At 50.9% G+C, this 57,086-nt stretch carries 57 protein-coding genes and 1 pseudogene (1 of these 58 running past the window's edge); 36 read left to right on the forward strand and 22 right to left on the reverse strand.

Translation table 11 applies throughout. The features are described 5' to 3' along the window. Window positions 1–3: 3 nt before the first annotated feature. From CBE72_RS13330 to CBE72_RS13380, 10 genes and pseudogenes are all read left to right on the forward strand, one after another. Window positions 4–828: pseudogene (locus tag CBE72_RS13330) on the forward strand (IS110 family RNA-guided transposase); the annotation flags it as partial. A 1,005-nt stretch (window positions 829–1,833) separates the two neighbouring features. Beyond that, the gene (locus tag CBE72_RS13335; RefSeq protein WP_100144120.1) at window positions 1,834–2,298 is read left to right on the forward strand and encodes a hypothetical protein; all 465 of its coding nucleotides are present in this window, start codon (window positions 1,834–1,836) and stop codon (window positions 2,296–2,298) included. Continuing rightward, window positions 2,298–2,690, forward strand: a complete 393-nt coding sequence (locus tag CBE72_RS13340) for a hypothetical protein (protein WP_083399816.1) — start codon at window positions 2,298–2,300, stop codon at window positions 2,688–2,690. The genes CBE72_RS13335 and CBE72_RS13340 overlap by 1 nt, the downstream gene beginning before the upstream one ends. 11 nt (window positions 2,691–2,701) lie before the next feature. Next, on the forward strand, window positions 2,702–3,058 hold the full coding sequence (locus tag CBE72_RS13345) for a hypothetical protein (protein ID WP_010377289.1): 357 nt from the start codon (window positions 2,702–2,704) through the stop codon (window positions 3,056–3,058). Next, on the forward strand, window positions 3,045–5,021 hold the full coding sequence (locus CBE72_RS13350) for a type IV secretion system DNA-binding domain-containing protein (protein ID WP_039036069.1): 1,977 nt from the start codon (window positions 3,045–3,047) through the stop codon (window positions 5,019–5,021). Before CBE72_RS13345 ends, CBE72_RS13350 begins: the two co-directional genes overlap by 14 nt. Then, window positions 5,018–8,128 carry a MobF family relaxase gene (gene mobF / locus CBE72_RS13355; RefSeq protein WP_100144122.1) on the forward strand — a complete coding sequence of 1,037 codons (3,111 nt, stop codon included), beginning with the start codon at window positions 5,018–5,020 and terminating at the stop codon, window positions 8,126–8,128. The genes CBE72_RS13350 and mobF overlap by 4 nt, the downstream gene beginning before the upstream one ends. 99 nt (window positions 8,129–8,227) lie before the next feature. Next, window positions 8,228–9,751, forward strand: a complete 1,524-nt coding sequence (locus CBE72_RS13360) for a hypothetical protein (RefSeq protein ID WP_229672021.1) — start codon at window positions 8,228–8,230, stop codon at window positions 9,749–9,751. 147 nt (window positions 9,752–9,898) lie between these two features. Beyond that, window positions 9,899–10,159, forward strand: coding sequence for a hypothetical protein (locus CBE72_RS13365; protein ID WP_071476499.1), 261 nt, complete (start codon window positions 9,899–9,901; stop codon window positions 10,157–10,159). A gap of 236 nt (window positions 10,160–10,395) precedes the next feature. After that, a complete protein-coding gene (locus tag CBE72_RS13375; RefSeq protein WP_071476501.1) occupies window positions 10,396–11,208 on the forward strand; it encodes a hypothetical protein in 813 nt (270 codons plus the stop codon). Further along, window positions 11,180–11,638 (forward strand): hypothetical protein, encoded by a 459-nt coding sequence (locus CBE72_RS13380; protein ID WP_071476502.1) that lies wholly within the window; start codon window positions 11,180–11,182, stop codon window positions 11,636–11,638. Before CBE72_RS13375 ends, CBE72_RS13380 begins: the two co-directional genes overlap by 29 nt. A 216-nt stretch (window positions 11,639–11,854) precedes the next feature. Here the strand turns inward: CBE72_RS13380 and CBE72_RS13385 are convergent, their stop codons facing one another. Continuing rightward, window positions 11,855–13,552: a hypothetical protein gene (locus CBE72_RS13385; protein ID WP_071476503.1), complete on the reverse strand. Its 1,698-nt coding sequence runs from the start codon at window positions 13,550–13,552 to the stop codon at window positions 11,855–11,857. Between the two features lie 139 nt (window positions 13,553–13,691). Here CBE72_RS13385 and CBE72_RS13390 point away from each other — a divergent pair, with 139 nt between their 5' ends. After that, window positions 13,692–15,461: a hypothetical protein gene (locus CBE72_RS13390; RefSeq protein WP_071476504.1), complete on the forward strand. Its 1,770-nt coding sequence runs from the start codon at window positions 13,692–13,694 to the stop codon at window positions 15,459–15,461. Between the two features lie 185 nt (window positions 15,462–15,646). Here CBE72_RS13390 and CBE72_RS13395 read toward each other — a convergent pair whose 3' ends face one another. From CBE72_RS13395 to CBE72_RS13405, 3 genes are read right to left on the reverse strand one after another with little or no spacing between them, the layout of a single operon-like run. Then, on the reverse strand, window positions 15,647–16,006 hold the full coding sequence (locus tag CBE72_RS13395) for a hypothetical protein (protein WP_071476505.1): 360 nt from the start codon (window positions 16,004–16,006) through the stop codon (window positions 15,647–15,649). Window positions 16,007–16,008: 2 nt separating this feature from the next. Beyond that, a complete protein-coding gene (locus tag CBE72_RS13400) occupies window positions 16,009–17,172 on the reverse strand; it encodes a hypothetical protein (RefSeq protein WP_071476506.1) in 1,164 nt (387 codons plus the stop codon). Next, a complete protein-coding gene (locus tag CBE72_RS13405) occupies window positions 17,165–17,551 on the reverse strand; it encodes a hypothetical protein (protein WP_039035880.1) in 387 nt (128 codons plus the stop codon). Before CBE72_RS13405 ends, CBE72_RS13400 begins: the two co-directional genes overlap by 8 nt. A gap of 615 nt (window positions 17,552–18,166) precedes the next feature. Here CBE72_RS13405 and CBE72_RS13410 point away from each other — a divergent pair. The 3 genes from CBE72_RS13410 to dcm all read left to right on the forward strand — a co-directional run bounded on the left by CBE72_RS13410 (window position 18,167) and on the right by dcm (window position 22,420). Continuing rightward, window positions 18,167–19,393, forward strand: a complete 1,227-nt coding sequence (locus CBE72_RS13410; protein WP_039035881.1) for a type II restriction endonuclease — start codon at window positions 18,167–18,169, stop codon at window positions 19,391–19,393. Between the two features lie 15 nt (window positions 19,394–19,408). Continuing rightward, on the forward strand, window positions 19,409–20,527 hold the full coding sequence (locus tag CBE72_RS13415; RefSeq protein WP_167387671.1) for a hypothetical protein: 1,119 nt from the start codon (window positions 19,409–19,411) through the stop codon (window positions 20,525–20,527). A 162-nt stretch (window positions 20,528–20,689) separates the two neighbouring features. Further along, the gene (gene dcm / locus CBE72_RS13420; RefSeq protein WP_052248270.1) at window positions 20,690–22,420 is read left to right on the forward strand and encodes a DNA (cytosine-5-)-methyltransferase; all 1,731 of its coding nucleotides are present in this window, start codon (window positions 20,690–20,692) and stop codon (window positions 22,418–22,420) included. 586 nt (window positions 22,421–23,006) lie between these two features. Here the strand turns inward: dcm and dpsA are convergent. Beyond that, a complete protein-coding gene (dpsA, locus tag CBE72_RS13425) occupies window positions 23,007–23,477 on the reverse strand; it encodes a DNA starvation/stationary phase protection protein DpsA (RefSeq protein WP_100144124.1) in 471 nt (156 codons plus the stop codon). 278 nt (window positions 23,478–23,755) lie between these two features. On the opposite strand from dpsA, the gene CBE72_RS13430 reads away from it, so the two are divergent. Next, complete coding sequence (locus CBE72_RS13430; protein WP_100144126.1) at window positions 23,756–24,091, forward strand: DNA polymerase III subunit psi; 336 nt, start codon at window positions 23,756–23,758, stop codon at window positions 24,089–24,091. Then, entirely contained in the window at window positions 24,088–24,546 is a 459-nt protein-coding gene (gene rimI / locus CBE72_RS13435; protein ID WP_229672020.1) for a ribosomal protein S18-alanine N-acetyltransferase, read from the forward strand. The genes CBE72_RS13430 and rimI overlap by 4 nt, the downstream gene beginning before the upstream one ends. Window positions 24,547–24,694: 148 nt before the next feature. Here the strand turns inward: rimI and lipA are convergent, their stop codons facing one another. The 5 genes from lipA to CBE72_RS13460 form a co-directional block, all read right to left on the reverse strand. Next, window positions 24,695–25,660, reverse strand: coding sequence for a lipoyl synthase (gene lipA / locus CBE72_RS13440; protein WP_025009861.1), 966 nt, complete (start codon window positions 25,658–25,660; stop codon window positions 24,695–24,697). After that, the gene (gene lipB / locus CBE72_RS13445; protein WP_025009862.1) at window positions 25,653–26,312 is read right to left on the reverse strand and encodes a lipoyl(octanoyl) transferase LipB; all 660 of its coding nucleotides are present in this window, start codon (window positions 26,310–26,312) and stop codon (window positions 25,653–25,655) included. Before lipB ends, lipA begins: the two co-directional genes overlap by 8 nt. A 137-nt stretch (window positions 26,313–26,449) precedes the next feature. After that, entirely contained in the window at window positions 26,450–26,716 is a 267-nt protein-coding gene (gene ybeD, locus CBE72_RS13450) for a DUF493 family protein YbeD (RefSeq protein ID WP_028781166.1), read from the reverse strand. 135 nt (window positions 26,717–26,851) lie between these two features. Then, window positions 26,852–28,660 carry an aminopeptidase P family protein gene (locus CBE72_RS13455; protein WP_100144128.1) on the reverse strand — a complete coding sequence of 603 codons (1,809 nt, stop codon included), beginning with the start codon at window positions 28,658–28,660 and terminating at the stop codon, window positions 26,852–26,854. Between the two features lie 142 nt (window positions 28,661–28,802). Further along, window positions 28,803–29,066, reverse strand: a complete 264-nt coding sequence (locus CBE72_RS13460; protein ID WP_100144130.1) for a hypothetical protein — start codon at window positions 29,064–29,066, stop codon at window positions 28,803–28,805. Between the two features lie 272 nt (window positions 29,067–29,338). Here CBE72_RS13460 and CBE72_RS13465 point away from each other — a divergent pair, with 272 nt between their 5' ends. Next, complete coding sequence (locus CBE72_RS13465; RefSeq protein ID WP_308419689.1) at window positions 29,339–30,373, forward strand: MFS transporter; 1,035 nt, start codon at window positions 29,339–29,341, stop codon at window positions 30,371–30,373. An 84-nt stretch (window positions 30,374–30,457) separates the two neighbouring features. After that, the gene (locus CBE72_RS13470) at window positions 30,458–31,234 is read left to right on the forward strand and encodes an ROK family protein (protein WP_100144132.1); all 777 of its coding nucleotides are present in this window, start codon (window positions 30,458–30,460) and stop codon (window positions 31,232–31,234) included. Window positions 31,235–31,265: 31 nt separating this feature from the next. On the opposite strand, the gene CBE72_RS13475 is transcribed toward CBE72_RS13470, so the two are convergent. Next, entirely contained in the window at window positions 31,266–31,586 is a 321-nt protein-coding gene (locus tag CBE72_RS13475) for a hypothetical protein (RefSeq protein WP_100144134.1), read from the reverse strand. A gap of 133 nt (window positions 31,587–31,719) precedes the next feature. Here CBE72_RS13475 and CBE72_RS13480 point away from each other — a divergent pair, with 133 nt between their 5' ends. Beyond that, complete coding sequence (locus CBE72_RS13480; RefSeq protein WP_100144136.1) at window positions 31,720–32,937, forward strand: M24 family metallopeptidase; 1,218 nt, start codon at window positions 31,720–31,722, stop codon at window positions 32,935–32,937. 55 nt (window positions 32,938–32,992) lie between these two features. On the opposite strand, the gene CBE72_RS13485 is transcribed toward CBE72_RS13480, so the two are convergent. Next, window positions 32,993–33,463: a BamJ family beta-barrel-assembly machinery protein gene (locus CBE72_RS13485; protein WP_100144138.1), complete on the reverse strand. Its 471-nt coding sequence runs from the start codon at window positions 33,461–33,463 to the stop codon at window positions 32,993–32,995. A 455-nt stretch (window positions 33,464–33,918) separates the two neighbouring features. On the opposite strand from CBE72_RS13485, the gene CBE72_RS13490 reads away from it, so the two are divergent. Beyond that, entirely contained in the window at window positions 33,919–35,229 is a 1,311-nt protein-coding gene (locus CBE72_RS13490; RefSeq protein WP_100144140.1) for a short-chain fatty acid transporter, read from the forward strand. Here the strand turns inward: CBE72_RS13490 and CBE72_RS13495 are convergent. Then, window positions 35,216–35,764: an HPP family protein gene (locus CBE72_RS13495; protein ID WP_162206685.1), complete on the reverse strand. Its 549-nt coding sequence runs from the start codon at window positions 35,762–35,764 to the stop codon at window positions 35,216–35,218. The genes CBE72_RS13490 and CBE72_RS13495 overlap by 14 nt on opposite strands. A 117-nt stretch (window positions 35,765–35,881) precedes the next feature. Here CBE72_RS13495 and CBE72_RS13500 point away from each other — a divergent pair, with 117 nt between their 5' ends. Then, the gene (locus CBE72_RS13500) at window positions 35,882–36,442 is read left to right on the forward strand and encodes a TetR/AcrR family transcriptional regulator (protein ID WP_039034316.1); all 561 of its coding nucleotides are present in this window, start codon (window positions 35,882–35,884) and stop codon (window positions 36,440–36,442) included. 58 nt (window positions 36,443–36,500) lie between these two features. Here the strand turns inward: CBE72_RS13500 and CBE72_RS13505 are convergent, their stop codons facing one another. The 4 genes from CBE72_RS13505 to CBE72_RS13515 all read right to left on the reverse strand — a co-directional run bounded on the left by CBE72_RS13505 (window position 36,501) and on the right by CBE72_RS13515 (window position 38,886). Further along, complete coding sequence (locus CBE72_RS13505; protein WP_100144142.1) at window positions 36,501–37,130, reverse strand: DUF1294 domain-containing protein; 630 nt, start codon at window positions 37,128–37,130, stop codon at window positions 36,501–36,503. Then, complete coding sequence (locus tag CBE72_RS20245) at window positions 37,127–37,723, reverse strand: DUF418 domain-containing protein (protein WP_167387672.1); 597 nt, start codon at window positions 37,721–37,723, stop codon at window positions 37,127–37,129. Before CBE72_RS20245 ends, CBE72_RS13505 begins: the two co-directional genes overlap by 4 nt. 27 nt (window positions 37,724–37,750) lie before the next feature. Continuing rightward, on the reverse strand, window positions 37,751–38,293 hold the full coding sequence (locus tag CBE72_RS20250) for a DUF418 domain-containing protein (RefSeq protein ID WP_167387673.1): 543 nt from the start codon (window positions 38,291–38,293) through the stop codon (window positions 37,751–37,753). Between the two features lie 98 nt (window positions 38,294–38,391). Then, the gene (locus CBE72_RS13515) at window positions 38,392–38,886 is read right to left on the reverse strand and encodes a hotdog fold domain-containing protein (RefSeq protein WP_100144144.1); all 495 of its coding nucleotides are present in this window, start codon (window positions 38,884–38,886) and stop codon (window positions 38,392–38,394) included. A 393-nt stretch (window positions 38,887–39,279) separates the two neighbouring features. Here CBE72_RS13515 and CBE72_RS13520 point away from each other — a divergent pair, with 393 nt between their 5' ends. The 13 genes from CBE72_RS13520 to CBE72_RS13580 all read left to right on the forward strand — a co-directional run bounded on the left by CBE72_RS13520 (window position 39,280) and on the right by CBE72_RS13580 (window position 51,052). Further along, window positions 39,280–40,200 (forward strand): polyprenyl-phosphate transporter, encoded by a 921-nt coding sequence (locus CBE72_RS13520; RefSeq protein ID WP_039034313.1) that lies wholly within the window; start codon window positions 39,280–39,282, stop codon window positions 40,198–40,200. Window positions 40,201–40,498: 298 nt separating this feature from the next. Further along, the gene (locus CBE72_RS13525) at window positions 40,499–41,455 is read left to right on the forward strand and encodes a YbgA family protein (protein ID WP_100144146.1); all 957 of its coding nucleotides are present in this window, start codon (window positions 40,499–40,501) and stop codon (window positions 41,453–41,455) included. Beyond that, window positions 41,445–42,416 carry a MerR family transcriptional regulator gene (locus CBE72_RS13530; protein ID WP_100144148.1) on the forward strand — a complete coding sequence of 324 codons (972 nt, stop codon included), beginning with the start codon at window positions 41,445–41,447 and terminating at the stop codon, window positions 42,414–42,416. Before CBE72_RS13525 ends, CBE72_RS13530 begins: the two co-directional genes overlap by 11 nt. A gap of 1 nt (window position 42,417) precedes the next feature. Next, window positions 42,418–43,929, forward strand: a complete 1,512-nt coding sequence (gene phrB, locus CBE72_RS13535; RefSeq protein ID WP_100144150.1) for a deoxyribodipyrimidine photo-lyase — start codon at window positions 42,418–42,420, stop codon at window positions 43,927–43,929. A 27-nt stretch (window positions 43,930–43,956) separates the two neighbouring features. Next, window positions 43,957–44,451: a nuclear transport factor 2 family protein gene (locus tag CBE72_RS13540; protein WP_100144152.1), complete on the forward strand. Its 495-nt coding sequence runs from the start codon at window positions 43,957–43,959 to the stop codon at window positions 44,449–44,451. Further along, window positions 44,448–45,197 carry an SDR family NAD(P)-dependent oxidoreductase gene (locus tag CBE72_RS13545; protein WP_039034311.1) on the forward strand — a complete coding sequence of 250 codons (750 nt, stop codon included), beginning with the start codon at window positions 44,448–44,450 and terminating at the stop codon, window positions 45,195–45,197. The genes CBE72_RS13540 and CBE72_RS13545 overlap by 4 nt, the downstream gene beginning before the upstream one ends. Then, window positions 45,194–46,465 (forward strand): NAD(P)/FAD-dependent oxidoreductase, encoded by a 1,272-nt coding sequence (locus CBE72_RS13550; protein WP_039034310.1) that lies wholly within the window; start codon window positions 45,194–45,196, stop codon window positions 46,463–46,465. The genes CBE72_RS13545 and CBE72_RS13550 overlap by 4 nt, the downstream gene beginning before the upstream one ends. Beyond that, window positions 46,462–47,253: a DUF1365 domain-containing protein gene (locus tag CBE72_RS13555; RefSeq protein WP_100144154.1), complete on the forward strand. Its 792-nt coding sequence runs from the start codon at window positions 46,462–46,464 to the stop codon at window positions 47,251–47,253. The genes CBE72_RS13550 and CBE72_RS13555 overlap by 4 nt, the downstream gene beginning before the upstream one ends. A 321-nt stretch (window positions 47,254–47,574) precedes the next feature. Further along, entirely contained in the window at window positions 47,575–48,834 is a 1,260-nt protein-coding gene (locus CBE72_RS13560) for an SAM-dependent methyltransferase (RefSeq protein ID WP_100144156.1), read from the forward strand. 3 nt (window positions 48,835–48,837) lie between these two features. Beyond that, a complete protein-coding gene (locus CBE72_RS13565) occupies window positions 48,838–49,461 on the forward strand; it encodes a DUF2878 domain-containing protein (protein WP_100144158.1) in 624 nt (207 codons plus the stop codon). A gap of 12 nt (window positions 49,462–49,473) precedes the next feature. After that, window positions 49,474–50,166 (forward strand): chalcone isomerase family protein, encoded by a 693-nt coding sequence (locus tag CBE72_RS13570; RefSeq protein ID WP_100144160.1) that lies wholly within the window; start codon window positions 49,474–49,476, stop codon window positions 50,164–50,166. Continuing rightward, a complete protein-coding gene (locus tag CBE72_RS13575) occupies window positions 50,160–50,714 on the forward strand; it encodes a DUF3833 domain-containing protein (protein ID WP_226684482.1) in 555 nt (184 codons plus the stop codon). The genes CBE72_RS13570 and CBE72_RS13575 overlap by 7 nt, the downstream gene beginning before the upstream one ends. A gap of 107 nt (window positions 50,715–50,821) precedes the next feature. Next, window positions 50,822–51,052, forward strand: coding sequence for a hypothetical protein (locus tag CBE72_RS13580; RefSeq protein WP_229672019.1), 231 nt, complete (start codon window positions 50,822–50,824; stop codon window positions 51,050–51,052). On the opposite strand, the gene CBE72_RS13585 is transcribed toward CBE72_RS13580, so the two are convergent. Then, entirely contained in the window at window positions 51,053–51,394 is a 342-nt protein-coding gene (locus CBE72_RS13585) for a DUF3634 family protein (protein WP_039034306.1), read from the reverse strand. Window positions 51,395–51,602: 208 nt separating this feature from the next. Here CBE72_RS13585 and CBE72_RS13590 point away from each other — a divergent pair, with 208 nt between their 5' ends. Next, the gene (locus CBE72_RS13590) at window positions 51,603–51,785 is read left to right on the forward strand and encodes a hypothetical protein (RefSeq protein ID WP_100144163.1); all 183 of its coding nucleotides are present in this window, start codon (window positions 51,603–51,605) and stop codon (window positions 51,783–51,785) included. A 129-nt stretch (window positions 51,786–51,914) separates the two neighbouring features. On the opposite strand, the gene CBE72_RS13595 is transcribed toward CBE72_RS13590, so the two are convergent. The 4 genes from CBE72_RS13595 to aptA all read right to left on the reverse strand — a co-directional run bounded on the left by CBE72_RS13595 (window position 51,915) and on the right by aptA (window position 55,976). Continuing rightward, window positions 51,915–52,637 carry a TorF family putative porin gene (locus CBE72_RS13595; protein WP_373289279.1) on the reverse strand — a complete coding sequence of 241 codons (723 nt, stop codon included), beginning with the start codon at window positions 52,635–52,637 and terminating at the stop codon, window positions 51,915–51,917. A gap of 119 nt (window positions 52,638–52,756) precedes the next feature. Beyond that, window positions 52,757–53,119: a cupin domain-containing protein gene (locus tag CBE72_RS13600; protein ID WP_100144167.1), complete on the reverse strand. Its 363-nt coding sequence runs from the start codon at window positions 53,117–53,119 to the stop codon at window positions 52,757–52,759. Window positions 53,120–53,137: 18 nt separating this feature from the next. Beyond that, window positions 53,138–54,622, reverse strand: coding sequence for a CoA-acylating methylmalonate-semialdehyde dehydrogenase (locus CBE72_RS13605; RefSeq protein WP_100144169.1), 1,485 nt, complete (start codon window positions 54,620–54,622; stop codon window positions 53,138–53,140). Between the two features lie 16 nt (window positions 54,623–54,638). Then, a complete protein-coding gene (aptA, locus tag CBE72_RS13610; protein WP_100144171.1) occupies window positions 54,639–55,976 on the reverse strand; it encodes an omega-aminotransferase AptA in 1,338 nt (445 codons plus the stop codon). A 255-nt stretch (window positions 55,977–56,231) separates the two neighbouring features. On the opposite strand from aptA, the gene CBE72_RS13615 reads away from it, so the two are divergent. Further along, window positions 56,232–57,086 carry the 5' portion of an aldehyde dehydrogenase gene (locus CBE72_RS13615; RefSeq protein ID WP_044733901.1) on the forward strand. The gene runs 642 nt beyond the window's last position, so only the first 855 of its 1,497 coding nucleotides appear in the window; its start codon is at window positions 56,232–56,234; the stop codon falls past the right edge of the window.

Genomic DNA, 57,086 nt, shown 5'->3' on the forward strand with positions numbered 1-57,086 from the left:
ATTATGAATACAAACACACTTCAAAACATTAATATTGGTGTTGATACCGGCAAATCACAGCTCGACATTTACATCCGTCCATTCGATGTCTTTTTTACCGTGCCAAACAACGAAAAGGGTATCAAACAAGCCTTAGCTACTATCAAAAAACACAACCCACAGCGTATCGTTATCGAAGCGACTGGGCGCCTAGAAATGCCCTTCGTGTTAGCGTGTACCGAGGCCAAGTTGCCTATTGTTCGTGCCAATCCTGTTCATATCAAACGCTTTGCCGGTGCTATTGGTCGTAGAGCCAAAAATGACCGCTTAGATGCACAGCTTATCGCCCATTATGGTGAAGCCATTAAACCTGAGTTAACGGTCATAAAGGCTAAGAACATACGTTTAATGAGTGACTTAGTAATTCGCCGCAATCAGCTGCTCGCGATGCAGACCATGGAGAAAAATCGTATTCAAATTTTGCCTAAGCACCTACATTCGACAATGACACCCATCCTGACTGCGATAAAAAATCAGGTCTCAAAGATTGAAAATAAGCTTGTCAAACTCATCGAAGATTGCCCCGAATACCAAACTAAAAATACCCTCTTACAAAGTGTACCTGGTATCGGCAATATCGCCGCTGCGTCTATCATCAGCAATGTGCCTGAGTTAGGCTACATTACCAACAAGCAAGCGGCTTCACTCATCGGCGTCGCCCCTATTACACGTGAAAGCGGACGCTACAAAGGGAAACGAGTCATCCAAGGAGGCCGCGCACAGGTGAGAACCGTTTTGTACATGGCCATGATGTCAGCCATGCAATGTAATCCAGTGATACTCCGTACGAACTCCAATAATCATTACTGAATCATTGGGGTCATTCTCGTATGGCTTCGTATCTCCTTGATACCAATTTTTTATTTTTTCAAACACGAGAATCTCTCCGAATCACTTAACATTTTATTTGTGCGCATGCGCGTTTACATCGTTGGACCAGTGAAAACGCGCACGGTTAACTATCTGTATGCAAAGAATTTATCAGCTTTCTGCCAAATATACCATCTGGAAAAACGCGCATGCGTGTTTTCCAAACCTATTAACTAAAATTCAGTTACTATATTCTCCTGATTTTATAGAGTTTTATTTATTTTGGATGGAATTAGTGCGCACTGATTTTGTCTAAAAATCATACCAAAACACCTAAATTTAAATGCGACTGTATACCCATACATTGTTAGTCGCTTTACGTTAGGTCCAAACATTAGGTAAATGGATGAGATTTTGTATGGCAACAAGAGTAGGAGTTTTCTATTGAGCCAACGAACCGAAACAAGGAATGGGGCAACAGCGTGTTTTCGATAAGATGTTTACCATTATTTCGCCCAGGTGAACTTGCAGAGGAAAAGTAACGAGCTGAATGATGTACAGCCTTACATTGAATCCCGATATCTGTGACCTGAAAATTAAATCTATTTACTCTTAGGCTTGTGTGCATTCCTTAAGCGCAACCTATTGTTTTTTGAACCCTAAAAACAAACCTGCATTCGTTGTTTATCTCAATAGTCACCGAAACACCACCAATAGGTGGCTTTTCGATGACTCTGAGGGACTGAGACGGCCTAAACCCTACTGAATACCACCAAAACACCACCAATAGGTTGCTTTTCGATGACGACCAAGGAAAGTTGTGGCTGCGCTACATCAGAAAGCCATCAACAGGTGGTTTTTGGATGATACCTGCCTAATTTTACCCAGTTTCTGATTTGTCCAAATTGGGCAGTTTGGCGTGCCAACAATGACTCCCCTCTAAGTAAAAATAATCCTGATTTTAATCAATCAGGAGATAAACCAATGAAATTGATCACTTTAACTACTGCGCTCGTCGCTGTCGGTATGCTGGCTGGTTGTACAACCAAAAGCATTGATTCAATCACGATGGACCACTACTTCCTTAATGCCCGCGACCTGTTCGTTATTCACGAAAAAAACGGAAATGAGTCATGCAACGTGTCTCACGATACTGGCAACTCGGATCAATTTAAGAAAGATCTTGGTGAGATTCGGGAGACCATTTACAAGTATCAGTGTGACTCCATAGTGATTCATGGCCGGTATCTTAATCCTGAAGTTAAATTTCAATGGGATAATCGAGGAAAGAGACCTGTTTGCTCAGTAACATTAAAAGCTAAAAATGAAGGTAAACATGGTTTATGGCCAGATGAACCAGCAGCCATCAGTCGGTCTTATGAATCAATGGCGGAGCTCAATTTACCAAACTGTGATTCCATTGATATCCGATGGCAGGAGGCTAAGTGATGCGTAATCAATTTAGTCTTAACAACCCTTATACCTGCCTGCATTGCTGCGGTAGCAGCTATCTAAAAATATTAGAGATCGCTGCTGAATCTAGTACCGCCGTTGATGCAATCAATACCATAGCTTCTCAGTTGGCACTTTTGGCAGCAGAGCGACGCGAATATTCTACCAGAAAACTAGCGGAACTATTTTCTTCAATCACCCCGAGCTTAGCGCTCCGGGACCCCATCTCACAGCAAGAAAAAGCCGTGCTTCGCCCGGATTTTTCTCCACACCCCACTCACCGCGAGTGGTCTGTCTCATCCGGCGCAGTAGCGCCTTCTGAGGGGACTCACGGCGCCTCTGCACATGCAGAGTTGCATAGGAGTCACACGCAAGAGAATCAGGGATAAGGGGGACTACAATGGGAGTTTCTAAGGCGTACCGCGTACAAATATATCCACCTAGACAAGTACATATTTTGTTGAAGGAACTAGCTAAAGAATCAGGGCAAACGGTTAGTAAAACGGCGGTGTCTTTGATTGAGCAGGCATTAAATAATGACTCAACACTGCACGAAATCAGAAATGTACAAGTGGATCAGAAGGAGATTTATCAGCAGCTAATTAACCTGCTGTCGATCAACGTAGCAACCACCGATTTTCTGCTCAAAAAGACCTGCTCTGAGGATGAAATGGCTGAGGCTAAACAGGTCATTTCAGCCCGCACAAATGCTTTGCGAGAGTATTTCATTGGAGGTGCTGAAAATGGCAACGATTAGAAAAGGTCGAGTCGGTGACTTTGTTCGTGGTGCGGATACATGGCTTCATAGCCAGCAGATGTTGTTATTCAGCGGAATTTGGATCTTTCTGCCTGGTGTTTTGTTGGCGATTGTCGGTGGCCTGTTATACATCGGAATAGACGCCGATGAATGTGTCTTGCAAAACGCCAGTACATATCTTTGGGCACAATTGAAGGCACTAGTACAACCATTTTCAAGCGTGACTATAGGAACCTGTGTTGCCCTAGATGGACGCGACTCTCTGCCATCCTCTGTGGTGATAAATGAACCACTATTCCAGGAAGCTGCTGTTAAGCTTCTCAAATCCTTTGGATTGGCTTTCATTTCGCTCTTTGTATTGTACTTGCCTATTGGTGTTTATCTTGTTGTTAGGGCCGTTAAAAGAGGTAAGGAAATCAAAGAAGACAAATATATTCGAGGTGCGAAACTTGTTTCAGCCGAAAAATTGAAAGGAGAAATCGTAGAAAAGCATGGTGTTTCTGATTTAACCCTCGGCGATTTCCCTTTACCCACAGGATTTTCAAAAAAGCATACCTTGATTAGTGGCACCACCGGGGCCGGTAAATCTACTGCACTAACTCATTTGCTTAAAGCTATTCGTGCTCGTGGAGACCGAGCCGTGGTATATGACAAGAAAGGCGAGTTCGTAGAGATGTTCTACCGGGACAGAGTTGATCACATACTCAATCCGGCAGATAGCCGCTCACACCAATGGACTCCATGGGAAGAAATGGCCTCACCATTCGATGCAGACTGGATAGCTGAGACACTTTTACCTAGTTCTAATAGTAATAGCGGTTCTGAGAAATTCTTTACATCCGCTGCCAGAGCCGTTGTTTCAGCCGCACTTCAGAATTTATATCTAGATGGACCGAAGTCATTGCTTTCACTTCTTCGGGCGACAGCGTGGAATGACCTTGAGTTACTCAAAGAACTGGTTGCAGGCACTCCAGCAGCGACATATTTCAATGAAGATAACGAGCGAACTCTCGAAAGTATCCGTTCAACCATCGTAGATGGTGTTCGTCCACTTCGCCTGTTGAAAGAAGAGAATAAAAAAGGATTCTTCTCAATAAGAGATTGGATTGCAGAAGGCGATGAACCTAATGCCGATGATAGTTGGTTGTTCTTACCAGTACGAGAATCTGAAATAGAAATACAGAAACCTCTCATCTCGACCTGGATACAAGCTGCGGCCAAAGGGTTGATGGCGCGTGGGGTTAATAACGAACGGACTCTTTGGATTGTTGTCGATGAGCTACCAAGCCTCAAAAAAATTCCTGCTCTTTCAATGTTGATGGCCGAAGGGCGGGGCTTCGGTGCGGCTGTTGTTTTGGGTATTCAGGAAATAAACCAGCTAGAGGAAGAGTTCGGGAAAAACACCTCTAAAACCATACTTGGCTTATGCTCCACGCAGCTTCATTTCCGTTTGAATAATGCCGACACTGCGGAATGGGTCTCCAAGGTACTTGGTGAAGCTGAGCGTGAGGAAGTTGATGAAGACTTAAACTACTCCGCCGATGACATTCGAGACGGCGTTCGGGTCAGTTCTAAACGTCAAAACCGAAAAATTGTTCTTCCCAGTGAAATCATGGATCTGCCTGATTTGTCTTGTTTTGTCAAAATTTGGGGTGTGGAGAGTAAAGCCCGTATTGATATTCCTTTCTTGAGGCTTCCGAAGATCGCTGATGGTTTTATTCAAGGTGATGAGAATGAGACGGTTGGTATGCGCCTGCTCAATGCCGCACGAGCCTTAAAAATGGAAGCTGATGTTGGCTATGTTCCGAAAGAGATTTCCGATGAGCGGGACGTTGATGAGTTTAAAAGGCCAATACCAAGCCCAAGTGACTTAGAGCAGGAACTAAATTCAGTATTGGGAACGGTTGGAATGGATGATGATTTGGTATTTGGCCTGCTTGGGAAAGGAGGCAAAAAATCATGATGTCTGCGTCTTCTATTAAAAGTGCCGGAGCTGCCGGTCATTACTTTGAGCATGATGACTACTATGTAGACGGGCTATCTCCTTCCGCATGGGTAGGCTCTGGAGCTGAGGCTCTCAGTCTTGTTGGTGAGGTGGAGCGGGAAACTTTTAAATCACTTCTGGATGGGCGGCTCCCAGACGGTCAACAGGTTGGCACTTTCCGTGACGGCGAATGGAAACATCAACCAGGGACCGACCTCACTTTTTCAGCACCTAAGAGTGTTTCTATTCTGGCAGAGGTAGCAGGCGACAAACGGCTTCTCGAAGCCCATGACCAGGCTGTCCAAGCGGTACTTCAATATATAGAGAGCGAATATATTGTCACAAGGAATCGCAACCGTACTAAGGATACCGTTGAATACGAGAAAACAGGTTCGCTGGTCGCAGCCACTTTCAAACACACAACCAGTCGTGCCCTTGATCCTCAGCTTCACACACACTGCGTGGTAATGAACTTAACACAGCGAAATGACGGCCAGTGGCGCTCAACGGAGAATAAACCAATCTTCATTGACCAAAAGCACCTTGGTCTGGTCTACCGTCAATTTCTCGCTCAAGAGGTTGGTTCACTGGGCTTTCGACTAGAGCACCAGGGTAAAGATGGGACCTGGGAGATTGCTGGGGTAAGTAAAGATACTGTACGTGAACTGTCGAAACGATCAGAGGCAATCGGAGATGCGCTGGAGGCTAGGGGAAAGACTCGTGAAACGGCCACGGCTGGGGAAAAGGAGACCGCCACGCTCGACACGCGGGATCGAAAAGTCGCTGCTGAGCGTGGTGAACTTCTGAATCGCTGGCATGCAGAATTGGGTGAAGAGAAGCTGACAGAATTGGAAGGGGTCATAGCTCTGTCTCGGGAGAATACCCCATCCCTGGAGCGGCAATCCGAGGCGATTTTGGCGCGGGTTCAATTAGCCAACGAAGCCGTCATGTGGGCGACTGAGCACCTTGGAGAACGTGATACGTCTTGGGCACACCACGATCTAGTCAAAGTGGCTAGCCGTTATGCCGGATCGCGAGTACTACTTTCTGATGTAACGAATGCAATTGATGCTGCAATTCGCAGTGGTCAGCTCATAGAGAAGTCGGTTAGAACCTTTGATAAGGTCAGCAAGCAAGAGATTGATGTTCGGGGATATACGTCGAAAGCGGCCATCGCCATCGAGGATGAGGTGATCAAGGAGGAATACCTTGGCCGCGACCGAGTTCAGGCATTGTGCAGCCGGGAACAGGCGGCTGCGGCCATTTCTAATGCCGAGGAGAAAGCCAACGAATTGGGGTACGAGTGGAACGCTGACCAACGGAGAGCTACCGAGGGCATTCTGCTCACAGAGAATCGGATCGTTGGAGTGCAAGGGTTCGCAGGTACGGCTAAAACTACCTCCGTCCTACGAACTGTAGCTGAGACCGCGAGGGATATGGGGTATGAGGTTAGGGGGCTTACCCCTACGAATTCTGCTGGTCAGAGTTTGATTGATGGTGCTGAAATTCAGTCTGGAACAATTCAGTCTTTTCTGGCACAAAACCGCAACGAGTGGGTTCAAGAACGGAAAACTCATACCCAGATCGATAAAATTGATAAGCGGTTAGAGCAAATCGAAAAAGCCCTCTCCAATCCATATGTTGATGAAAAGACTGGGGTTCGGATTCCCGAGAATTCGCCGCTCTATCAGAAACGACTCGACGAACTCCAATATGAAAGATCAGAGTTACAGGGAGAACGTGACGGTCTTGGAAAAATGTTGGAAAAAACTCCTCAACTTTGGATTGTGGATGAGTCCAGCATGGTAGGAACCAAGCTAATGCGAGACCTCTTGCAACGTGCGGGGCAATCGGGGGCTCGTGTCGTATTGACCGGTGATGTTCGTCAGCTAGCCTCAGTCGAAGCTGGTGCTGCTTTCAGGCAGCTTCAAAATCACGGGATGGAAACCTACCATCTGGAAGAAATCGTTCGGCAGACGAACCGAGGAACAAGGGATGCGGTATACCTCTCCCTAATGAAAAGGGCCTCTAATGCTCTAAGTCGGTTACAGGAGAGTGGCAGCACGATAAAAGAATTGGTCGCGCATAAGAAAAGTGGAAAAATTGACCATGAGAAAAGCGGTGAAGCCCGCAGACAAGAGCTTGTGACGGACTACATGGCTCTTGCGCCGCAGGAACGAGCCAAAAGTATCATCCTCGAACCAAGCCGAGAGGGCCGTCGTCGCACGAATGAATTAGTTCGTGACGCCCTAAAAAAAGAAGGTGCTCTGGGCGAAGAGCTGCGTACTAACCAGCTATCACCGGTCGATGCAACAGAAGCTGAAAGGCGTATGGTGACATCGTATCAAAATGGGCAAATCGTCCGGTTTGCGCGTAGCTTCAAGCGTGAGGGCATCAAGAAGGGCCTGTATTATCAGGTTGTTGGTCGAGATAACCACGATATCTTGCTTAAGAAGTTCGGGGCCAATGAGCAGGCTGAGCTGATTCGCTTCTCCCCTGAACGCTATGCGGCCAAGAACATCCAGATGTTCAACCTAACTGAAAGTGGTTTGGCCGTTGGTGAGAAGATCGTGTGGCGTGATAATGATAAGCCGACTGGACGATTGAACAATGACACGGCCACTGTTGAGAAGATAGAAGGCACGAACGTAACCTTCAGACTTTCAAATGGTAAAACTGGTGAGTTTGATATGTCCAAGCTGGCTAATTCCCATTGGGATCACGGTTACGCCATGACTGTTCACGCTGCCCAAGGTAAGACAGCCCAGAACGTGTTTGTGCACGCTGAAACCAACCGAGAAGCTTTATTGAACACGGAACAGTTCTATGTGCAGATATCAAGAGCAAAGGACCGCGTGTATCTCTATACCGATTCAAAAGAAGGGCTGGTTCGAGCTGTAGAGCAACGATCAGGTCAAAAACAGACGGCTAAGGAAAGCCGTTACCAGTCTCTGGAACCGCTGGATCACTTGATTGATAAGCTATGGCAACAACCAGAGTCAGGACGCTCGTCAACGCAGACAACAGGTAAATCTCAGGCTAAAGGTATATCAAGAGGCGACAGTGAACGCAGTCTAACTAGATAATTGCGGTCTATTGTCCAAAAAGGGCAGTTTGGCGTACTGGCTAGACTGCCCTTTTATTTGAAAATGGAATGGATACAGAACCAAAAGGGAGATCTAAAAGTGAAAGTTCTTTTTACGTCAATAGTTGTAATGACTGCACTGGCAGGTTGCTCCGCGACCATGCCTAACATCGCCGGCAAGACTAAGACAGATACGTCGGTCCAGAAAATTGAAAAAACAGATCCGGACACACAAGCAGCACTAGCCGACATGAAACTCGTTGGATTCAGACAGGAAGACTTCGGCAGTGAGGAGGCATTCAACTCGGCAGCTAAGATGGTGGCAAATTTAGGTGCCGAGTGGCAAACCTTTAACTCTTGGACCGAGGCGTTGCTAGAGCCGGGTTATCAATCAGCAGCCCTGGAGCGCATTCGTACAGCCAACGATGAGCGACGCCAAAAAGAAAGGAAGGTGAATTTTTCAAAAATAGATCGCTATTCCGACGAAGCAGATAAGGCTATGAAGTATGGATTCCATGATTGCTTCAATGATTCTGGTCAACTGTTCTCAGTAGACGATTTTATCGACCATTATGCGCTTACCAACGTTGCCTCTTTCAAAAGCACGGTTGAGTTTTATGAGCGTTGTCTAATCAACGGAGGTGGTGAGTGTACGGAGAACGGTCAGGAACTGAGCTTGGATAAATTCTTGGTGAAGCACAATACAGCCGCTCCACAAGCGCGTAAGGATTTAGCCTTTAATGAATATTACGAATACTGTGCAGTACGGACTCCAGTTTCATCTGTTCAATACACTATCTCGGCTCATGATAATGATGTGATGGGCAGCCTTATTGCGGCAGCGGCGTCGCGGGTTGGTTGGGATAGTGCGCTTAAAATGTCTCGAGATGTGTTAAACATGCAATCCAGATCTGGAGCAATGAATATGATTGCTGCCAACTTCTATAATTATCAACGAACTGGATACTTTGATGCGTTTGATATCAGACCGTTCGCAATTGGGCGCTCCAGTGTCATCTCAGTAATGCACGTGGGTGGTATGTGTGCAGCGTTTGGTACAGGTAGTAGCAGCCAGGATAGTGACATCGAAATTGATGAGCTCGCTATCGCGCTGGGAGCTAAACCTCGTCAAACGAATGGGGGTTACCACTGTTTGAAATGGACAGACGGTAACTGGAAACGTGTTGCTGATTACATTGCTGGCGAAAGCGAGGGTCTTCGTGGGTTTATGTCGGTGTACTCTCCTGCATTCAACAACTATCAGGTGCCTTATTGGAGCTATCCCGGTCCGTACCAGCACGACTCAACTATTCAGACTCAACTCCAGAAAAAAGGAAGTGGTATTGCAAGTTACACAGAGAAAGTCACGGAGCGGGAAACCTGCTCTACATATGCGGCAGGTCATTCAGGACTCGCAACTTGGTCTTATCCTGCCTGTGATTACCTAGAAAAGGCAAGCGAGTCAATGAAGGCCAAAGAAAAAATGATGCAAGCGGCAGGTCGGTTTGATGCCTACATATGTAGCAGGTCTGAGGCTGTGAATGGTTATGGAAAACCGGATCTGTCACGTTGTCCCACAGTCTTTTCTCGCGAACAGATAGAAGCTGGCGAACACAAACGCTAGATCATCGAATTCAACTTCTTCACTCATTCTTTTAGGGGCTCAGGCCCCTTTCTTTTTTGTCCAAATTGGGCACTTTGCCGTGCCATCTAAAGCTTGCTCACCTGAGAAAATATTAGCTCAAAGAGAGTAGAGATAAATGAGGACACTATGGCGGCAGAGATTCAAGGTAACGGATTAGTACTTCCAATAAATGACGCTCACATTCATCAAAGACGAGGTGTAACCGCGGCAAGAGCAGAATCTGGTGAACCTCTTCATTTCACGGTATTGAAGTGCCTCGATGGTCGATACACAAAAACATATTGTGGACTCGCCAGAGTCGATAACACCGATGACTTTTTGAAGATCATGGAGTGGGGAGATCACTTCGAACCTATTGCTTCTTGGTATCAAGGCGGCACTCAATGATTACCAGTATTTTCAGAAAAATCTTCAGAAGAGAGCCCAAGCCTGATCTGTATTCTCAACTATCCAACCTTGTGGCTGAAATGCGGACTTATCAGGCTGAGATCGAGCGCTTTCATGCAGATATAGAGGCGTCAGCTAGCCACGTTGAACACATTACCGAGCCCAATAATTTCATTAGCGCAGAGTGGGTTAATGGAAATCTACATGTAAAACATCGTCATTAAGAGGTAATTGGAATGGAATTGAACGAAAAAGCGAAAGTTGCGGCGCTCTATCAAGAACTTAGCAAAGCTGATGTCTCTGACCCTAACAAGTTGGTTGGGCAGCTTGAATCGGCGGCTAAGTCAATTGTGCAAAGTATGAATAGTCATCCTATTAAAGATGAGCAGATTAAAACTAGCGTTTTTGATCATGTTCATATGAATGAGCAGTATCGGCAATTATCTGAGCAGCAGATGAAAATTGTTGATTCTGTCCAGTTACTAATGAAGCAGGTTGAAAGCATGGGGCTCGATAAACCAACCCAAGATAACTGGCTCTCTAAAACGCTTTCTAACTATCAAAGAGGTTATCTGGAGAACGATATTTTCACTGAAGCAGCAGGCGCCATGGTGTGGATGGCTGCAAAGGCTATCCAGAAAATCTTTTTTGAGCCAGATAACGCCAAGCAGCAACAAGCTGCCCAGGAGCTAAAAAAAGATATTGGGAAAATGACAAAGGCCCTAGGTGTTGAGTTATCCCGCCTTCAACTAGAGGTCAAAACAGAACAGCGGCATGGACTGATGTCAGATGCAATAAGCAATGCCAAACGGTTGGAGCAAAGCGGCCAACAGAAGGAGGCTGATAAGCTGATAGTTAGCACCTATAACAAGTTATCTCATTCTGCCAAGAAAGAGTACAGCCAATATCAACCTCGCCCAGAGCATCAAAAAGCTATATCCCGATCTCACTCGAGAGAGAAAGAACGTCAAGCGGTATCGTCAATTCAGCACCAACAACACAGTGAAAAAAGAATCGACCGTGACAAAAACAAGTCAATTGGTCGTTGAGAATTACATTCAAGAAAATGAGGAAACTGAAATGAAAAAAGCAATCTTAGCAGTGGCTACCGCATCTATGCTCTCTTTGGCTGGGTGTGCGACAAAGCCTGGAATTAACGACGCTTCACTTATGGTTTTTAAGTTCCCAGTAAGTGGTGACGCTATTGATGTTACTTACAAGATTGAGCATGGAAAAGACTGTCTCATTACCATGGCGCTCGGTCCTCAAAGTAATGAACAGAAATATATGACTGCTCTTGACTTGGAATCTCGACGTTGCCTAGAGGATGTAACAGGAGAGAGTCAAGCAGGATTACATCTGGACCTCTCTGATGTTCGTGACAATAATCCGGCGGTGATTAATTATAGCCTGACAGGGCCAAGCCTATTGGAGGAACTGGGTAAACGATTGGAGCTTAAATCGGATGAGGAAACATAAGCATCACTCCAAATGTTAAAAAGGCAGGCTAACCTGCCTTTTTTATGGTTCATCGCAGATTATCGTGGACTGGAAATGAAAACGGCTGAAGAGTTATTGTTTAGTCGCCAAACAAAAACAATGACCTGTACTAGCTCAGGCCTGATCTGACAGTTACCCGTTTTTGGGTGCCGTTGTCAGATTAGATTTACTAGGCTCATGTGAATAGCCCTACTTTTAAATATTTTGAGTACCTGTTTTGTCTTGCTGATGTTCTTCCAAAGCATTGAAGATGATACAGAGTGATTCATGGCATCTTTCGCAGAGGTCATTAAAGTGGTTTCTAAGTGAACCAAAGTCCTTGATGGCATCTAGTCTGATTTGCTCAGCGGTTTGTCCTGAAATATGTCCCTTGAGGACACTTCTCAGATTATGAGCATCATGCCAAGGAGTAAGGACGCTACGTGCATGTTCCGCATCAAAACCACACCCCAAGAGGCACCATTCAACTAGTTTCAATTCTCTATCTTTATCCGGTGGATTTTGACCAAGCGTCTTCGCTTTAGCTTTCAATTGTTTCTTGATTAAACCTTCGACTAATACCTGATCCAACCTTAAAATTTCCTCTTTCCACTCATCGACAGACTTTGAATAAACAGAGTGGAGGGATTGCTTCACAACACGATTTTTCATTCTCCACCAAGTTGTTCCTTTGGAATCAAGCTCGTCCAATTTTCGCTTGAGATCTTCAACTGGGTTACAAACTTTAAACCAATTTCCCTTAAAGTCTGTTTCTAAAGCTCTCTCTGAAATAGGTGCTCTAGGCTTCTCATTATATTGCTTCCAGTGCAATTGTTCTGAGTATGGCAGTTTCTGTAGATCGCCTAGATAAGTATGGATTTGTCCAGCTTCGTTAATGTCGTAGCTCTTTAAATACCAACCCGCTCTAGATGTTATTGATCTTTCCTCTAAGGTGTATTTATCAGTGTCGGACTTGTATTTGAGAATAACTTCAGCATTGAAGAATGCTGGGCTTAATTCAAAGGCTTTATCTGAGTCTGTAAAGTAATTATCAATAGCGGATGGAGCACATGATATCTCTTCAATACGCTTGTTCTTCCAATCTTGAGCAATAAACGTTGTATACTGTTGTTCGTCTGAAGTATTGTGTTCATTATCTTCATGTATCGGCGCAAATGCTTGAACACCTCTAAAGTAGCTAGCGTTAGAGATGACTTTGCGCTTGCCAAACACACCTTGTTCAGCCACGACTTCTTCTGGTGATGAACCCCAGCTAGTGAAGTTTGCATAGTCAATTCTATCAACATCAAATAACCTTACGACTGCTGTTTCGGTTAGATAGCAGTACTCTGCTAATACGCTGAATCTAATCGAAACTACAGTGCCATACTCTTCACCTTCTCTCTCCAACTGATGAATTTTGATGACTTCGTCGATATCACCATTTTTATCAAGTTTGCACCAAGAATTCAGTTCATGCATATAGTGCAACTCCATAACTTGCAAGAACTTTTCAGAGACCTCTATGTAGCTCTCTCGCCCTCTTACACCGTGAAAATAACGCTTAAATATGAGAGGCTCACCTTTGCTCAAAACACTAGGTTTACAACTTTCTAGTGGTGGCTCGACCCACGATTTGTCACGACCACCACCGCTACAAACAGACCATCCACCATTGTTGTAATCCCAAGAAGCCATTTGATGAGGGTCAGATTTAGACAGTTCATTTTTTAGCACAAGGACAGTATTAAGAAGAGTAGTTTTTGCTGATGCATGAAGAATTATGTCATCGTCATTTGCATCACTAACTAAAAAATCAACGACATCCTTCTGGGATACCCACTCTGCAAAATCCTCTTTTTTAGAGGGAATTGAAAAAAAATTGATAAGGCTTCCAAGACGACAAACATCCATTGCAACAATCCTCATGCAGGGCTTATTATAACAATAACATACTAATCTACTATGCATATATTGAGCGGCTGTTGCAATTAGTGACCTGATTACAGGTTCAGCAGTTTACATATGAGGATTAAAAATCGGGTTGTTAACTATGAATTTCAATTATCTTGAATCGTTCCCTCTGCCAGAATCCATTTTGCCACATAGACTAAAAGAGTTACTGAAGCCTGTAGGTCTATCTCCTGATTTGCGTGTTGAGGTCGCTTGCATGCAGGAGACTGATCTTTATGGAGAAAATGCAGAACACTTACACCTTCAGATTGCTGTTGTTCCTGAGGGCAACGATGGCCCAATTGAAGTCTTGAGGGAAGCGGGGCAAGGTGTTGTGACTTACTCTGTTCCTTTTGGTGAAGAAAAGGCAGAGTCTGCTCAATTCAGTCCTTCAATCTCTGGGTATGATTACATAGTCGCGGCTTGGGGGGACGCTTCCTTTTACACTTTTAACCTCGCTGAAAAAGTTTGGATGACTCTTGGTCTCACCCCTCGCTGCATAGGTAATGAAGAACAACGACTCATATATGACGCCTTAAACTTACCAGAATTTGATGTTGCTGAGGGGGAAGTATCAAGTGAGTATCAAGGTCACTTGAAGCGCGATGTGTGCTGGAAAATGTCCAATGAATACCTCCGCCGTTATTTGTGGCTGCGTGGAGCTAAAGGCGTGCGTGTTTTTTTCTACGAAGCTCAATTAGAAGACACCCCAGAGTTACGAGAATCATTGAATGGTAAATCTCATATTGTATTAAAACCAACTGAAGGTCCCCAATGGTATGAGTTAGATCTCCGAGAACACAAAGGAGGGATTCTTCTTCAGCTCTGGGCTTCGGTTGAAGCTGTTTTACCAGAACTGTGCTTGGAGCAAGACGCAGAGACCTTGCTTTGGGCAAATGACAAAGAGCCCATGACACATGCTAGAGCAAATGCGCTTATGGCTAACTACAACGTCTACTTGGATGATCGCTTCCTCGAAAAATATGAGCAAAGTAACTTCTATGACACCACACCCATAAACATCTATGGACGGTGGTGGTGTTCACCTTCATATAAAGGGCAGTGGAGCTTTACTGAATGCCAACGCGTTGGACGAAACTTAATCCGAGTACCGATTCGTGAGCTGTATAAGGCTAAGCCTGATAGAGAAATTGTTCATGCGTATAATTACGAGATCAAGCCAGAGGTTGTTGAACAATTAGATCTAGATGAAGAGCATATAACAATAAAGGTGCAAAGACTTCTAGAAGGCTTGCTACGTTTGGGGGAAGGGCTATCAGCACTAGGGGAGACAACTGGGCAACTGTATTCCCCTGAAGATCTTACAGGTTTTAGTCGAGAAGAAGTAGACGCTAATGGATGGTTGCATTACCCATCTCTCGTGCGACTAGCTCAGGTCGCGCCGCTAGATATGACACAACAGGCATTTTTGGCTCGGTGTAAGAGTCTCCATGAGATTCTTCAAAAAACCCCAAATGGTTTTCTCAAGTCACTTCTTTGCCATGCTGGGTGTCCAAGCACTGACGTGAAAAATCTAGGAAGTTTAAAGTTGATGCAAAGTCTTTTGAACGTACTCGAATCTTTGAACGAACAGCATGAAACTATTGATTGCTTTACATCAGAAAATGTACCTGAGGGTTGGAAAAAACGAAATGCCACATTAACGCCGCTGTTCTTGAATAACGAGCTTAGGATCGCTGATGCCCATGATGCAGTTAAGAAATGTATTGATACTCTGCAAGACCTTGGGTTTGATACCGCCAGTTTAAGCGTCGGCTATGGAAGAGCTTTTGACTTTGTTATAGATGCTGTCAGTGAATCGATTAACTGTATTGCCACTCACATTGAACAACTGCTAGAACGACATTAATTGCTTCTCGGATTAAAAACCGAACTGAACCACTATACTTTTTCTAATCCTATCGATTGGAGCTAGAACAAACGTTCTAGCTCACTTTTGTCCAATAGTGAGTTACGGTACCGGCAGTTCGACATTACGATCTAGTCGTGGCTAACCTGCGGATGTGTATGATCGAGTATGAGTTACCGCAACCTCTATTTTTCTTGCTCTGCTTCCTTCAATGCTTTTCTCATCTCAGCTAAGTCTCCTTTGAGGTCATCCATTGACTCACCGTTAGCCGCTTCCAACTGAGCGCGCAGTTTTTTGAGCTGCTTGATTCGCTCGTTCCGTTCAGCGTTTTCCGACGAGAGGAGGGCCTTATCATGCTGGTTGGGTAGATCAAACTCAGACCAAGCCTTAGAGAAGTCACGATGAAATTCTTCCGAGCGAATTTGTTGTTGAACTTCATGTGTTTTTTGTTGGATAAGAACTTCCTGCCTACCAGTTAAGGCAAAGTAGATCACAATGGCTGTGACTGGGCAGGCAATGATGATGCCATACAGTACAGATTTCATTTTTAATTACCTCCTTTTATGCCTGGCTGAGACACTGTGAAGCTTGCCTCCGTGGAGTTGCTGAGATTGGATGCTTCCTCAGTTTGTAAGCGCTCGGACGTTCTCATTGAAAGGTTACGGGACTTGGATGAGCGGTTGTCGGTGCTTGCATACTGAGCATTAGACGTTGATGCTTCTTTTGAGTTAGTTCTGGTAGTCGATAATGAAAAAAGGGTGTCGTGATTTAATGATGTCTCCAGCTCCCATGACTCTCCAAAGAGCGAGTTTCCTCGGCCAAAGACAGTGAACTCGCCGATTGAGGCTGACAGGTTTTTTGGATCAGCAGAGAAAGAACCGCATGACCATTCGTATTTTCCTTCATGCTGATATCCTCGTGTCGATGGCACTACGCAGTTTCTTCCAAATTGTCTATCTACTATCTTCAATGCTTTTTCTGGTAAGTCATTACGTATGAGCTGTTTACTCATTACCTTGGCAAGCGCCATTTTTATCGCTGACTTGCCACGTCCGTTGACCGAAATCCCGCTTGATATTTCATCCAGCGTTGCTTCTGCTACAAGTCCGTAGACTGCCCAGCAAACACCTTCTCTTTTCAGTCGCTCAGATGGAACTCTTATAGATGAAGGCATGCCTGTGGTGGCCCAGTTGAAAGCTGCCTGCTGCAACTCAACTTGGCATTGTCCCAGTGTTTTTTCTTTGTTCCAGGCCATGCAGGCCTGAACGCTTGTAACTAAGGGTTTGGGTTCTAACTCTGGAAATTGTGGTGCTTGTGGGTTCGTAATGAGCGAACAATTTCTGATGACGTTTGCTGTTTTCCCTCTTACAGATTTACCTTTTTCGACATAGGCAAATAGCTCTACAAGAATAGAAAGTGGGGCTGTTTTTACTGAAAGACGGTTAGCCTTTTGGTATTGCTGCCTAGATGATGTTTCGTTTGCATCACGCATTGATGTGGAGGTCGTGTCTCGTTTTTCCTCACCTTTTCTTGCTTCTTCTCCTTTTTGGCGTTGTAACTCCATGTTGGTCTCATCGTTCAGCGTGGTTTCTCTTTGGGTGCGCTTTTCCTGTGAGGATTTTTGACCCACAGTGGCGCTTTCCTGAGCAAGTGTAATGTTTGAGTATGCAATTAATGCAAAGGCCAGCAAACTCAATGACTTTTTAATCATGTTGAAAAGCCTCCTTGAGCAATGTGATTTGTGAGATGCTTTTGATGCTTGGCTCTACCAGCCATGCGTATCTGTACCTTTGAATGCTTTTACAGAGCGCAACTATGTACTGATCTGCATCCTGAGGTACTGAATGGATTTCCCCATCTTCTTCTGCGGCCATAAAATCAGAAAAATCATCAAAGGCTGCTTTGCTTAGGTACTCAGCCAAATGAGTTGCATCGTCAGAACTCTTGCACAGCAAAACCTCCGGCCAGAGCAGGTCACCATCTGGCCCCCGATTGCCGGGCTGATCGGGTGGGTCTAACCTGACGACCCAAACTTCTCTTAGCTCATGTGCTACAGCTAGGTGGAGCAGCTCAATGCCATTTAACTTCATAAAAATAACTCCGTGCTTAGTGAACGGAGCCATTATCCCGCTGATAATTGCCGAGATTGGCACGCCAAACTGCCCAATTTGGACAAATGTCTTGTCTGTAGAGTCAGAAGGAAATTTCCAGATTTTGACTTAGGTTGGTGTTACTGGTTGAACGTATATAAATGAATTTAAAAAGATATTTATATTTCGTTACATGTCACGAATGTAAAATGTGACATGTAACGCCATTGCAAGGGCATATGTGGGAACATTGCACGTTTAAGCCTTGGATATATTGGTTGGCTGCACGATTAACCCCTTAAACCTATGGGATGGCTGCACGATAGGGACTACCCAAAGCCCAATTGGGGGCGTTTACTGAACAAAATGAAGGCCAAATCACTTGTATGCGGACTTTTTCGTTGGTCTGAGAGCGTATGTGGGGCCGTTGCACGGTTAACTAGGAGGTCTATGGGAGTTGAGCTAACTAAAAGGTGTCTAGGAAATCAGTGGCGATTCAGAACATGAAATACATGAATACATACAGTATAACCATCATAAATGTAACTTATTGATGAGTTTGGGTTTAATCTAGGTTAAGCTCATCCAATAGCATTAAGATATCAAGAGGTAAGCATGTTCGAGCTGCTCGCTGATGTATTCACGTCCGCCGCATTCAAGTATCTTACAGCCGTCGATGCTAGTCCGGTGTCAAATCAGCATGAGATAGGCGGGTTGGTCAAGGCTGGTATTGGCGAATACTTGGGTACTCCAGATGATGGAAGCCAAGTAAAGATTGCCGCGACGCTCGTCTACCTATCAGAGGATGAAGCCGAGCCGATCATCAGCGAGGATACTGTTACTTGGTACGATACTCGTTATCAAGACCCTAACCGCTCGCCCGAGTGGCGGCTCTATTACAAATCTAACGATGTCAGTAACAGGTTCGAGCCCGGCGATTTTTTCTTGATTGCAGCTACGCATGAAGGGACGTTGCTGATGATCTTCTGCCCTCCTGGTAGCGAGTACGAAGATCAGATCCGAACACTTTTCGGTGTGCGGGATACCAATACCAATAAGAGGGGACTAACTGGCGTCGAGGTCAGCCAGTCCGGATTCACCCTCCCTATCAGGTTGATGTTCGCGCGGTACGGTATAGAAATTGGCTCCGACGGTACCGACTACCTCGATCTTATCCTCAGTAGGTTCGGTGCTGAATTTCCCAAAACCAAGGAGTTCTCCAAATTTGCACGTGAGCTAACAAGGGATTTATCTCCAGTCGATACCCCTGACACGGCACTCATCGAGTGGATGGAGACAGAGGAGTCGGCATTCAGGCAGCTTGAGAAATATATCGTGCAGCAGAGGCTGCGCGAAGGGTTCGGCGAAAATGGTGATGATGTCGATGAGTTCGTACGTTTCTCTCTCAGTGTTCAGAATCGTAGGAAGTCACGGAGCGGGCATGCCTTCGAGAACCATATCGAAACTATACTGCTTTCCAACGGCATCCTGTTTGACCGTGGAGCCAAAACAGAGGGGAGACAGAAGCCTGATTTCGTGTTCCCGAGTAGTGACTGCTATGCCGATACCAGCTTTCCTGCGGAGAAGCTTCGTATCCTCGGTGCCAAGACTACCTGCAAGGACCGGTGGAGACAGGTGTTGGCCGAGGCCAAACGAGTTCCACGTAAGCATCTTATAACAATGGAACCGGCTATCAGCGAAGCCCAAACCCAGCAGATGGAAGAACTACAACTTCAACTCGTGGTACCTGAAGCAATCCAAGCAAGTTACCAACCTGTGCAGGCCGAATGGTTGATGTCATTTAAGGATTTTATAAATGAAATCAAAAGTATACAGCGATGATTGGAGCCTGTGAAAGTGAATGCAGAAATGCTTGGAACGCAAACACCTGTCGGCAACGGCACTGCGCTTAGTCAACTAGATCTGAACAACAAAATCATCCAGTTCGAACTCCTTAGCTACGACAAGCACCAAACCCTAGAGGGATTACAAATAGAACCGGTCGCCATGACCTACATAAGGCACCTCGAACAACTAGGTCTCAAGGTGCTCAACGTCACGACAGTGATCGCTCTGCAGAAAGGATACGGAAATGCTAGGTGTTTCTTCGTTTGGGATCGGAGCAACAACTTGGTAAGTCAAGAGTACGTTAGAACACTCCAGAAACTTGCGCCCTATACCACCTTTACTGTGGCTTTCGACGAGGAAAGCTCTAACTTCTATTGCCACAAACCCGGCCGGGAAAAAAAGATGTTACCGCTTCAAACCTACCTACAAGGGAAAAGAAGTTGCGTAACTATCCCTTTTCCCACCATCCAGCAGAGTGTCAGGGATACAGAAAGGCAGATGGCTGTTTTCTGGGGCAGGCTACATGGGGCCTTTGAAACAATCGACAATTTTAAGAACGAGGTTCTGCTTAATAGGGTATTGAAAAATTTCGTGATCCAGCCATTTTTCAGCTGGCTATGGGACCTAGATCGGATCGTCCTTTACAAAAATCAGTACTGGGAGATCGAACTCAAACACAAGTACCCCTTTAGGCGCGGTGCGAAGGCTCCTCTCAAATTTGGTATCAATGTAGGCCAAGCGAAACTAGTCAGGGACTTAGGGAAAATAGGTATCCGCACTTTACACCTGATCCTAGTAAAACCTGACTGGAGTAAACACTCTGATCCCGGCTACCTTTTCAATCGCCGGGACAATTACAATAGAGTTTTGCTCATCGGCACAGAGTTGACCACAACCAAAACTGAAGCTCTTTTGAACCAAAAAAAACAAGAGAGCGACGAAACAACCAGCTTTACTGGTGCAAGCAAGAACCGCTTCCTCGAGATTCCCGCAACGGACTTCCATGTATTAGGCAGCTACCAGACTCCGCCAGAAGAAGTGGCAGAGAATATAAAATCCCTGCTAGACGGAGTCTCCCTTGTGAAGGTCACGGATGAACTGTTGGAAAGTTGCCGGATAAATGAATAGTTCTCTACTTACATGCTTAAGCTTCAAATAGAAAGTGCATAATATATGCGTCAGCTCGCCCCCTTTTCTGTATAAGGTCACTGTATAAATCCACACAAAACTCGAAAAAAGGGAGAAACGTGTGATAAAATATCACACAATTAACCCAGTGGTGAAAGTGCAATGAAAGAAATTAGACTTGGTGATTTTGAAGCCGAACAAAGAACTAGAAATGACCTTCGGGAAACTAACAAGCTGCTTCGTTTGCTAATCGAAGTCTATGACCAGAAGAACCTAGCAATCCAGCTAGCAAAACTGGCTGAGCTTAAAGATGGTGCAGAGCTAAAGACGCTTAGAATAGATCGTACTGAGCTCAATCGTTGGAGCAAAGATCCCGAAAAAAATGCGATTATCATTGACGAAAATGCTAGGGACTTTATTAAACAGCAGTTGCTGCCGAAGAAACCTGCGCATTGGGACAATGAGGAGTTCACTTTCATCGATTTGTTCGCAGGTATCGGCGGCCTGCGCAAAGGTTTTGAGGATATCGGTGGGAAATGCATCTTTACTAGCGAATGGGAGCAGAAGGCACGCCGCACCTATCTCGCCAACCACTACGTGGATGAACACGAGCTTGATTACTTCCTCAACAGCGAAGAAGAAAACCCGGAAAGGAACACCTCCTTCATGGATATCACCAAGGTCACCCAGAGCGGTAACAACCTAATGAACCGTGAAGAAAAGTGCGAACATATCAAGAAGCACATCCCAGCGCACGATGTGCTACTTGCTGGTTTCCCATGCCAGCCGTTTTCTCTGGCTGGTGTGTCTAAGAAGAACTCGCTGGGCCGAGCCCATGGTTTCAACTGTGATACCCAAGGCACACTATTTTTCGACGTTGAGCAGATTCTTAATGCTCGCCAGCCTAAGTTTTTTGTGCTGGAGAACGTCAAGAATCTTAAGAGCCACGATAAGGGCAATACCTTCGCCACAATTATCCACTCGCTTGATAATGCTGGCTATTGGGTGGCAAACATTACCGACGAAGGTGTCGATATAGAAGAGGCCATCGCCAATGTCCGCAAGCGCAAACAGGATCCGGTAGTTATCGACGGCGCACACTTCACGCCGCAGCACCGGGAGCGAGTCTGTCTTGTCGGTGTGCGTAAGGATCTTATCGCCAAGGATCCTACCCTGAAAGAGATAGACCTGAACAAGATCCCCAAACCGGAAAAGCGTTACACAATCGCCGAGATCCTCTGCGAACTGAGCAAGGAGGACAGGGACAAGTACACTTTGACAGAGAACCTGTGGAACTACCTTTACCACTATGCCCTGAAACATCAGAGCAAGGGCAACGGGTTCGGATTCGGGCTTGTTGATCCGAAGAGTCCTGATGCAGTGACTCGCACACTGTCGGCGAGATACCACAAGGATGGCTCCGAGATCCTGATCAATCAAAGTGGGTTGGAAGACAGTTATCTTCTGGATAATAGGATGCATGCCATCCGTAAGAACCAAGCGCGAGAGGCCTTCTCGATAGGGCATGCAGACAAGGTGAAGCTCGAAAACCCAGAGATGACAGAACTAGAATACAAGGCTGTCGTCAAGGAATGGGAGAAGTTATATGACCACGAAAACGGTCGTTATGCCCCCGAGTTTGACGCTACGTACAAAACTCCGCGCAGGCTGACACCTCAGGAGTGCGCTCGCCTGATGGGCTTTGAGAAGCCCGAATTTGACAGGGATGAAAGCGATACCGATTTTCGTATAGTCTGTGCCGACGCCAGTGCCTACAAGCAGTTCGGCAACTCGGTCGTAGTGCCTGTGTTTCGTGCTGTTGCTCAACTGATTGGCCCTTTCATTGGTAAGGCTAAGGCACTGGAAGAAGAACAAAAAGAAAATGCGGCATAGAAAAAGTGAGGAGGCAAAAGCCTCCTTTTTCATACACGTTCTGTCCAAAAACAAGTTAGAGGAAGAGCATGTTGAGGTTGGTCGTCTAATCATATAAGGGTGTGTGAGCTAAGTTAATGTGAATAGATATCTTTTTTTGTGATTAAAATAGTTAGAAATTAGCAATTTAAAACATTAAAAATCATGTGTTTATTCGATGTTTTTTCTAGTTTAATTTTCTAAGGAAAATCTTATCCAATTGATTTTTATGATTTAAATAACTCACTCCAAAACCGACGGTTGCGGGTTCGAGTCCTGCCACCCCTGCCACATTCCAGACGGCCTGCATAGTAATATGCGGGCCGTTTTCCTTTTGTAGATATCATAAAGTGCTTGAGGTCGATATGGACCCGTTTATTTTCCATCTAGCACTGTCAGTATGCCTACATCTTTAAAACTACTGTTACAGGGTTAAACCCTGCCCGGTGCTAAATAAGATAACGGCTCACGCAATATGCGTAAGCCGTATAGGTTCAATACTCAGTTTGTTTCAGCATTAGCCGCTAATTCATGCCGTTTCTGAACGCCGTATCAAAGTGATGCCAGATTACTGCACTAACAAGCTGCGAAGCATCCAGGCGGTCTTTTCATGCAGCTGAATACGCTGGGTCAGCAGATCTGCCGTTGCTTCGTCATTGGCCTGGTTCACCAGAGGGTAGAGTGCCCGGGCGTTGCGAATAATGATCTCCTGGCCTTCCAGCAGTTCCTCAAGCATCTGTTTGGCATCTGTGATACCTGAGTCTTCTTTGATTTCGGTCTGAGCGGCGTAGGCGCTGTAGGAGCCCAAGGCTCTTTCACCCAGGGCTCTGACCCGCTCTGCTATGATATCCACCGCGGCAGCCAATTCGGTGTACTGTTCTTCAAACAGTTGGTGTAGGCTGGTGAACATGGGACCTGTCACGTTCCAGTGGAAGCTGTGGGTTTTGAGATAAAGGCTGTAGGTGTCAGCAAGTAAGCGATTCAAACCGTTGGCTATTTCCAGGCGATCGGCTTGGTTGATCCCGATATTGATATTCATAATATAACCTCCGTAAATGATCTGTTTTCTATATTACTCCGGAAGCTAATTAGTTAAAGTGGATAAAATAGATGTCTGCAATCGATTTTGTTTGAGTGGATTGCCAGGGGATTTGCTCTCAGGTCACAGACAGTTGCTGAGCAAGCTGGTATTCTGAAGCGCTTAACTTGGAAGCTTTGTTGTGGGTTTCTTTCAGTCATTTTTGCCCTTCTTGTTCGTCCCTCGCTATGGGTTTTGGGCGACATTTTCAAACTGCGTTAAAGCGGAGCGCAATCACCATGAATAAATATTTGCACGCCATGGGAATAGAGCTGTGGCGCAGTAGACAAGACTCTCCCTCCCAGGTGCCTTTCATGCTGTTGGTGCCTGATGCTGATGAGAGCGTATTGCAACATCCTCTGGTGCTCAAGGTGTTGGCGTTATTGGGACTGGAGGCCGGGCAGTGCAACGTCGGTAATCGGCCTGTGGCTGGGCAAGAGGTGATATGGAATATGTTCCCAGAGCCTGTTGAAGGGGCTTGGCTGCATTCATCGCAGCCGGCGCAATTGATGTCAGGCAGCGAGGGCAAGCGCGCCCTATGGCAACAGATTTGGCACAGGTTGGAGGCGAAGTGACAGAGGTTATTGCAATCAGAGCCTTGGAGGCCGATGACCTCGACGAGATGATGAAAATTGAACAACTGGCCCATGAGTTTCCCTGGAGTGAGGCGACTCTGGGCAGTTGCTTTGGCCGTTTTTACCGGGCTCTGGGGTTATATCTAGGACCGGAGCTTCAAGGCTTTTGCTTGCTGCAGGTCTTGTTCGAGGAAGCGACCCTGATGAATATCTGTATCGCTCCTGCCGCACAAGGTCAGGGGTTGGGGCGGCAATTATTACAGGCGGCAATCGAGCTGCTTAAAGAGACTGGTGTGGAGAGATTATTGCTGGAAGTCAGGGTGGGTAATGCCGCCGCTATCGCCTTGTATCGGCGCCTGGGCTTTATTGAGACCGGCTCCAGGGCCGATTACTATCAGGCTAAAGAGGGCCGGGAAGATGCTCTGCTGATGGAGTTGTCTCTTCACGCCTCTTAGCTCTCCTTGGCTCTTAGAGCATCCCGGCTAATATGGCTAGAGGCTGTTATGTCAGAGCTTTTGCCGCTAACCCTAAAGCTTTAAATTGTGCCCATAAATAGAAAAACAGCGCCTGTGGGCGCTGTTTTTTTAGGTGCTTGGGCTTGGTCTATTTGACCTCTTTCCCCTGGGCCTGAAGGTCGGCATGGTAGCTTGAGCGAACCAGCGGGCCACAGGCGGCGTGGGTAAAGCCAAGTTCGGTTGCCAGGTTGTGGAAGTCGTCAAACTCCTTGGGAGTCACGTAACGCTCCACCGGCAAGTGGAATTTGGATGGCTGCAGATACTGGCCCAGAGTCAGCATGTTGACATTGTGAGCGCGCAGATCTCTGAGCACCTGTTCAATCTCTTCATTGCTTTCACCGAGTCCGAGCATGATCCCCGATTTAGTCGGGATATCCGGATGACGCTCTTTAAAGCGTTTGAGCAGATCCAGTGACCACTGATAGTTGGCACCGGGACGGGCCTTGCGATAGTGAGCCGGAGCCGTTTCCAGGTTGTGGTTGAATACATCCGGTGGCTCGGTCGCCAGAATATCCAGCGCCTGATCGATACGGCCGCGGAAGTCAGGCACCAATATCTCTATCTTGATCTCAGGGTTGAGTTTGCGGATCTCACGGATACAGTCGGCGAAGTGCTGGGCGCCGCCGTCACGCAGATCGTCACGATCCACAGAGGTGATCACCACATACTTGAGCTTCATATCCTTGATGGTCTGTGCCAGCTTGAGAGGCTCCTCGGCGTCAGGCTTGAGTGGGCGGCCATGGGCTACGTCACAGAAGGGACAACGCCGGGTACAGATGGCGCCGAGGATCATAAAGGTGGCTGTACCATGGTTGAAGCACTCGGCCAGGTTTGGACAGGAGGCTTCTTCACACACTGAGTGCAAGCCATTTTTACGCAGTGCCTGTTTGATATCCAGGATCCGCTGATTGGAAGATGGCAACTTAACCCGCAGCCAATCGGGCTTGCGCAGCATGGTGTCGCGCTCTGATGGCACAACTTTGACCGGGATACGGGCGACCTTTTCGGCGTCCCGCAATTTCACGCCGGGCTGTAATCTTTCTGGCCTATTCATATGACTCTGCTAATCCTTGGTGATGCACTGTTTGCTCATAGCCCAAACGCTGGCTAAAAGTTTCAATCAGGTGTTGGCCTGCCTCCTCGACACTCTGGGGGCCACCGAGTGCTTTGCACTGGGCCATTTCGAGTCCGGCATAACCACAGGGGTTGATACGACGAAAAGGGGCGAGATCCATGTCGACATTCAGCGCCAAGCCGTGGAATGAGCATCCCTTACGGATCCTCAACCCCAAAGAGGCTATTTTACGCTCCTCGACATAGACACCCGGCGCATCGGCCTTGGCATAGGCCGGAATATCGAAGCGCTTGAGCAGCTCCACCAGGCTTTGTTCTATGTCGGTAACCAGCTGTCTTACCCCAAGCTTGCGCCGTTTGATATTGATAAGAGGGTAGGCGACCAATTGCCCCGGGCCATGGTAAGTTACCTGACCACCGCGATCCACCTGGATCACCGGGATATCTCCGGTGTTGAGCAGGTGCTCGCTCTTACCGGCCTGGCCTTGGGTGAAAACCGGTGGATGTTCCACCAGCCAGAGTTCATCTGGGCTATGTTCGTCACGGGTGTCGGTATAGTGCTGCATGGCATGCCATACAGTCTCATAATCCATGTTACCCAAGTGGCGGATATGCAATGTATTGTCTGGCAAGGGCAACGTCTCCCCCTCTATTTGAGATGATAGCAATCAGTATCAAGCTGTGCTCACTCTCTGATACCGGCAGGTATTATACGCTTTGGCAGGGAAAATGTAATCCAGATCACACTTTCTCTGCCGAGTGCCAGGTATCAGAGTACCCGGCGAACGCCTTCAATAGCGGCAAGTTCAGTGTACAAGGTTTCGATATGTTCCTTGCTGGTCACTCTCACATTTATAGTCACCGAGATATAGGTGCCTTTGCTGGAGGCCTTGGTGGTGGGGCTGTAATCGCCGGGGGCGTGCTTCTGGACGACTTCGACTACGCGGTCGGCCAGGGTATCGCTGGCATCGCCAACCACTTTAAATGGGAAGGAGGTTGGAAACTCCAGATACTGATCAAAGGTGGTACTTATCATGGGATTGAGATTCTCATGGCAAAATAATAACGGCTATATGGCGGCTATTATATCCCAATTCAAGGGGCGGATCTTCTCGCGAATAGCATAGAGAGTTTGACAAAGGGCGCCGGCCATTGACGGCGCCCTTGGGCGTTACAGCGGCGAGGTAGCCTGTTCGAGCCAGGCCAGTGATTCGCCACTCATCAGCGGTGACAGGGTCTGATAAACGCGGCTGTGATAGTTATTGAACCAATTGAGCTCAGCTTCAGTAAGCAGACTCTTGTCTATCAAGCGTTTATCCATAGGGATCAGAGTCAGAGCGTCGAACTCGAATATCTCCCGTTCGGCCCCTTTGAGTGCTTCACAGGGGCGTACTTCCACCAGGTTTTCCAGACGGATACCGAAGGCATCTGCCCGGTAATAGCCGGGCTCGTTGGAAAGCACCATTCCGGGCAGCAAGGGGATGGCATTGAGGTTCTTGCCTATTCTTTGTGGGCCTTCATGAACGCTGAGGAAGTGGCCAACACCATGGCCCGTGCCGTGGTCGTAGTCAAAACCGTGCTGCCATAAGTATTGACGGGCGAAGGCATCCAGTTGTTGCCCCGTAGTGCCCCGCGGGAAGCGGGCCTGATCCAGGGCGATATGCCCCTTGAGCACCAAGGTCACCATTTTCTTCTGCTCGGCGCTGACTTCACCTATGGCTATGGTGCGGGTAACGTCTGTGGTGCCGTCCAAGTACTGGGCGCCAGAGTCCACCAGATAGATGCTGTTCATCTCCATCATGGCCGGAGTGCCGTTGAGATGGTTATAGTGGCACATGGCTGCATTGCCGCCGGTGGCGGAGATAGTGTCAAAGCTTGGCTCGCGGTAGAGGGGATCCTCAAGGCGATAGCTCTCGAGCTTATCTGCCAGAGTGCCCTCATCGTAGAGGCGGCCAGCAGCCACTTCGGCATCCAGCCAAGCCAGAAAACGGCTCACGGCAACGCCGTCACGGATATGACTGGCGCGCATTCCCTGCAGTTCGGCACTGTTTTTACAGGCCTTGGGCAGTGCCACAGGATCGAGTCCGGCGATCAGTTTGGCGCCAGCGGCTTTGGCCTGTAATTGGCTGAAGGCGTTGGCATTATTGGGATCGGCTAAAAGTTTTCTGCCTTCAAGCGCTTGCAGCGCTTCGGCGAGTTCCGCCTCGGCGCGGAAGCTGACACCGGCCCCTACGTGAGCTTCAATCCCCTGGGGTAACTTGGCAAGCTCGGTAAACAGTGTCATCTCACCATTGGCTTCCAGCAGGGCACAGCCCAGTACCACGGGCAACCTGGGCACGTCTTGACCGCGGATATTGAGTAACCAGCAGAAGGAGTCCAGCGCCGCTATCAGCGCGACATCGGCACCGGCCTTTTTTACCAGGGCGCCGATTTCACTGCGCTTCTGTTCGCTGCTCTTGCCGGCAGACTCGGCATTGAAGAGGATAATGGGCTTGTTTTCCGGCACGGGTCTGCCTTGCCAGTGCAAATCTACCGGGTTGTTGTCAAGCGCCACCAATGTCATACCCGCCTTGCTCAGCGTGGCTTCGGCATCCTGCTGCCAAGCCAGGGTATGCAACCTGGGATCGTAGCCAATACGGCAACCGGCCGGCAGCTTTTCTGCCAACCATTGTGCCTGGGGCATATCTGTCAGGCTCTCATAACTGAACAGGGTCGAGTCCACCTGTTGCCTCACCTGCACCGTGTAGCGGCCATCAGTAAAAATGGCGGCGCTGTCCTTCATCACAATCGCCATCCCCGCCGAGCCGGTAAAGTCGGTCAGCCAATGCAAACGCTCGTTGTGCGCTGGCACATACTCGCCGAGATATTCGTCGGCACGGGGCTGGATAAAGGCATCGAGTTGGTGTTTGGCCATTTCGCTGCGCACGGCATTAAGCCGTAATGCGATATGGGGGCTCTTGGGGGATTGTGATTGCAACATAGGGGCTCCGCTGATGGTCGGCTTGGCTACTTCTTGACCGACCTTGTCTTTATGAGTGATAGCGGATTATGGCAAGCCCTGAAGTCGCTTCGCAAGGGCTTGCATGAGGAAATCCTTGTGGCAGCTGTAAAGCGGGCCCAAGTCAATTGCTGCCAAACAGAGTCGCTATTCCCACCAGAAAGGAGCTAACCAGAGTTGCCATTACGCCTTTACTGACATCTTCACTGCGTACTCTGTCATCGCTTGGTTGTTGATCCCGCACCTGCTTTTCATTGCGCTGCTCGACATTGTCGGCCACGTTGTCATAGAGATCCTGAGAAGGGGAGTAAGGCTGATTGCTGCAGCCTGCCCCCATGCCCAGAAGCAAGGTCAACAGTAGCACTCTGATACAGTTTTGTTTTCCCACAGTGTTCTTCCTTGAATGAAAATGTTAAAACTGATTGACTTAGGTTAACTCTATGTGTGTTTGTTGGCCTGTTCAAGGTTTTTATCTGTCTCGATTTTTATTCAAGGATGCCTTTATGCCGCTAAATGTTTGGGTGTTGATGTTGGCGCAGGCCTTTGCCATGAGTGCCACACCTATCATGGTATTGCTCGGAGGCATCATAGGGGCAGAGCTGAGCCCGGTTCCCTCGCTGTCGACACTGCCTATCGCCATGATTGGTTGTCGGAGTCGCTGTGGCGATTGTGCCCATCAATATCTTGATGCAACGTTTGGGGCGGCGGCGGGTATTTATCGGTGGCGCCCTGCTGACCAGTGTGGCGGGTGTTATGGCGGCGCTTAGTGTTTGGTATGCTCAGTTCTGGGGATTTTGTGCCAGCGGTCTGCTGCTCGGATGCGGTGGTGCCATTATTCAGCAATACCGGTTTGCCGCCATGGAGTCAGTGGCGCCGACTCTGTCTGCCAAGGCAGCCAGCCGGGTGTTGCTTGGTGGTTTGCTCGCCGCCTTCCTCGGGCCAGAACTGGCCTTGCTGGCCAAGGATATTTTGCCGGTAACATACTCTGGGGCCTTTTTGATGGTGACTCTGGTCGGTGTGCTGGCGCTGGTCTGCCTGCTGTTTTATCAAGATGACGGCCCGGTACTCAAAGCCTCCAAGGTTGAGCGTATGGATATTCGGCCATTGTCGGTTATTTTGCGTCAAAGCCGACTCTGGGTTGCCTGCGGCGCTGCAGTTATAGGCTACGCCTTGATGAGTTTTATCATGACGGCGACCCCGGTACATATGCATCACATAGAGCATCACAGCCTTGAGGATACCAAGTGGGTGATCCAGAGCCATGTGATTGCCATGTATCTGCCCTCGCTGATAAGTGGTTACCTGATAGCCCGCTTGGGTCACACCCGTATCATGTTGGCCGGGCTGGCGCTTTACTGCCTGACCTTGGCTCTGGCACTGGCGGGGCGTGACCTGCTCAACTATTGGAGTGCGCTGGTGATGTTGGGTGTGGGTTGGAATTTTCTGTTTGTTGCCGGCACTTCGTTGCTGCCTGGTTGTTATCGCCCCGAAGAGAGATTCACTGTGCAGTCTTTCAACGATTCTCTGGTATTTGGCTCTCAGGCGTTGGCGTCTCTGGGGGCTGGCTGGGTCATCTATCAGCTCGGCTGGCAATTGCTGCTGGTGATCTGTATTCCCGTCATTGCGACCCAACTTATCCTGATAGCATGGTGGAAGTTAAGTAAAAGCAAGACGTTACAAATAACAGAACCTTGATGATTAGGTGCGATGCCGACAGCACTGTGCTAACATCTTAGGCCGTCCACCGCCTCTGGCGGTACGGTATAAAGGGGTTTATTGATGTCGACATTAACGATCGAAGTGGGGACTGAAACCGCGCTGTTTCAGCTGCGGCAAGGGGAAACAACAGAACAATATAAAATCCCCACCGGAGAGAGTTTCACCATAGCAGATCTCAATCGGCAATTGGCTGAACTTGAATCTGATTATGGGCTTACAAACTATCGTCTGGCACTGGCCTTCCCCGGCATGGTGCGAGACAACCAACTGATATCCTGCCGAGCTTTGCCAGCGCTGGTAGGACTCAACCCGGAAAAGCTCAGTAGCCGTGGTGAACTGGTGGCCATCAGCAATGATATCCACGCCGGTCTGCACGCCATTGCCAGCGTCAAACACCAGTGTGAACTCTTGGTGATGTGTGGTACAGGGATCGGTATGTCACTGGCGCTCAACGGCCGGGTGTTCAGCGGTGCCAACGGTCTGGGCGGTGAGCTTGGCGCTTGCCGGGTAATGACGGAGTCGGGGGAATTCAGTCTCGAACAGTTGGCCAGCGGCGAGTCGGTGCGGCGTCGACGCTTGCGTAACCCGGTAGAACTCTATCGCGCCGGGGCTTATCTGGGGATGGGCATTGCCTGGGCGGTTAACCTGCTCAATCCGCAAAAACTCTGGCTCGCCGGTAGTATGTTGGCCAATGCCGACTATTACAAAGGCTGCGTCAGTGGTGTTAAAGACTTGGCGGTTCCAGCCACTGTCAGTCAGTGTCAGATAAGTCGGGTCGATGATATGGAGACCTTGGTTTGCCGCGGTCTGCAAGTAATGCTGATGCAACAGGCCTGATACTCTGGCTCAAGGGGGGAGACATCCCCCGTCAAGCCGGTTCTTGGCAGGCCTGACGCATCTTCAACCAGAAGGCCCGTTGGCACAGGTTGCTGAAGGCTTTTTGTTTTGGATTGATATCGTTTCCTTTCAACACTCGATAACGGGTCCAGTTATCTTCACAAAGCTCGCCGATATTGGACTGGCTTGGCTCCTGTTCCAGCTCCTGCTGTTTTTCTATGATGGCGCCATCGGCAAATTGATATTGCCACAAACCTTCATCGTCCGTGGTGTGAATTTGCACCGACTCCAACAGTTCGGCGCTGCTTGTTTGTCCTTCTATGGCCAGAATATAGTTGGCAAGATCCTGCATGTTGTACTCCCGCGTTTGGCGCAAGCAGCATATCAGCGGTCGCCGGAAGTTGGCAATTTCGTTTGCTGCTTCCAAGCTTGTATACAATATGCTAAAAATCTCGAGCAGAATAATAACCTAATAGGAGAAGTCGATGAGCATAGGCGTTGGCGGCTCAACCCCGGAGCAGGAGTTGGCAAAGCTGGTGGATATGACCCGGGATGTCACAGCGGTGGACGTCGCCGAATTCAAAACCAGGCAACAAAATGCCCAGGCGCTGATGCAAGAGTTGGGGATAGATGCCCTCTATCTCAATGCCGGCACCAATCTCTACTATTTCTCCGGCCTGCGTTGGTATGCCAGTGAGCGTATGGTAGGGGCGATTTTGCCCTGTCGTGGTGAGTTGGAATACCTGGCGCCGGCATTTGAGCTCGACACCCTCAAAGGCTTTATGTTGCAGCCTGGACGGGTTAACAGCTGGCATGAGCACCAGAGTCCCTATGCGCTGTGCCGCAATGTGCTTGAGCGCATGGGCTGTCTGCGTGCGGGCGCCGTTCTGGCCATAGATGAATCTGCCCCTTTCTTTTTGTTTGATGGCCTGCGTGAGGCTTGCCCCGAGCTTGCCTTTGTCAACGGCGCCAAGATTAGCGCCCAACTGCGAATGCATAAATCGGCCGCCGAGCTGAGGCTGATTCAGCGGGCTATGGATATGACGCTCGAAGTGCACAAGGCCGCCGCCAGAATATTACGCCCGGGGATCAGTACCGCCGAGGTGGAAGATTTTATCGACAAGGCCCATAGAGCCGTGGGGGCCAGTGGCTCCTATTTCTGCATAGTGCTCTTTGGTGAGGACAGTGCCTATCCCCATGGGGTCAAGTCGCCCAAGACGCTGGAGCCGGGCGACACTGTGTTGATAGACACAGGCTGTCAGTTGCATGGTTACAACTCGGATATTACCCGCACCTACGTATTTGGTACGCCAAGCGAGCGGCAGCGGCAATTGTGGGCGCTCGAGCAGGCAGCGCAGCGGGCCGGTTTTGAAGCGGCGGCTTTAGGTGCGCCCTGCAGTGGTGTCGACAAGGCGGCCAGAGCCGTGTTGGAAGCGGCCGGTTTCGGGCCCGGATATCAACTGCCGGGACTGCCCCATAGAACGGGCCACGGCATAGGCCTGGATATTCATGAGTGGCCCTACCTGGTTGATGGTGACAACACCTCACTGGCCGTTGGTATGTGTTTTTCCAATGAGCCCATGCTTTGTGTGCCCGGCGAGTTCGGCGTTCGCCATGAAGACCACTTCTATATGACGGCAGAGGGGCCACGCTGGTTTACCGAGCCGGCCAAGTCGATTGACGATCCCTTCGCGCAGGGTTAACAGCCGTTACTGAAACAACAAACCCGGCTTTGGCCGGGTTTGTTGTTGGGGATTGTTAGTTGATCTTGAGCAATTCCACATCAAAAATCAGTACCGAACCCGGCGGGATGGAGCCGGCAGAGCGATTGCCGTAGCCCAGGCTGCTGGGTATAAAGAAGCGCATCTTATCGCCTTCTGTCATCAACTGAACCCCTTCGGTCCAGCCCTTGATCACCTGATTGAGTGGAAAGGCGATGGGCTCACCGCGATCGACCGAGCTGTCAAACACTGTGCCGTCAATCAGGGTGCCATGGTAGTGCACTGTCACCTTATCCTTGGGACCCGGATGAGCCTGGCCTTGCCCCTTGTGCAGTAACTGATACTGCAGCCCCGAGTCTGTGGTGACCACACCCTCTTTATGCTTATTGGCCTCAAGAAATACCTCGCCCTTGGCAATATTCTCTTTTGCCAGTTTTTGGCCATTCATGGTGGTGAAAAAGTAAAAAATAACTGCGGCGATAACCACCACGGCAAGCAACATTCTCATTTGGGGATCCTCTATCCTGAAGGTGGCGCTATCTTAGCAGTTGGACTGCGGCATTTACAGCTAAGGGAAGGTGCGAACAAGTCCCATGTGTACTCTGCGTCGGCTTACGGGCTTGGATGCAAGGCGTGGTTCGCAGCAAATGGCCCTAGTCCTTTGCAAGAAGCACAACACAGCAGGCAGGCCTGTAAGCCACGCCCTTCGGGGCTTTCACAGCAACCGGCTCTCTGCGTTATCCGACTTCGACAGGCCCCGGCATGCCTTCAGTCAGATGCCTTGAACGCCAATTGCTGTGCAAGCCAGAGTGCTACGAGGACTTATTCGCACCTTCCTTAGGGTTATAGTGTACTTTTGTCGGGCTTTATCCCTCGGGCAGACTTGTGTAGGCTATTGATAAAAAAGTGAAAGCTAAATCAGCTCTCCGCAGAATAATCATAATAAGACTCAAGGAAACCCCTATGCTCAATCGCGCCTCCCGGCCACTGGTCAAGCTGGTGGATAAGTATCTGCCCGATCCCTATATCTTCGTGCTCCTGCTTACTCTATTGGTGTTTGCTGCCGCCATGCTCGGCCAGCAAAAGACACCGGTAGAAGTGCTGGGTTATTGGGGCAGCGGTTTTTGGAACCTGCTTAGTTTCTCGATGCAGATGTTGCTGGTGTTGGTGGCCGGTTTTATGCTGGCCAGCTCGCCGCCGGTGAAGAAGTTGCTGGATGCCACAGCGTCCCTGGCCCGCAGCGCGCCGCAGGCTATCATACTGGTGACCTTGGTCTCCTTGGCGGCCAGTTGGCTTAACTGGGGGTTCGGTTTGGTGGTTGGTGCCCTGTTTGCCAAGGCGTTGGCGCGCCGGGTCAAGGTGGATTACCGTTTGCTGGTGGCTAGCGCCTATTCGGGCTTTGTGGTCTGGCATGGCGGCTTGGCGGGCTCGGTGCCCTTGACAGTGGCCACACCAGGACACTTTGCCGAGGCGCAGATAGGCATTATTCCTACCTCGGAAACTATTTTTGCCGGCTTTAATCTGCTGCTACTTGCCTTGCTGTTTATCATAATGCCGCTGGTCAATCGCTTTATGCTGCCGGATGACAAAGAGTCAGTGATAGTCGATCCTGCGCTGCTCGAGGATGCTGCGCCGACTCAGAGTGAGAACAAACGCCCGGCCGACTATCTGGAGAACAGCCGGATACTCGGGATCCTGGTGGGCCTGTGTGGTCTCGGGTATCTGGGGTATTGGTTCTTTGTTCAGGGGGGCAGTCTTAACCTCAACATAGTCAACTTCCTGTTTCTGTTCCTGGCGATAACCCTGCACCAGACGCCGCGCAGTCTGCTGGTCAGTCTCAATGAGGCGATTAAGGGCGGCGCCGGGATAGTGATCCAGTTTCCCTTCTACGCCGGCATCATGGCGGTGATGGTACAGTCCGGGTTGGCACAGAGTATCTCTTCGGGTTTTGTTGCCATTGCCAGCGCCGAGTCACTGCCATTCTGGAGCTTTATCAGCGCCGGGGTGGTGAATATCTTCGTGCCATCCGGTGGCGGCCAGTGGGCGGTACAGGCACCTATCATGTTGCCGGCCGCCGAGGCTCTTGGCGCCGATGTCGCCAGGGTCGCCATGGCGGTGGCCTGGGGGGATGCCTGGACCAACTTGATCCAGCCTTTCTGGGCGCTGCCTGTGCTGGCCATTGCCGGGCTCAAGGCCCGGGATATCATGGGTTTTTGTCTGATGCAGCTGCTGATCACCGGCGTGGTGATAAGTGTTGCCCTCAGCTGGTTTTAGGCCAGCTATGCTTGCTGATCCCCTTGATATACAGGCTCTTGTGATAGGCCCAACCGAAAGCGAGGATCAGCAGCAACCCCGAAACCACAGGGGTTAGCAAAAACTGCCAGTCGGCCCCGGCCAGCATTACCAGCAAGGGGTTGGCGCCGGCCGGTGGATGTGTGGTGTTGGTCAGCATCATCAGGCCGACACCCAGGCCGGTTCCCAGCCCCAGTGTCAGCGGCGACACTCCCAAGGTGTGCAATAACAAGAGGCCCAGAGCGCAGGTGAGCAGATGGCCGAAGAAGATGTTTTTCGGCTGCGCCAGCGGGCTTTGGGGTAGGGCGTAGAGCAACACCATAGTGGCGCCGAATGGTGCCATCAGCAGCAGACTCCAGCTCAGGTTCTGCGTCAGCATCTCCTGTAATCCCGCCAGTAATCCAATACAGCTTCCGGCGCCCAGTGTGGCCCAGGCGGCAGCCTGCCAACGGTTTGTCGCCGCTTGGGCTGTGTTTTTTGCAGCAGGTGTTGCGGTCAGGGGCGGTGTGTTGTCCATATCTGTTTTCCTTTGGTTGTCAGCATTTTTGCTTGGTAGAACAATCGGTCTACTTTTTATGGTAGACAGACCGTTCTACTTTTGTCAAACTCAGATTGAATCGTTAAGGAGCGTGAGATGGACAAGGTTTCCCAACTGCTTGCCGGCGCCTTTGAACTCTTTTATCGAGAGAGTGTGCATGGGGTGGGCATCAATCAAATTCTGGCCGAGGCCGGCATAGCCAAGAAGACCCTTTATCATCATTTCGAGGGTAAGGAGGCTCTGGTGCTGGCCGTGGTGCGTTATCGCGATCAGCTGTTTTTTGATTGGTTGAATCAAAGGCTGGAGGCGGCGCAAACGCCGACGGAGCTGGTTCATGAGCTGTTTAACGCCCTGGATGATTGGTTCAACAGCCGGGTTGAATCCCTGAGCCAGTTTCGCGGCTGTTTCTTTATCAATACCGCCGCCGAGTATCCCTCACCCGAGCATCCGGTAAATCGTCTCTGCCGTGAGCATAAGGCCAGGGTTCAAAATGAGCTTGAGCAGAAGTTGTCGCCTTGGCTTGGCAACGAGCGCGCTCGTGAGTTGGCCGGGCAGTTGTGTTTGATTAAAGAGGGGGCGATAGTCTCGGCCCAGCTCGTCAGTCGGCAGTATGCTGCCGAGCGCGGCCGCAAGCTGGCACTGAGCTTACTTGATTAAGCCTAGATGATTGAGCCTGCTTGATAGGTGAGCTTGCCCTTGAGTTTAGAGCCAACCGTTAAAAGGCTATCTCGGGCAGCTGTGCCAGCCATCCCAGCTTAAGAGCGGCGCCAAGCACCAACAGGTTGAGGCCGACACAGCACCAGAACAGGAGTCTGAAACTTGTTTTACTGGTCTTGTGGCGAAACTGATGGCGTGCCAGTAAAGCGCCGGGCCAACCACCGAGCAAGCCGGTCAGTTGCAGGGTCGACTCCTTGGTGCGCCAGCGGCCAGTTTCGGCGGCCTTTTTATCACGGGCATAGAGCCAATAACAGAGAAGGCTCAGCAGCAGATACCAGACGGGCACCAAGAGCGGCAGCTTACCCAGTGCCACTAAAGCCAGTAGCAGCAGGGCAAACAGGGCGGTGAGCTTGCCGATGAAAGACTTGTGACTGCTGCGCTTATTCTGCTGACGCTGTTTTTGTTTGAGTCTGCCCCTGTCCTCGGGAAAGAAGGCCTGTTTTGCCTGGCGCCGACCCTTGTCATCCAGGGTGATGTCAAAGGTCAGCACGTCGCCTACTTGTGGCCTGCGACCGCTCAGGCTCAGTGACTTAATGTGCAGAAACACCCGTTCACTGCCGTCATTGGGGCTGATAAACCCAAAGCCTTTATCGTCCTGCCAATGGCTGACTTTTCCTTTGTGCTTCATGTGTTTGACTCGTGAGTATTTATGGCGTTATTGATTGGCTTATTGCCGAAGGCCAGACGGCGCCAGAGCCATTCCAGCGGCCCTTGGTTGAAGAACCTAAGATAGCAGCTGGCCAGTATTATCTGTACCAAGGCAAAACCCAGGGCTATGGCCAGGTAGTCTATGCGCTCAAGTGTCAGCAGCAATTCGGGCGCCTGATGGCGAAACAGCCAGATCCCAAAACAGGACTGCAGAATATACAGGCTCAAGGGGATCCGGCCAACCGCCTGCAGGCGCATTTGCAGCCATGGCAGGCGTCGGCCGAACTTAACTAACAGATGCGCATAGACGATAGCCATGGGAATGGCGCTCAGCATGACCAGAATATCGGAAAGCATCACCAGTTTGGGGCGGGATTGCAGGCTGAGAATCGTGTCCGCCAGCGACAGCAGCAAGCTCAGTGCCAGCAATTTCCCCAATTTGCCCTGGGGTAAACCTTGGTCAAACAGCCCGCGACGATACAGGCTAATCCCCAGCAGCATCACACCGCTGATAAACCACAGCAGAGTAAATGGCAGGGAAATCAGCATCAGCAAGGTCATAAACAGGTGCATCAGCAACTGCTCGCCATAGCTGCCGGTCTAGGCGCTGTATTGTTCATTGAAGAGGGCGTTGCCGCGGATCCAGGCTTCATCACCCGGCAGAAAGATCATCAGGCCATAGGCCAGGATGCCTATGGCGATAAAGAGCAGTGCCCGCCTTTGCTGGGCTTCAATCTCCAGGTTACGATAATGCCAGGCGAGGAGGCCGCAAATGCTATAGGTGAGCAGGATATCCCCCGGCCAGATAAACAGGCTGTGCAGCGCCCCAAAGAGCATCAGCCAGAGTAAGCGCGAGCGGATTAAGGGGAAGGGCTCCAATCCTCTGGCGAGGAAATTCTGTTGTTGAATATAGAGGCCGACACCGAAGAGCATGGAAAACAGGCTGAGGAAGCGCCCCTCCAGCAGAAAATTACTCAGGGTTTCGGTAATGGCATCGGTTAAATGAAACTCGGGAAAGGGCGCATAACCATATAAGGTGACGCCCATAAAACTCACATTGAGAAAGAATATCCCTAATACCGCCAGCCCTCTGACGGCATCGATATTGGGGTTGTGACTGATTTTGACCGGCTGTCCCTGCATCTTTTCCCTGCCTATTTTTGTATACCATCTATGGCTTTTATTAACAGAGCCAAGTTAGCAATCAAACCCGAATGAGGGAAGTGCTCGCTTGTTTCAAATTATGATCCCTTCTCGGTCGCGTTTTTAGCCGGCTTGGCCGAGATCCAGAGCCTGATATTGCCCTTGACCACCAGGATATCATTGCTGTCATAGGCGAGCACCTCGACATCAAGATCCCCCGGCTGCCAGGCGTTGGCATCAACCTTGGCCACACAGCGGATATCGCTGCCGGCCTTGGCGGTGTAATCCAGCATCATGCCCTTGGGGATCCAGCGCAGATGAGGTGGTATTGAAGCCTCGGCCATGACCCCCATCGCCATTTCCAGGCCGTTGCAGATGGCAATGACATGTACTGTACCTATGTGATTCTCCACTGCGCGGCGTTTACGCAACAGGCATTCACAGTAGTTGGGCTCCAACTGAGTAATTATCGGCTTGATACTGCCAAAGTAGGGTGCCATCCGGCTGACCAGCAAGGAGAATATCTTATTGCCAAAGGGCAGGCGCCGGCATTTGTGATACAAGTTCAGGGTCGAATTGGCGGTTTTACTCATAGTGATTCCTTGTGGGTATTCCTTTTTGATGTTTTTTGTTGGTATAGGGTAATGTTTTTGTTATTACTCTGGTCGGATGAGTGTGTATGCTGACGAGCGCTTTGGCAAGAGCCAAGAGGCAAGAGTTAAAAGGAAAGAGGCACGAGCTAAAAGGAAAGAACCAAGAGCATTGGCTGAGATGATCGAGGGGCTCGCCAATCTGAGCTGGGGCTGAACAGATAGAATAAAAACGCGTGGCAGCAACTGGTGCCTGTGCTTAAATGGCGGTTTCTTCTGGAAGGTGCGAATGGGTGAACCTTTTGCAAGTGCAAGAATCACTTCCTTGGACAATCCAACTTCAATCAGGATTGGTATAATCCGCGAGAATTATCAAAACAGTAGTAAGGAAACCTAGTGAAATTTCTGTTGACCTACCTCAAGGGGCTGGCCATGGGGGCCGCCGATGTGGTGCCCGGCGTTTCCGGGGGAACCATAGCCTTTATTACCGGCATCTATGACACCCTGCTGGAAAGTATTCGCCGTATCAATCCCAGTCTTTGGGGCATTATACGCCGTGACGGCATCAAGGCGGCGTTTGCGCATATCAATGGCGCCTTTTTGTTGAGTCTGTTGGCGGGGATCCTCAGCAGTATTCTGAGCCTGGCCAAGCTTATTTCTTACCTGCTGGCACATCATCCTATTCCTGTATGGTCATTCTTTTTCGGGCTGATCCTTATCTCTGTGGTGCATATGCTGCGCCAGGTCAAGGGCGGTTTTTCACTGCCGCGACTATTGATATTCGCGTTGGGAGTGGCCTTTGCCTGGGGCATTACCGTGCTGAGCCCGGTCGAGTTGGAGGCCAGTTACTTTAATATTTTTGTTGGCGGTGCCATTGCCATTTGCGCCATGATACTGCCAGGGATATCCGGCAGCTTTATCCTCTTGCTGTTGGGGCTTTATCCAGCCGTGCTGGCGGCGGCCAAGAATATCCAGTTGGACATTCTCGGCTGTTTTGCTGTCGGCGCCGTGATAGGTATCCTGAGTTTCAGCCATCTGCTGTCGGCGTTGCTGCGGCGCTTTCACGATGCCACCCTTATCTTCCTTACCGGGCTTATGCTGGGGACGCTGGGCAAGATCTGGCCCTGGAAACAGACGCTGAGCTGGCGCACCAATTCCCATGGTGAGCAGGTACCCCTGGTGCAGCAAAACCTGTCACCCTTTGGCTTTGAGCAACTGACACAGCAGCCGCATCAGTTGGGGTTGGCGCTCTTGTGTGCCGCCGCTGGAATTGGCCTGGTACTCCTGGTTGAGCGTCTGGGGGCAGGCAAGCAATAATTTCAGGCGTTAGTGCCCTGCAGTGAAAGATATCAATGACAGAAAACGGGAGCTCAAGGCTCCCGTTTTTTATCTCCCTTCGAATCTCTCTTAAATGCCTTTGCGTTACAGGTTTCATCCAAGATGGGTCTTGCTTCGCCAGCGGATAGCCCAGGCTTGCTGGGCTTGACTCCATTTAAGGTCTTGTATGACTTGCCGGCAAGTCGATCCTTCTTTACTAAAAAATATTGTACAAAAACTTGATCCTTGTACAGGTGTATGCCTTAATCTACTACAAGGTTATACAAGGATTCTCAATATGTACAAGTTTGAGCCGCAGCGAATTCAACTGGGTATCAGTGCCTGCCTGTTGGGGCAGCAGGTGCGTTTTGACGGTGGTCATAAGAATTCTGTCTATTGCCAGCAGGAACTTAGGCAACATTTCGACTTTGTGCACGTCTGTCCTGAGATGGCGATAGGTATGGGCGCGCCGCGCAAGAGCATACGTCAGGTGCGCCGCGGTGATGAGATTAGGATCCAGAGCCGTGATGCCAGCCTGGATGTAACCGAGAGCCTGCAAAGTTTCAGTGAGCAAAAAGTCGCTGAGTTGGGGTTTTTAAGCGGTTATCTGCTTTGTGCCAAATCACCTACCTGCGGCATGGAACGGGTCACTGTCTACAAGGAAGGCGGCGATCAGGGGAATCGCAGTGGCATAGGTGTGTTCGCCAAGGCCCTGATGCAACGCTGGCCACAACTGCCGGTTGAAGAAGAGGGGCGCTTGAACGATTTGGTGATCAGGGAAAACTTTTTCACCCGGGTGTATGCCTTCCATGACTGGCAGTGTCTGCTGCACTCCGGCTTGAGCCTGCATAAATTGACCCAATTTCATGCCAGATACAAATACCTCTTGTTGGCGCACAGTCCGGCTCATTATCGCCAACTTGGCCCCTTGCTGGCTGAAGGTGGTGAAGACTTGCAGGAAACTGCCCGGCGTTACTTCGAAGGCTTTATGGAGGCGCTGAAAAATAAGGCAAGTCGCCGCAATCACACCAGTGCGCTGCAACACATTCAGGGCTATTTCAAACAAAAACTGACCAAGGCACAGAAGGCTGAGCTTAGTCAGGTGATAGATGAATATCGTCAGGGGTTGCAACCTCTGTTGGTGCCGCTGACATTGATTAAACATTACTTGAGGGAGCATCCGCAGCCGTATATTGCGGCCCAGGTTTATCTCAACCCTCATCCACAGGAGTTAAAACTGCGTTATGCCTACTGATAACATTGCCAACCTTTCCATCGGCGAAGTCGCCAGACTGACCGGGGTGAATCCTGTCACCTTGCGCGCCTGGCAGCGACGGTTTGGACTGGTTATCCCGCAGCGCACCCCCAAGGGCCATAGACTCTACACTCAGGAGCAGGTGCAACAGATCCGTGAAATCCTCTCCTGGCTTGAGCAGGGCGTGGCCATCAGCAAGGTCAAGCCACTGCTCAGTGGCCAGACAGAAAAACAGCTGCAGCAAGAAAATGAAGACGACGACTGGCTGAAGTTCAGCAGCAGTCTCACCGAGGCGGCACTTTCTCTCAGCAGTGCCCGCTTTGGCCGCTTGCTGGATGATTTCAGTGCCCTCTATCCCATCGCCTTGTGTTGTCGGCGCTTGCGCCATTGGTTGCAAGTATTGGACACCCAACTCGATGAACGCCTCGACGGCGCATTTGTCCGCAGTTGGCTCGAAAGCCGTCTGGCTCACTATGTCGGCGCCCGCAGCGAGCAGTTGCTGCGCCAGAAACCCCGCTGGCAACTTCTTTATCTGCCGCTTGGCAAGCAGCCGGCCTGGAGTGAGATCTTGTTGCAACTGGAGCTTATCACCCGGGGTGTCAGCCTTTTGCCGCTCAATATAGAGGAGCCTTTGGAAGGCCAGGGGCTGCAACTCTTGGCACACAGGCTGCCGCTGCAGGGGCTCTTGTTGCTGCCACCTTCCCAGTTGCCGGGCAGCAGTGTCAAAGCCCTGTTCCAGTTGGCGAGCGCTTTGGAATATCCATTGATCTTGAGCGGGGATTATGTGGCGGCTCACGCCAATGCCTTTGAGCACTATGCCAAGGAACTGGCTGTGACTGAAAAAGGCGCCAACAAGAACCGGGAGCCCGTCAAGAATCCTGTGCTTTGCAGCAGCAATGCCGCCATATTGGCACTGCTGGGTCAGGCCGAGTCCGCCTCAAAACAACCGGAGGACAAGTAACATGTCCCAGTCCTTGCCCAATCATGTGCCTTCCAGTGAAAAGGCCTGTGTTGCCATCTGGTTTCGCAGCGATCTGCGCACTTCAGATAACCAGGCCCTGTGGCTGGCGTGCGAAGCGGCAAGGGCCCAAGGTCTGCCGCTGCGGGGTTTTTATATTGCGACTCCGGCCCAGTGGCAGCAGCACTCTGTTGGTCCCATGCAGCTGGATTTCATCGAGCGCAGCATCAATCAACTGCAACGGGCGTTGGCATCTTTGGGGATAGCTTTTGATTTATTGAACTGTGACGATTTCTCTTTGGTGAATGTCACTGTCGAGGAATATTGCCAACGCCAGGGCGTTAAGCAGATTTTTGCCGGGCGCGAGGTGGAGATTAACGAGCAGCGCCGGGATCTGGCGCTGGCGCAGCTCACCGGGACTATAGGGGTGGGCCTGCAGTTTACCGATGAGCACTGTCTGCTGCCGCCCGGCAGCGTCCGTACCCAAGGCGGCGAAATGTATCGGGTATTTACCCCCTTCTTTCGCCGCTGGCGTGAGCTGCTGGGAAGTGAGGCGATAATGCCGCTGCCGGTACCTGCGCCTCTGGCCCCGGCTTTACCCGAACCCGCAGAGCTGAGTTTTAAGGTCAGCAAACAAGGCAGTAAACAAGATAGCAAACAAGACAGCCACCACTGGCCAGTGGGTGAAGGGGCGGCCAGGCAGCGCCTCGATAGCTTTATTGCCAACCAGCTTGCCGATTACGGCCAGGAGCGGGATTTCCCGGCGCTCGATGGCACCAGTTGCCTGTCGCCCTATCTGGCGTTTGGTATTCTCAGCCCGCGGCAATGTGTGGCGGCGCTGCTCAATCGCTTCCCCGAGGCTATGGCAGAGGACAATAGTCCGGGTCGCAGCTGGCTGGCTGAGCTGGCCTGGCGCGAGTTTTACCGCCATCTGCTGCATGCCTGGCCCCAGCTGTGTATGGGGCGCAACTTCAACGCGCTCGGTGATGACATAGTCTGGCGGAACGACCCGCAAGAGTTTGCCGCCTGGTGCGAGGGCCGTACCGGTTATCCGCTGGTGGATGCCGCCATGCGTCAGCTAAACCAGACCGGCTGGATGCACAATCGGCTGCGAATGGTGACCGCCAGCTTTCTCACCAAACACCTGTTGGTGGACTGGCGCTGGGGCGAGCAGTATTTTCGGCGCGCCCTGATAGATGGTGACCTGGCAGCCAATAACGGCGGCTGGCAGTGGTCTGCCGGCACCGGCTGTGATGCCCAGCCTTATTTCAGGATCTTCAACCCCATGAGCCAGAGTGAAAAGTTCGACCCTGACGCCAGTTTTATCCGCCGTTATCTGCCTGAATTGGCGCACTGGCCGCTTAAACAGATACACCATCCGGGCACAGCCGCATCGTCTCGCTTCACCGAGCCGAGTCTGTTCGCCACTGCGGCTTATCCGCCACCTATAGTCGAGCACAGCGCGGCGCGGCAAAGGGCGTTGACCGCCCTGTCCGTGCTGAAAAAGTCTGCCTGAACTCAGTTCATTAGCCGAGGGATTATCATGATCAGCCACTCAGTCGCCGCGGACATAGCACCCGCTTCACAGCCGGCAGCGCCGCAGTCTCAGGAGATTATTCAGGCATTTATTGCCTTGTATCAATCCCTGGGCCCTGAGCAACTGCCCACATTGCGCCAAAGGCTGCAGGCCGTCTATGCGCCTGAGATCTGTTTTTGCGATCCCATGCACCGACTGGAGGGGCTTGAACAACTGGAACAGTATTTTGCCGGTTTGTATCGCAACCTGACCGAAATCGCCTTTGAGATCACTGATGTCTTGCCCGCCGGGGACCAGGCCGCTATCAGTTGGCAGATGAAGTACCGCCACCCCAAATTGAACCGGGGGCAGAGCATCAGCGTCGATGGTATCAGCCTCATCAAGTTTGGCGACAAAATCCATTATCACAGGGATTATCTGGATCTGGGGCAGATGCTCTATGAACAGTTGCCGCTGCTGGGCTCAGTGGTGCGCATGGTCAAGGGCAGGGCAAGCCGATGAAGACGGTATTGATCACGGGTGCCAGCTCAGGCATAGGTGCCGAGCTTGCCAGACAATATGCCGCCGCCGGTTGGCGGGTCTTGGCCTGTGGCCGCAATGAACAAGCTCTGGCCGCCCTCGAAGGCTGCGAGCCTTTGAGGTTCGATGTCACGGACAGAGACTCGGTGCTGAAGCTGGGCAGCAAGCTCAAATTGGAGTTGGGCCAAGCCGACTGTGTGGATCTGCTGCTGCTCAATGCCGGTACCTGTGAGTACATAGACGAGGCTATGGCCTTTGACAGCGCCCTGTTTGAGCGGGTTATCCGCACCAATCTGTTGGCTGTGGGCTATTGCCTGGAAGCCTTTATGCCTTTGCTTGAGCGTGGCAGCCAACTGGCGCTGATGAGTTCAAGTGTTGTGATGCTGCCTTTCCCGAGGGCGGAGGCCTATGGCGCCTCCAAGGCCGGGATCAGTTACCTGGCGCAGAGCTTGCGGCTCGATCTGGCCCACAAGGGAATAGATGTCAGCGAAATTCGCCCGGGCTTTGTTAAAACGCCGCTCACCGACAAAAATGACTTCGCCATGCCGATGCGGATTTCCGCCGATAAAGCCGCCAACACCATCATCCAAGCCCTGGCCGCCAGACGGCGCCTGATTGCCTTTCCCGGGCGTTTTATCTGGCTGCTGACTCTGCTGAGCTGGCTGCCCCGCAGTTGGCTGGCCGCCGCCCTTGGTAAACCCTCTGCAAAAAACGGGAGCCCAGTATGACAGTTTCAACCGGCAATAAGCCGCGCATCGCCATAGTCGGTTCGGGGATCTCCTCGCTCACTTGTGGTTATCTGTTGTCACAGCAGTATGAGGTGACGTTGTTTGAAGCAGCCGATTATCTGGGTGGGCATACGGCCACTGTGGATGTTGAGCTTGACGGCAAACCCTACGCCATAGACACAGGGTTTATTGTGTTCAACGATCGCACTTATCCCAGGTTTCAGGCCTTGATGGCCCGGGTCGGTATCAAGGCGCTGGCGACCGAGATGAGCTTCTCGGTGCAAAACCTTGTCAGCGGTCTTGAATACAACGGCCATAGCCTGGCGACCCTGTTTGCGCAAAAGCGCAACCTGCTGAGTCCGACTTTCTGGGGGTTCCTGAGGGAGATTTTGGCCTTCAACAGCCGCTGCAAAGCCTTGTACCAAAGTGGTCGTTACCCGGCGGTGACGCTGGGGGAATTTCTCGACCAGCAGGGGTTTTCCGACTTCTTCTGTCAGCACTATATCCTGCCGATGGGCGCCGCTATCTGGTCGTCCAGCATTCAGGATATGCGCGCCTTCTCGCTGCCATTCTTTATCCGTTTCTTTGAACATCATGGACTGTTGGCCGTCAGCAATCGGCCGCAGTGGTATGTGCTCGAAGGCGGCTCCCGCAGTTATATTCCGGCGCTCAGCGCGCCCTTTGCCGAGCGGGTGCATCTCAACTCGCCGGTAGCACAAATCCGCCGCCAAGCGGGGGGCGTGCAGCTCAGAGTCAAGGATAGCTGGCATGAGTTTGATCAGGTGATCCTCGGCTGTCACAGCGATCAGGCGCTGGCCATGCTCAGTGACGCCAGTGAGCTGGAGCGGGAGATACTCTCCAGGCTTAAATACCAGGATAACCAGGTGACCTTGCACACTGATACCTCGCTGTTACCGAAGCATCGCGCCGCCTGGGCCAGTTGGAATTATCGTCTCGATGGTGATGCCAGCCGTCCCGCCTGCGTGACCTACAACATGAATATTTTGCAGCGCCTGCCAAAGTCTGCACCGGATTTTTTGGTGACCCTGAACCAGGATGAGGCGATAGCCGAGGACAAGGTGCTCAAACGTTTTGTCTATGCTCACCCGGTATTCAATGAACAGAGCCAGGCGGCGCAGCAACGCCGCAGCGAGATCTGCGGCCAAGACAGTATCCATTTTGTCGGCGCCTACTGGTACAACGGCTTTCATGAAGACGGGGTACGCAGCGCCCTGGATGTTTGTGAAAGGTTCGGGGTGAGCCTATGAAACCTGAAACGGGTCTCTACCTCGGCAGCGTCAGTCACTTGAGGCTAACGCCGGTAAGGCACAGCTTTCGCTATCCCTTTGCCTTGATGCTGCTGGACTTGGATGACTTGCCAAGGCTCTCATCCCTCAGCGGCTTGTTTGGTGAATCCCCTTGGTCAGTGCTGCGTTTTCGGCAGCAGGATTACCTCAAGGCGGCTTCAATATCGAATACTGCCTCATCGCTTAAACAGCGGGTACTGGATAAGGTGATTGCGCTCGGCGGCGAGGCCGGCTGCGACAGCGTGCTGTTCGCCGGGCAACTGCGCCACTTTGGGCTCTATTTCAGCCCAGTCAATTTTTTCTACTGCTTTCAAGGTGATGAATATAAATACCTGTTGGCAGAGGTGAGCAATACCCCCTGGAATGAGCGTCACTGTTATCTGGTGTCGGCCGAGGCGCCGGCGCTTGGCGACAAGTGCTTCCATGTATCGCCTTTTATGTCGCTGGATTATCGCTATCGCTGGCATATTCCGGCGCCGGCAGAGCGGCTCGACTTGCGGATCAGCAATCTGCCCGGCAAGGGAGATGAGGCAGAGGCTGTCCCCGAGTCGCAAAAGGTCAGCTTCGATGCGGTATTAAGCCTCAAACGCCGCCCCTTCAATGGTCGTGAACTTAGACGTTATCTGTGGGGCTTTCCCTTGATGAGCCTGAAAATTCTTTGGCTCATCTATTGGCAAGCGCTGCGTTTGTGGCTTAAGCGGGTGCCCTTTGTGCCTTACGAGCGCAGGCCTCAGGGCGGCACGGACTGAGGCTAAGGAAGGTGCGAACAAGTCCCATGTGTACTCTGCATCGGCTTACGGGCGTGGATGCAAGGCGTGGTTCGCAGCAAATGGCCTTAGTCCTTTGCAAGAAGCACAACACAGCAGGCAGGTCTGTAAGCCACGCCCTTCGGGGCTTTCACAGCAACCGGCTCTCTGCGTTATCCGACTTCGACAGGCCCCGGCATGCCTTCAGTCAGATGCCTTGAACGCCAATTGCTGTGCAAGCCAGAGTGCCACGAGGACTTATTTGCACCTTCCCTAAAGGTTTGGAAATTTCCCCGAGTGTGACAGCAAACATTGGAGAATGAGATGGAAAACACAGTAGCCAAGAACAGACAGCAGCTGGCCGCCAGCGGCAAGAGTCTATGGGCCAGAGTCATGCAACAGGCCTTGAATGCCTTGGAGGGCGGTTGTCTTAAACTGCAACTGGGGAGTGAGCAGTGGACCTTTGGCCCGCTCGATACAGACCTGGTCGCTATAATTCGTATTCACGATGAGCGTTTTTTTCGCCAGGTGATTCTAGGCGGCTCTATCGGCGCCGGTGAAGCCTATATTCAGGGGCACTGGTCCAGTCCGGATGTTACCGCCGTGGTACGCCTCTTTGCCCGTAATCTGCCGCTGCTGGATAAGATAGAGAAACGGTTCTCCTGGTTTTCCAACACAGTTAGCCGGGTGAAACATCTGCTGCGCCGAAACTCAAAGGCCGGTTCAAAGCGCAATATTCTGGCGCACTATGATCTGGGCAACCCCTTGTATCAGGCATTTCTCGACCCTGAGCTACTCTATTCAAGCGCCGTCTATCCCCATGAACAGGCGCAGTTGGATGAGGCGCAGCAGTATAAGCTGCAACTGATTTGCGAGCGGCTGGATCTGCAGCCCGGGATGAGTCTTTTGGAAATAGGTACCGGTTGGGGCGCCCTGGCTATCTATGCTGCCAAACACTATGACGTCAAGGTAACCACCACCACGATTTCCGATGCCCAGTACCAATATGCCAGTGAAAGGGTTGCCGCCGAAGGACTGAGTGAGCGCATTACCCTGCTACGGCAGGATTATCGCCAGCTCAGCGGCCAGTATGACCGTTTGGTCTCGATAGAGATGATAGAGGCAGTGGGCCACGATTATCTGCCGGGCTTTTTTGCCGGCCTGGATGCCCTGCTCAAGCCGAGTGGCAAGCTGTTGCTGCAGGCGATCACCATTAAAGATCAGCGCTATGACAGCTACCGCAAAGGGGTGGATTTTATTCAGCGCTATATTTTCCCCGGCGGCTGCCTGCCATCTGTTACCGAGATGACACGCAACTTGCAGCGGCAAACCTCCATGACCCTCTGGTCGTTGGATGATATTGGTCTCGACTATGCCCGCACCCTGAATGACTGGCATGCCAACTTCGATGACGCCAGAGAGCGGGTGCGTGAACTCGGTTATGGTGAAGATTTTGTGCGTATGTGGAAGTTTTACCTGAGTTACTGCGAGGGTGGTTTTCTTGAGCGCACCATAAGCACGGTGCAACTGACTGCAGTCAAGGACGGCTATCGTCCGCTGAGCTCAAGGCAAATTGCAGGTTAGGCCATGAAACTGTCATCGCCTTGGTTTTTTCTGCTGCTCAACGCCATCGTTTTCCAGTTGGGCTGGTGGTCTTTGATCCTGTTTGCCAATCAGGCGCTGGTGTTTGCTCTCTTGCTGCTTTGTGCCCAGTTGCTGCTTGTCAATCCGGGCTACCGCTCCGCCCTCATGGCCGAGAATGCTCAGGATCAGCACTGCCAACTGGCAGAGCAAAGCGTAAAGCGTAGCGGATACAGTATGAAAGCATTCAACGCCGTACTGATGCCTGCTGTCATTGGCATAGTTTTGGACGCCATGTTGCACCTTGGCGGAGTATTTGAGTTTGACAGCCCCTCGCGACTTTTACCCTTGTGGCTCTGTTGCCTTTGGGGGCATTTTGCCGCGACCTTGGGGGTGAGTCTGGCCTGGCTCAGGGACTTGCCCAGATGGCAGCAGGCGTTCTTTGGCGCAGTGGGGGGCGCTGGCAGCTACCTGGCGGCATTCAGGTTGGAGGCCGTGGCTTGGCCCCTGGGGCAATCGGCTACCTTTAGCTTGTTGATATTCATCTGGTCGCTGCTGCTGCCACTGTTAAGTTATTGCAACCTCAAGCTTGAAAGGGGCGAAAACCGCCCAACTACAGGATTTCTCTGACGGAGACCGGCAATGAAACGATTCATCAAGGGTGTAAACAAGGGAGCAAAGCAAGCTGGTAAGTTGCATAAAGCAGGCTTTGCCGGGCTGATGATACTGCTTGGCCTGCCCTCTCAGACCTGGGCTGACAATTTACAGATTCAAGCACAGACTCAAGCACAGCAGGCTCAAGCGCTGAGTCAAGAGCAGACTCCTGAGCCCAAAGCTGCCCAGGTCGAGCCATCCAAGGCGGAGCTTGCCAGCTTTCGGGAAGTGGGCCGCGGTGAAATGGACTGGTGGTTTATGACCCTTTATCGGGCCAGGTTGCTGACGCCGGATGGTAGTTACCAGCCCAATAGCTTCCCGCAACAGCTGGAAATTCAGTATTACCGGGATATACCCGCTTCGCGACTCCTGGAAGCCACCAAACACCAGTGGTTGCACCTGGGATACGACAGAGAGCAGATATCTGCCTGGTTGGCGCTGCTTGAAGATATCTGGCCGGATGTGGAGCAAGGGGATAGATTGAGCTTTGTGGCAAGCGGGCCGCAGCGAGGGCATTTTCTGTTCAATGACAAGCCGTTAGCCGCGATTGTTATAGATGAGAGCGCTTCGAGCGAGCATAAGCGTTTTGCTGATGCCTTTTTGGCGATTTGGTTGTCAGAGCGCAGCAGTCGGCCGCAACTGAGAGCCCAGTTGATAGGAGAGCAGGCATGCAAATGTTAATCAGCAGGTTTATCAGTTTCACTAAGGTTTGGATGTTACTTCTGATGCTTGGACTGAGCGGTTGCGGCAGTGTCGATATTCATGACTATAGCGCCAGCGAACCTAAGTTGGATCTGCAGCAGTTCTTTAACGGGGAGTTGCAGGCTTCCGGTATGGTGCAAGATTACAGCGGCCAGGTGGTGCGCCGTTTCAATGTGCGGATGACGGGCAGTTGGCAGGGGAATCAAGGTGTGTTGCAGGAATGGTTTGAGTATGACGATGGTGAGCTTGCCGAGCGAACCTGGCAGATTACCAAGCTTGCCGATGGCCGCTACCAGGGCAGAGCCGCGGATATTCTGGGGGTGGCAGAAGGGCAAGCAGAGGGTTTTGCCCTGCGCTGGCGCTACGACATGCTGCTAAAGCTCGATAGCAACGAGTATCAGGTACATTTTGACGACTGGATGTATCAAACGGCGCCGGACACCATAATCAACCGCAGCGAGATCCGCAAATGGGGCCTGACAGTGGGGGAGGTGACTCTGGTGATCCGTAGGTTGGAAGACAAGTAACAGAGCTGGTCATTAATGGTACGCCATGACTAACGCTGAGTCTCAGCCTAAGTTAAGCTTAGCTCTGTTTTAATAACAACCGTCTCTCAACACAGGTTTCAATATTGATGAACAACAAGTCTTTGCTACTGCCTTGGGTTTCGATGGGCTTACTGGCACTGGTATCGCTCGGCGGCTGCTCGAATGGTATCGATTTCAGTTTTGAAGCGCCCGAGGAGGAGCGGGTGAATTCCAATCTCCCTGCCGAAGATCCCATGGCACAGGATAACCAGAGGATCATAGATGATGCGCGCCGGGAAGGGAAAATCGACCCTCAAGTGTTCCCCGGGCAGCGCTGATCAGCCCAGTTGTTTACTGTTGTCGCTCTGCTTACGGTCATAGTATTCGAAGGGAAACAGGTTGCGCAGACGCTGAATATTGGCATCTCCGGCGTTGGCGCTGATATGCAGCCGCACTTCACCGCTGCGCTCGGCGCGCACTGTGCAGGTGAGTTTCTCTTTCTTGACCAGGGCGCGGCATTCACGTTCAAACTTCTCCGGGATTTTGCCCTTGTGAGAGGTCATACGACCGTCCTTGAAATGCATTTCAAATATTGTCATTCCTTTCTTGTTACTGAAAACCAGTTTGTAGATAAGCACTAACGCCAGGGCGATAAAGAGTATTTTTAACATAGTGGCCATAGTGAGACTCCTTGTTTCAGCAAGAGTAAATATTGCTATCCAGATGTGATCTTATATCTTCAGTTATACCTGCAAGCAGCGGCGTTTGACAGTGCACCCAGGGTGGATTTTTGTGATAAGGCTAGAAGGACTGGCAAATTGGCAAACCTTGGTTATTATTTGTTCAGTAACACCTGTTTTACCACAAACCAAGATCAAGGATGAAGCCATGTACCTTTCCAATGCCGAGCGCTGGGCGCAAATCTGTGACAGACAAGTGGAACTGATGGCAAAGCTCAGCGAGCAGTTTCCCGAGCGGCGAGAGCAACTGCAACACCTCACCCATAGCTGGCAAGACGTCAAACATCAGGTGCGCCGGGGCGATACCCCCCACGTACCGCCACTGCGTTGAGAACTGAATCAATTTATAAAAAAGAGCCGCTCAGGGAGCGGCTCTGTTACTTTTGGTTGGTGGGAGGAAGATGGGGCTTGCCCGTGCAGGTCTGTCCTATGGCTTGCCTGGGCACAGCAATTTTTCGGTTTAGAAAGCGTAGCTGACACTCGCCAGCACAGTGCCGTCATTCTGGAAGGTGCCACTGCTTATCTCGGCATCCGAATCTATATCTGTGTCCAACCAGGCCAGAGACAAACCAACACCGGCAATCTCAGTCGAGACACCTATGGAGTAATCCAGATATTTACCCATATCGTCATCGGGCGCATCGCCGAAGTTGTAACCCAGGTGCAGATCCAGGCTCCAGTTTTCGGCAAACTCATAACTATAGTTCAGCTCTGCATAGTGGTAGTCCAGATCTGAGCCCGAATAGTCATTGGTGTACCAGTAGGCAGCCCTAAAATCGCTGAACTCGAGGCCGAAAGAGATTTCGTTGTAGTCCTGGGAGACATTGTCGCCCGGGTACATATAGCGCAGCAGGGTAATGTCATAGGCCAGGTTGTCGTTGATTTCACCGGCGTAACCCAGGTAGACATCCAGTTCGAAATCGGCACCCACCTGATCCTCTTTGGGAGTACCATCTTCATCGAATTCCACATTACTGGCCCAGGCCCCGACGAAGAAACCCGAGTCGTGACTCCAGTCCAGACTAGCTTGCACGGCAAAGTCACCGGCAGTTTGTGACACGCCTCTAAAGCGGTAGTCATTGGTCACGGCTATCTCGCCGCTGATTTCGGCCATGGCAGAGGTTGAGGTTATGGCGCCGCCAAGCAGCAGTGCCCATAGCAGAGGGTTGGTTCTTCTTATCACTGGGTTCACAAGCATTTCTCCCTTCTTTGGTTTGCCGGCCCCGTCCGGAAATATTCCGGCGCGACCTGGTTTATGCCAAACAACAGCAGCTATGCTGAGACCTCATGGCGGTTTTGTTTTTATCTGTTGGATTCAAACACCACATAGAGCTTGCGGCAGGGAACCGTTACCTGCCAACTGCCGCGAAACCCGGCCGGGATAACAAACCTGTCGCCCGGACCAACTTCGAGACGATTTCCCTGCTCATCGCTGATGACACTGTTACCCTCGAGGATTTCGCAATACTCGTGCTCAGTGTAGTTAACTTTCCAAGTGCCTGTTTCGCTTTGCCAAATTCCGGTATGAAACTGCTCACAGGGGCTGGAGTAATGGTTCTCCAGTCGTTGCATAGGCGCGCCCTGCAGACGCTTTTCCTCGGCGATGGAGTATTCACTTACCTCGGGAGTATTGCGCGCCAGTACTCTGATATTGTTGATGTGCATCAGGCTCTCCCTCTCTCCCTATTTCATGGTCGGCATGATGAAATCGGCACTCAGCTGTTTGGGCCAGCGGGCGGTAACGGCTTTGCGCCGGGTGTAAAAGCGAACTCCATCCGGGCCGTGCATATGCAGTGGGCCAAACAGCGAGCGTTTCCAACCGCCGAAACTGTGAAATGCCATAGGCACAGGGATAGGCACATTGACCCCCACCATGCCGACTTGCACCGAGTGGCAAAAGTCGCGCGCCAGCTCGCCGCTCTGGGTAAAGATGGCGGTGCCGTTGCCGAACTCATGTTGATTGATAAGAGCCAGCGCCGAGTCATAGTCGGCCACCCTGACTATGCAAAGCACAGGGCCGAAGATCTCTTCCCGGTAAATCTGCATCTCGGGGGTGACGCCATCGAACAGGGTCGCACCGAGAAAGAAACCTTCGCTGTCTGCCAAGGTATTGCGGCCATCGACCAGACAAACTGCGCCCTGCTGTATACCGCTGTCTATATAGCTGCAGACCTTGTCCAGATGCGCGCGGGAGATGAGCGGCCCCATTTCCATACCCGGCTCCAGGCCGTTACCTACCTTGAGCGCGGCTATCTTGGGTTGCAGTTTTTCTATCAGGGCATCGGCCACATCAGCAACCGCCAGTACTACGGAAATAGCCATACAGCGCTCGCCGGCAGAACCATAGGCCGCACCCATCAGGGCGTTACTGGCCAGTTCCAGATCGGCATCTGGCATCAGCAGCATGTGGTTCTTGGCGCCGCCGAGTGCCTGTACCCGCTTGCCGTGAGCCGATGCCTTACTGTAGATATACTCGGCCACAGGCGTTGAACCGACAAAGGAGATGGCCTGAACATCCTGATGGCAGAGCAGGGTATCTACCGCCAGCTTGTCACCGTTGATAACATTGAAAACCCCATCCGGCAGCCCGGCCTGGGTCAGCAGCTCGGCAATTCTGAGTGCCGGCGCCGGATTCTTTTCCGATGGCTTCATCACAAAGGTATTGCCGCAGGCGATGGCAATCGGGAACATCCACATGGGAACCATCACAGGGAAATTGAACGGCGAAATGCCGGCGACCACCCCGAGCGGTTGGTTGATGCTCCAGGCATCGACGCCAGTGCCAACCTGCTCAGTGTGTTCCCCCTTGAGAAGATGGGGAATGCCGCAGGCAAACTCAACCACTTCCAGCCCTCGAACCAACTCGCCCCTGGCATCTTCAAGCACTTTGCCGTGTTGCAGGCAGATAAGCTCGGCCAGTTCATCCATGTGGGCTTCTACCAGGGCTTTGAAGCGAAACAGCACCCGCGCCCGGTTAAGGGGCGATACCTTTGACCAAGCGTCAAAAGCCTGCTTGGCCGAGTCTATCGCCCGCTCTGTATCTGACTTGGAGGCGAGGGCGACTCTGGCTTGCTCTTCGCCGCTGGCCGGGTTGAAAATGGGCAGTGAAGCCTGTGCCAGGCTGCCATCTGTTTCATGTCCATCTATATAGTGGCTGTAAATACGCATAACTATCCTGTGTGCTTCAGTCGACGGTTTGGATGGCGTCGGCCAGGGTGGAAATCAGTTGATCTATTTGGGACTCTTCCACTATCAGTGGTGGTGAGAGGGCTATGATGTCGGCGGTGGCCCGTACCAGCGCACCTTGCCAGAAACAGCGCTCGAAAATCTGATAGCCGCGTTTGCCAACACCTTGCGGGCTGGGGGCCAGCTGAATGCCACCTACCAGGCCGGTATTGCGAATATCGATGACATTGGGCAGCCCCTTGAGACTGTGCAGCGCCTGCTCAAAATAGGGCGCCAGCGTTGTAGTGCGCTCAAACAGCTTTTCGTCACGGTAGATATCCAGGGTGGCCAGTGCCGCCGCGGCCGCAACCGGATGCCCTGAATAGGTATAGCCGTGAAAGAACTCGATCATCGCCTCGGGGCCCTGCATACAGGCATCGTGAATCGCTTGCTGCACAAACACCGCGCCCATGGGGATGGCGCCATTGTTGAGCGCCTTGGCCGTGGTCATTATGTCCGGAGTCACATCCCAGTGGTTGCTGGCAAAAGCGCCGCCCACCCGGCCAAAACCTGTGATTACCTCATCGAATATCAGCAAGATGCCGTATTTTTGAGTGATCTCCCGAAGGCGCTTGAGATAGCCCTTGGGGGGCAATATTACCCCGGCCGAGCCTGACATGGGCTCGACGATAACGGCGGCGATATTCTCTGCGCCATGCAGGGCAATCAGCCCCTCGAGCGCCTCGGCCTTGTCGGCGCCATGCTCGGGCAAGCCGCGGCTGAAGGCGTTGGCTTTCATATCCAGAGTGTGGGGCAGGTGATCGACGCCGCCGAGGAGCTGCGGGCTGAAACCTTTACGGTTATTGCCAATTCCGCCCACTGAAATACCGCCAAACCCCACACCGTGATAGCCCAGCTCACGGCCGATAAAACGGCTGCGGCTCGGTTCGCCATTGGCTCTGTGGTAACACAGCGCCAGCTTGAGTGCGGTGTCGACCGACTCTGAGCCCGAGTTGGTAAAGAAGATACGGTTCATGCCGGGCGGGGCGATTTCACTGAGGCGTTCGGCCAACTTGAATGCCAACGGATGACCCATCTGAAAACTGGGGGCATAGTCCATTTCGCGGATCTGACGGCTGACCGCCTCACTGATCTCCGCCCGGCCATGGCCGGCATTACAGCACCAAAGACCTGCGGTGCCATCCAGCACCTGACGGCCATCGACATCCCGGTAATACATGCCTTCGGCCGAAGCCAGTAGCCTGGGAGTTTGCTTGAATTGACGGTTGGCACTGAAAGGCATCCAGTAATGCTCGAGATTGCCCTGTGTTTTCGCCTGTTGTTTTAGCTCTGCCATAAGCATTAACCTTAGTGTTGCGGGCTTGTTAATGGTGATTGATGTTTCGCTATGCTATGTCAGAAATAATGAACATGGAAGGCCTGTGTGCAATTATTTATGCCAAAAAATCTATTTTTGTAAAATATATTGAATTTATGCCGTGCTCGAGGCTAATCTGGAGCGACCCGAATAACTCGCGATGGCTGCACGAGTTGGCCGCGATAGGCCTACTGAGGTAGTGGAATGCCCGCTTGCAAGCAGATGAGAGGATTTATGAGTACACCGCAAACCCGTCAGCAATGGCAGCAGTTGGCCGCGCAATTGCAGATCTGTGGCCAGGCCTTTATCCATGGAGAGTATTGTGCAGCCGTATCCGGCGAGACCTTCGATTGCATCAGCCCTGTGGATGGCAACAAGCTTGCCGCCGTAGCCAGTTGCGATCTGGCCGATGCCGAGGCGGCGGTGGCCAGTGCCAGAGCCAGTTTTGAATCCGGAGTCTGGTCGCGAATGGCGCCGGTAGAGCGCAAAAAGGTGATGATACGCTTTGCCGATTTGCTGGAGGCGCATAGTGATGAACTGGCCTTGCTGGAAACCCTGGATATGGGCAAGCCAATTCGTTTTTCCAAGTCGGTGGATGTGACCAATGCCGCCAGGGCCTTGCGTTGGTCCGGCGAAGCGGTGGACAAGATTTACGATGAAATAGCGCCCACCGCTGACAATGAAATCGGCATGATCACCCGTGAGCCTGTCGGGGTAGTGGCCGCGATTGTGCCATGGAACTTCCCTTTGCTGATGGCCTGCTGGAAGCTGGGGCCGGCGCTGGCCAGCGGTAACTCTGTCATCCTCAAACCCTCGGAAAAATCCCCTTTGACGGCGATTCGTATGGCTGCCATTGCCTTGGAAGCCGGGATCCCGCCCGGAGTGCTCAATGTATTGCCCGGTTTTGGTCATACAGTTGGCAAGGCGCTGGCGCTGCATATGGATGTCGATACCCTGGTGTTTACCGGCTCCACCAAGATAGCCAAGCAACTGATGGTTTACGCCGGTCAGTCCAATATGAAACGTGTGTGGTTGGAGGCCGGTGGTAAGAGCCCGCACATAGTCTTTAACGATTGCCCGGATCTCAAG

The sequence above is a fragment of the Shewanella carassii genome (genome assembly GCF_002777975.1).
Classification (GTDB): domain Bacteria; phylum Pseudomonadota; class Gammaproteobacteria; order Enterobacterales; family Shewanellaceae; genus Shewanella; species Shewanella carassii.

Coding starts and splice junctions, on each gene's coding strand:
- CBE72_RS13500 (WP_039034316.1), top strand. CDS start 35,882: ATGGACAAGGTTTCCCAACTGCTTGCCGGCGCCTTTGAACTCTTTTAT.
- dcm (WP_052248270.1), top strand. CDS start 20,690: ATGAAAGAAATTAGACTTGGTGATTTTGAAGCCGAACAAAGAACTAGA.
- CBE72_RS13600 (WP_100144167.1), bottom strand. CDS start 53,119: ATGCACATCAACAATATCAGAGTACTGGCGCGCAATACTCCCGAGGTA.
- phrB (WP_100144150.1), top strand. CDS start 42,418: ATGTCCCAGTCCTTGCCCAATCATGTGCCTTCCAGTGAAAAGGCCTGT.
- CBE72_RS13350 (WP_039036069.1), top strand. CDS start 3,045: ATGGCAACGATTAGAAAAGGTCGAGTCGGTGACTTTGTTCGTGGTGCG.
- CBE72_RS13365 (WP_071476499.1), top strand. CDS start 9,899: ATGGCGGCAGAGATTCAAGGTAACGGATTAGTACTTCCAATAAATGAC.
- CBE72_RS13335 (WP_100144120.1), top strand. CDS start 1,834: ATGAAATTGATCACTTTAACTACTGCGCTCGTCGCTGTCGGTATGCTG.
- CBE72_RS13525 (WP_100144146.1), top strand. CDS start 40,499: ATGTACAAGTTTGAGCCGCAGCGAATTCAACTGGGTATCAGTGCCTGC.
- CBE72_RS13550 (WP_039034310.1), top strand. CDS start 45,194: ATGACAGTTTCAACCGGCAATAAGCCGCGCATCGCCATAGTCGGTTCG.
- CBE72_RS13470 (WP_100144132.1), top strand. CDS start 30,458: ATGTCGACATTAACGATCGAAGTGGGGACTGAAACCGCGCTGTTTCAG.
- CBE72_RS13560 (WP_100144156.1), top strand. CDS start 47,575: ATGGAAAACACAGTAGCCAAGAACAGACAGCAGCTGGCCGCCAGCGGC.
- CBE72_RS13395 (WP_071476505.1), bottom strand. CDS start 16,006: ATGAAATCTGTACTGTATGGCATCATCATTGCCTGCCCAGTCACAGCC.
- CBE72_RS13340 (WP_083399816.1), top strand. CDS start 2,298: ATGCGTAATCAATTTAGTCTTAACAACCCTTATACCTGCCTGCATTGC.
- CBE72_RS13390 (WP_071476504.1), top strand. CDS start 13,692: ATGAATTTCAATTATCTTGAATCGTTCCCTCTGCCAGAATCCATTTTG.
- CBE72_RS13590 (WP_100144163.1), top strand. CDS start 51,603: ATGTACCTTTCCAATGCCGAGCGCTGGGCGCAAATCTGTGACAGACAA.
- CBE72_RS13375 (WP_071476501.1), top strand. CDS start 10,396: ATGGAATTGAACGAAAAAGCGAAAGTTGCGGCGCTCTATCAAGAACTT.
- ybeD (WP_028781166.1), bottom strand. CDS start 26,716: ATGATAAGTACCACCTTTGATCAGTATCTGGAGTTTCCAACCTCCTTC.
- CBE72_RS13405 (WP_039035880.1), bottom strand. CDS start 17,551: ATGAAGTTAAATGGCATTGAGCTGCTCCACCTAGCTGTAGCACATGAG.
- CBE72_RS13475 (WP_100144134.1), bottom strand. CDS start 31,586: ATGCAGGATCTTGCCAACTATATTCTGGCCATAGAAGGACAAACAAGC.
- CBE72_RS20245 (WP_167387672.1), bottom strand. CDS start 37,723: ATGCACCTGTTTATGACCTTGCTGATGCTGATTTCCCTGCCATTTACT.
- mobF (WP_100144122.1), top strand. CDS start 5,018: ATGATGTCTGCGTCTTCTATTAAAAGTGCCGGAGCTGCCGGTCATTAC.
- dpsA (WP_100144124.1), bottom strand. CDS start 23,477: ATGAATATCAATATCGGGATCAACCAAGCCGATCGCCTGGAAATAGCC.
- CBE72_RS13495 (WP_162206685.1), bottom strand. CDS start 35,764: ATGGACAACACACCGCCCCTGACCGCAACACCTGCTGCAAAAAACACA.
- CBE72_RS13570 (WP_100144160.1), top strand. CDS start 49,474: ATGAAACGATTCATCAAGGGTGTAAACAAGGGAGCAAAGCAAGCTGGT.
- aptA (WP_100144171.1), bottom strand. CDS start 55,976: ATGGCAGAGCTAAAACAACAGGCGAAAACACAGGGCAATCTCGAGCAT.
- CBE72_RS13585 (WP_039034306.1), bottom strand. CDS start 51,394: ATGGCCACTATGTTAAAAATACTCTTTATCGCCCTGGCGTTAGTGCTT.
- CBE72_RS13410 (WP_039035881.1), top strand. CDS start 18,167: ATGTTCGAGCTGCTCGCTGATGTATTCACGTCCGCCGCATTCAAGTAT.
- CBE72_RS13530 (WP_100144148.1), top strand. CDS start 41,445: ATGCCTACTGATAACATTGCCAACCTTTCCATCGGCGAAGTCGCCAGA.
- CBE72_RS20250 (WP_167387673.1), bottom strand. CDS start 38,293: ATGCAGGGACAGCCGGTCAAAATCAGTCACAACCCCAATATCGATGCC.
- CBE72_RS13555 (WP_100144154.1), top strand. CDS start 46,462: ATGAAACCTGAAACGGGTCTCTACCTCGGCAGCGTCAGTCACTTGAGG.
- CBE72_RS13565 (WP_100144158.1), top strand. CDS start 48,838: ATGAAACTGTCATCGCCTTGGTTTTTTCTGCTGCTCAACGCCATCGTT.
- CBE72_RS13540 (WP_100144152.1), top strand. CDS start 43,957: ATGATCAGCCACTCAGTCGCCGCGGACATAGCACCCGCTTCACAGCCG.
- CBE72_RS13580 (WP_229672019.1), top strand. CDS start 50,822: ATGAACAACAAGTCTTTGCTACTGCCTTGGGTTTCGATGGGCTTACTG.
- CBE72_RS13430 (WP_100144126.1), top strand. CDS start 23,756: ATGAATAAATATTTGCACGCCATGGGAATAGAGCTGTGGCGCAGTAGA.
- CBE72_RS13485 (WP_100144138.1), bottom strand. CDS start 33,463: ATGAGAATGTTGCTTGCCGTGGTGGTTATCGCCGCAGTTATTTTTTAC.
- CBE72_RS13480 (WP_100144136.1), top strand. CDS start 31,720: ATGAGCATAGGCGTTGGCGGCTCAACCCCGGAGCAGGAGTTGGCAAAG.
- CBE72_RS13515 (WP_100144144.1), bottom strand. CDS start 38,886: ATGAGTAAAACCGCCAATTCGACCCTGAACTTGTATCACAAATGCCGG.
- CBE72_RS13605 (WP_100144169.1), bottom strand. CDS start 54,622: ATGCGTATTTACAGCCACTATATAGATGGACATGAAACAGATGGCAGC.
- CBE72_RS13385 (WP_071476503.1), bottom strand. CDS start 13,552: ATGGATGTTTGTCGTCTTGGAAGCCTTATCAATTTTTTTTCAATTCCC.
- CBE72_RS13545 (WP_039034311.1), top strand. CDS start 44,448: ATGAAGACGGTATTGATCACGGGTGCCAGCTCAGGCATAGGTGCCGAG.
- CBE72_RS13575 (WP_226684482.1), top strand. CDS start 50,160: ATGTTAATCAGCAGGTTTATCAGTTTCACTAAGGTTTGGATGTTACTT.
- CBE72_RS13345 (WP_010377289.1), top strand. CDS start 2,702: ATGGGAGTTTCTAAGGCGTACCGCGTACAAATATATCCACCTAGACAA.
- CBE72_RS13455 (WP_100144128.1), bottom strand. CDS start 28,660: ATGTTGCAATCACAATCCCCCAAGAGCCCCCATATCGCATTACGGCTT.
- lipA (WP_025009861.1), bottom strand. CDS start 25,660: ATGAATAGGCCAGAAAGATTACAGCCCGGCGTGAAATTGCGGGACGCC.
- CBE72_RS13490 (WP_100144140.1), top strand. CDS start 33,919: ATGCTCAATCGCGCCTCCCGGCCACTGGTCAAGCTGGTGGATAAGTAT.
- CBE72_RS13505 (WP_100144142.1), bottom strand. CDS start 37,130: ATGAAGCACAAAGGAAAAGTCAGCCATTGGCAGGACGATAAAGGCTTT.
- CBE72_RS13400 (WP_071476506.1), bottom strand. CDS start 17,172: ATGATTAAAAAGTCATTGAGTTTGCTGGCCTTTGCATTAATTGCATAC.